This window comes from Caldimonas thermodepolymerans (genome assembly GCF_015476235.1).
Lineage (GTDB): Bacteria > Pseudomonadota > Gammaproteobacteria > Burkholderiales > Burkholderiaceae_C > Caldimonas > Caldimonas thermodepolymerans.
Window position 1 is genome coordinate 3,639,009 of sequence record NZ_CP064338.1, and the last position, 56,081, is coordinate 3,695,089.

The 56,081-nt window shown below is 72.2% G+C and carries 49 protein-coding genes (2 of these 49 cut by a window edge); 27 read left to right on the forward strand and 22 right to left on the reverse strand.

The features are described 5' to 3' along the window. On the forward strand, positions 1-112 hold the 3' portion of the coding sequence (locus IS481_RS17210; RefSeq protein WP_104356389.1) for a YggS family pyridoxal phosphate-dependent enzyme. Its footprint begins 575 nt before the window's first position; 112 of the gene's 687 nt are visible here — the last part of the coding sequence; its start codon lies beyond the left edge, outside the window; its stop codon occupies positions 110-112. Between the two features lie 15 nt (positions 113-127). Here IS481_RS17210 and IS481_RS17215 read toward each other — a convergent pair whose 3' ends face one another. Then, the gene (locus tag IS481_RS17215) at positions 128-610 is read right to left on the reverse strand and encodes an Lrp/AsnC ligand binding domain-containing protein (protein WP_104356390.1); all 483 of its coding nucleotides are present in this window, start codon (positions 608-610) and stop codon (positions 128-130) included. Positions 611-707: 97 nt separating this feature from the next. Between IS481_RS17215 and IS481_RS17220 the strand changes: the two genes are divergently transcribed. Further along, complete coding sequence (locus IS481_RS17220) at positions 708-3,716, forward strand: L-glutamate gamma-semialdehyde dehydrogenase (RefSeq protein WP_232529353.1); 3,009 nt, start codon at positions 708-710, stop codon at positions 3,714-3,716. A 17-nt stretch (positions 3,717-3,733) separates the two neighbouring features. Then, entirely contained in the window at positions 3,734-4,552 is an 819-nt protein-coding gene (gene proC, locus IS481_RS17225; RefSeq protein WP_104356391.1) for a pyrroline-5-carboxylate reductase, read from the forward strand. A gap of 370 nt (positions 4,553-4,922) precedes the next feature. Here proC and ubiA read toward each other — a convergent pair whose 3' ends face one another. The 4 genes from ubiA to recG all read right to left on the reverse strand — a co-directional run bounded on the left by ubiA (position 4,923) and on the right by recG (position 9,533). Further along, complete coding sequence (gene ubiA / locus IS481_RS17230) at positions 4,923-5,783, reverse strand: 4-hydroxybenzoate octaprenyltransferase (protein ID WP_104356392.1); 861 nt, start codon at positions 5,781-5,783, stop codon at positions 4,923-4,925. 69 nt (positions 5,784-5,852) lie between these two features. After that, positions 5,853-6,368 (reverse strand): Dps family protein, encoded by a 516-nt coding sequence (locus IS481_RS17235; RefSeq protein ID WP_104356393.1) that lies wholly within the window; start codon positions 6,366-6,368, stop codon positions 5,853-5,855. A 66-nt stretch (positions 6,369-6,434) separates the two neighbouring features. Next, a complete protein-coding gene (locus IS481_RS17240) occupies positions 6,435-7,355 on the reverse strand; it encodes a LysR substrate-binding domain-containing protein (protein ID WP_104356394.1) in 921 nt (306 codons plus the stop codon). A 108-nt stretch (positions 7,356-7,463) separates the two neighbouring features. Then, positions 7,464-9,533, reverse strand: a complete 2,070-nt coding sequence (gene recG / locus IS481_RS17245) for an ATP-dependent DNA helicase RecG (protein ID WP_114699320.1) — start codon at positions 9,531-9,533, stop codon at positions 7,464-7,466. 83 nt (positions 9,534-9,616) lie between these two features. Between recG and queA the strand changes: the two genes are divergently transcribed. Beyond that, a complete protein-coding gene (gene queA / locus IS481_RS17250; protein ID WP_104356396.1) occupies positions 9,617-10,657 on the forward strand; it encodes a tRNA preQ1(34) S-adenosylmethionine ribosyltransferase-isomerase QueA in 1,041 nt (346 codons plus the stop codon). Between the two features lie 18 nt (positions 10,658-10,675). Here the strand turns inward: queA and IS481_RS17255 are convergent, their stop codons facing one another. The 4 genes from IS481_RS17255 to IS481_RS17270 all read right to left on the reverse strand — a co-directional run bounded on the left by IS481_RS17255 (position 10,676) and on the right by IS481_RS17270 (position 16,138). After that, positions 10,676-12,325, reverse strand: coding sequence for a YfaP family protein (locus IS481_RS17255; protein ID WP_104356397.1), 1,650 nt, complete (start codon positions 12,323-12,325; stop codon positions 10,676-10,678). Positions 12,326-12,363: 38 nt separating this feature from the next. Next, entirely contained in the window at positions 12,364-13,686 is a 1,323-nt protein-coding gene (locus tag IS481_RS17260; protein WP_104356398.1) for a WD40 repeat domain-containing protein, read from the reverse strand. A gap of 50 nt (positions 13,687-13,736) precedes the next feature. Further along, positions 13,737-14,681, reverse strand: coding sequence for a tetratricopeptide repeat protein (locus IS481_RS17265; RefSeq protein ID WP_104356399.1), 945 nt, complete (start codon positions 14,679-14,681; stop codon positions 13,737-13,739). Between the two features lie 170 nt (positions 14,682-14,851). Then, entirely contained in the window at positions 14,852-16,138 is a 1,287-nt protein-coding gene (locus tag IS481_RS17270) for a hypothetical protein (RefSeq protein ID WP_146079511.1), read from the reverse strand. A 159-nt stretch (positions 16,139-16,297) separates the two neighbouring features. Between IS481_RS17270 and IS481_RS17275 the strand changes: the two genes are divergently transcribed. After that, positions 16,298-18,640 (forward strand): ATP-binding response regulator, encoded by a 2,343-nt coding sequence (locus IS481_RS17275; RefSeq protein ID WP_104356401.1) that lies wholly within the window; start codon positions 16,298-16,300, stop codon positions 18,638-18,640. Positions 18,641-18,661: 21 nt separating this feature from the next. On the opposite strand, the gene IS481_RS17280 is transcribed toward IS481_RS17275, so the two are convergent. Further along, positions 18,662-19,342, reverse strand: coding sequence for a response regulator (locus IS481_RS17280; RefSeq protein ID WP_104356402.1), 681 nt, complete (start codon positions 19,340-19,342; stop codon positions 18,662-18,664). A gap of 182 nt (positions 19,343-19,524) precedes the next feature. Between IS481_RS17280 and tgt the strand changes: the two genes are divergently transcribed. After that, positions 19,525-20,703, forward strand: coding sequence for a tRNA guanosine(34) transglycosylase Tgt (gene tgt / locus IS481_RS17285; protein WP_104356403.1), 1,179 nt, complete (start codon positions 19,525-19,527; stop codon positions 20,701-20,703). A 15-nt stretch (positions 20,704-20,718) separates the two neighbouring features. Here tgt and IS481_RS17290 read toward each other — a convergent pair whose 3' ends face one another. The 5 genes from IS481_RS17290 to IS481_RS17310 form a co-directional block, all read right to left on the reverse strand. Beyond that, entirely contained in the window at positions 20,719-21,561 is an 843-nt protein-coding gene (locus tag IS481_RS17290) for a 23S rRNA (adenine(2030)-N(6))-methyltransferase RlmJ (RefSeq protein ID WP_104356404.1), read from the reverse strand. A 66-nt stretch (positions 21,562-21,627) separates the two neighbouring features. Next, complete coding sequence (locus IS481_RS17295) at positions 21,628-23,529, reverse strand: MFS transporter (protein ID WP_104356405.1); 1,902 nt, start codon at positions 23,527-23,529, stop codon at positions 21,628-21,630. Between the two features lie 135 nt (positions 23,530-23,664). Continuing rightward, positions 23,665-24,459, reverse strand: coding sequence for a DUF2145 domain-containing protein (locus tag IS481_RS17300; protein WP_104356406.1), 795 nt, complete (start codon positions 24,457-24,459; stop codon positions 23,665-23,667). A gap of 18 nt (positions 24,460-24,477) precedes the next feature. Continuing rightward, on the reverse strand, positions 24,478-24,912 hold the full coding sequence (locus IS481_RS17305; protein ID WP_104356407.1) for a hypothetical protein: 435 nt from the start codon (positions 24,910-24,912) through the stop codon (positions 24,478-24,480). Positions 24,913-24,938: 26 nt separating this feature from the next. Then, positions 24,939-25,394 (reverse strand): YiaA/YiaB family inner membrane protein, encoded by a 456-nt coding sequence (locus tag IS481_RS17310; protein ID WP_104356436.1) that lies wholly within the window; start codon positions 25,392-25,394, stop codon positions 24,939-24,941. A gap of 132 nt (positions 25,395-25,526) precedes the next feature. Between IS481_RS17310 and IS481_RS17315 the strand changes: the two genes are divergently transcribed. Beyond that, a complete protein-coding gene (locus IS481_RS17315; protein WP_104356408.1) occupies positions 25,527-26,270 on the forward strand; it encodes a helix-turn-helix domain-containing protein in 744 nt (247 codons plus the stop codon). A 10-nt stretch (positions 26,271-26,280) separates the two neighbouring features. On the opposite strand, the gene IS481_RS17320 is transcribed toward IS481_RS17315, so the two are convergent. After that, a complete protein-coding gene (locus tag IS481_RS17320) occupies positions 26,281-26,955 on the reverse strand; it encodes a CAAX prenyl protease-related protein (protein WP_104356409.1) in 675 nt (224 codons plus the stop codon). A 303-nt stretch (positions 26,956-27,258) separates the two neighbouring features. Here IS481_RS17320 and IS481_RS17325 point away from each other — a divergent pair, with 303 nt between their 5' ends. From IS481_RS17325 to IS481_RS17395, 15 genes are all read left to right on the forward strand, one after another. Further along, entirely contained in the window at positions 27,259-28,872 is a 1,614-nt protein-coding gene (locus IS481_RS17325) for a hypothetical protein (protein ID WP_170067439.1), read from the forward strand. 445 nt (positions 28,873-29,317) lie between these two features. Continuing rightward, a complete protein-coding gene (locus IS481_RS17330; RefSeq protein ID WP_104356412.1) occupies positions 29,318-29,479 on the forward strand; it encodes a Flp family type IVb pilin in 162 nt (53 codons plus the stop codon). Positions 29,480-29,560: 81 nt separating this feature from the next. Next, positions 29,561-30,070 (forward strand): prepilin peptidase, encoded by a 510-nt coding sequence (locus IS481_RS17335; RefSeq protein WP_104356413.1) that lies wholly within the window; start codon positions 29,561-29,563, stop codon positions 30,068-30,070. 72 nt (positions 30,071-30,142) lie between these two features. Beyond that, the gene (locus IS481_RS17340; RefSeq protein ID WP_104356414.1) at positions 30,143-30,655 is read left to right on the forward strand and encodes a TadE family protein; all 513 of its coding nucleotides are present in this window, start codon (positions 30,143-30,145) and stop codon (positions 30,653-30,655) included. A 60-nt stretch (positions 30,656-30,715) separates the two neighbouring features. After that, entirely contained in the window at positions 30,716-31,696 is a 981-nt protein-coding gene (gene cpaB, locus IS481_RS17345; protein WP_104356415.1) for a Flp pilus assembly protein CpaB, read from the forward strand. 71 nt (positions 31,697-31,767) lie between these two features. After that, positions 31,768-33,183: a type II and III secretion system protein family protein gene (locus IS481_RS17350; protein ID WP_104356416.1), complete on the forward strand. Its 1,416-nt coding sequence runs from the start codon at positions 31,768-31,770 to the stop codon at positions 33,181-33,183. Between the two features lie 13 nt (positions 33,184-33,196). Then, positions 33,197-34,414 (forward strand): CpaE/TadZ family protein, encoded by a 1,218-nt coding sequence (locus IS481_RS17355; RefSeq protein ID WP_104356417.1) that lies wholly within the window; start codon positions 33,197-33,199, stop codon positions 34,412-34,414. A gap of 41 nt (positions 34,415-34,455) precedes the next feature. After that, on the forward strand, positions 34,456-35,775 hold the full coding sequence (locus tag IS481_RS17360; RefSeq protein ID WP_104356437.1) for a TadA family conjugal transfer-associated ATPase: 1,320 nt from the start codon (positions 34,456-34,458) through the stop codon (positions 35,773-35,775). Then, the gene (locus IS481_RS17365; protein WP_104356418.1) at positions 35,768-36,652 is read left to right on the forward strand and encodes a type II secretion system F family protein; all 885 of its coding nucleotides are present in this window, start codon (positions 35,768-35,770) and stop codon (positions 36,650-36,652) included. The genes IS481_RS17360 and IS481_RS17365 overlap by 8 nt, the downstream gene beginning before the upstream one ends. Beyond that, positions 36,652-37,605: a type II secretion system F family protein gene (locus tag IS481_RS17370; RefSeq protein WP_170067440.1), complete on the forward strand. Its 954-nt coding sequence runs from the start codon at positions 36,652-36,654 to the stop codon at positions 37,603-37,605. Before IS481_RS17365 ends, IS481_RS17370 begins: the two co-directional genes overlap by 1 nt. Positions 37,606-37,609: 4 nt before the next feature. Further along, entirely contained in the window at positions 37,610-38,455 is an 846-nt protein-coding gene (locus IS481_RS17375) for a tetratricopeptide repeat protein (protein ID WP_104356420.1), read from the forward strand. Positions 38,456-38,508: 53 nt separating this feature from the next. After that, complete coding sequence (locus tag IS481_RS17380; protein WP_114699319.1) at positions 38,509-39,048, forward strand: hypothetical protein; 540 nt, start codon at positions 38,509-38,511, stop codon at positions 39,046-39,048. Further along, complete coding sequence (locus tag IS481_RS17385) at positions 39,038-40,807, forward strand: TadG family pilus assembly protein (protein WP_165908678.1); 1,770 nt, start codon at positions 39,038-39,040, stop codon at positions 40,805-40,807. Before IS481_RS17380 ends, IS481_RS17385 begins: the two co-directional genes overlap by 11 nt. A 52-nt stretch (positions 40,808-40,859) precedes the next feature. Next, entirely contained in the window at positions 40,860-42,290 is a 1,431-nt protein-coding gene (locus IS481_RS17390) for a sigma 54-interacting transcriptional regulator (protein WP_104358843.1), read from the forward strand. After that, a complete protein-coding gene (locus IS481_RS17395) occupies positions 42,290-43,057 on the forward strand; it encodes a DUF2968 domain-containing protein (protein ID WP_104358844.1) in 768 nt (255 codons plus the stop codon). The genes IS481_RS17390 and IS481_RS17395 overlap by 1 nt, the downstream gene beginning before the upstream one ends. Before the next feature lie 27 nt (positions 43,058-43,084). Here IS481_RS17395 and IS481_RS17400 read toward each other — a convergent pair whose 3' ends face one another. Genes IS481_RS17400 through IS481_RS18555 form a run of 4 tightly spaced genes read right to left on the reverse strand, consistent with a single transcriptional unit; the run spans position 43,085 to position 46,029 of the window. Then, positions 43,085-44,287 (reverse strand): CaiB/BaiF CoA transferase family protein, encoded by a 1,203-nt coding sequence (locus IS481_RS17400; protein WP_104358877.1) that lies wholly within the window; start codon positions 44,285-44,287, stop codon positions 43,085-43,087. Then, positions 44,284-45,087, reverse strand: a complete 804-nt coding sequence (locus tag IS481_RS17405) for a ChaN family lipoprotein (protein ID WP_104358845.1) — start codon at positions 45,085-45,087, stop codon at positions 44,284-44,286. The genes IS481_RS17400 and IS481_RS17405 overlap by 4 nt, the downstream gene beginning before the upstream one ends. A gap of 9 nt (positions 45,088-45,096) precedes the next feature. Then, complete coding sequence (locus IS481_RS18550) at positions 45,097-45,549, reverse strand: LysR substrate-binding domain-containing protein (protein WP_336470042.1); 453 nt, start codon at positions 45,547-45,549, stop codon at positions 45,097-45,099. Between the two features lie 12 nt (positions 45,550-45,561). Next, positions 45,562-46,029 carry a LysR family transcriptional regulator gene (locus IS481_RS18555; RefSeq protein ID WP_336470041.1) on the reverse strand — a complete coding sequence of 156 codons (468 nt, stop codon included), beginning with the start codon at positions 46,027-46,029 and terminating at the stop codon, positions 45,562-45,564. Positions 46,030-46,138: 109 nt separating this feature from the next. On the opposite strand from IS481_RS18555, the gene IS481_RS17415 reads away from it, so the two are divergent. The 3 genes from IS481_RS17415 to IS481_RS17425 all read left to right on the forward strand — a co-directional run bounded on the left by IS481_RS17415 (position 46,139) and on the right by IS481_RS17425 (position 50,095). After that, entirely contained in the window at positions 46,139-46,780 is a 642-nt protein-coding gene (locus IS481_RS17415) for an NAD(P)-dependent oxidoreductase (protein ID WP_104358846.1), read from the forward strand. Positions 46,781-46,988: 208 nt separating this feature from the next. Continuing rightward, positions 46,989-49,232 (forward strand): putative bifunctional diguanylate cyclase/phosphodiesterase, encoded by a 2,244-nt coding sequence (locus IS481_RS17420; protein ID WP_104358847.1) that lies wholly within the window; start codon positions 46,989-46,991, stop codon positions 49,230-49,232. Positions 49,233-49,390: 158 nt separating this feature from the next. After that, positions 49,391-50,095 (forward strand): glutathione binding-like protein, encoded by a 705-nt coding sequence (locus IS481_RS17425; RefSeq protein ID WP_104358848.1) that lies wholly within the window; start codon positions 49,391-49,393, stop codon positions 50,093-50,095. Between the two features lie 4 nt (positions 50,096-50,099). Here the strand turns inward: IS481_RS17425 and IS481_RS17430 are convergent, their stop codons facing one another. Then, positions 50,100-51,647 carry a sigma 54-interacting transcriptional regulator gene (locus IS481_RS17430; RefSeq protein ID WP_104358849.1) on the reverse strand — a complete coding sequence of 516 codons (1,548 nt, stop codon included), beginning with the start codon at positions 51,645-51,647 and terminating at the stop codon, positions 50,100-50,102. Positions 51,648-51,799: 152 nt separating this feature from the next. Here IS481_RS17430 and IS481_RS17435 point away from each other — a divergent pair, with 152 nt between their 5' ends. Then, positions 51,800-53,143 (forward strand): D-amino acid dehydrogenase, encoded by a 1,344-nt coding sequence (locus IS481_RS17435; protein ID WP_336470040.1) that lies wholly within the window; start codon positions 51,800-51,802, stop codon positions 53,141-53,143. A 74-nt stretch (positions 53,144-53,217) separates the two neighbouring features. Continuing rightward, positions 53,218-54,690, forward strand: coding sequence for an alanine/glycine:cation symporter family protein (locus IS481_RS17440; RefSeq protein ID WP_104358851.1), 1,473 nt, complete (start codon positions 53,218-53,220; stop codon positions 54,688-54,690). Positions 54,691-54,725: 35 nt separating this feature from the next. On the opposite strand, the gene IS481_RS17445 is transcribed toward IS481_RS17440, so the two are convergent. Further along, positions 54,726-56,081, reverse strand: partial view of an aminotransferase-like domain-containing protein gene (locus IS481_RS17445; RefSeq protein WP_104358852.1) — the 3' portion only. 51 nt of this gene lie beyond the right edge of the window; 1,356 of the gene's 1,407 nt are visible here — the last part of the coding sequence; its start codon lies beyond the right edge, outside the window; it ends in the stop codon at positions 54,726-54,728.

Genomic DNA, 56,081 nt, shown 5'->3' on the forward strand with positions numbered 1-56,081 from the left:
AGGGCTGGGGCTGGACACGCTGTCGATGGGCATGACCGCCGACCTGGAAGCGGCGATCCTCGAGGGCGCCACCATCGTGCGCGTGGGCACCGCGATCTTCGGCAGGCGCTGACCGGCAGGTGCCGGGTCAGATCGGCAGCATGGTGGTGTTCTTGACCTCCTCCATCACCGCGTAGGTGTGGGTCTCGCGCACGCCGGGCAGCGACCAGATCACCGAGCCGATCAGTTCGCGGTAGGCCTGCATGTCGGCCACGCGGGTCTTGATGAGGTAGTCGAAGCCGCCGGCCACCAGGTGGCATTCGAGGATCTCGGGCCGCGCCTGCACCGCGGCCTTGAAGGCGTTCATCACGTCGGGGGTGGTGCGGTCGAGCACCACCTCGACGAACACCATCATGCCGGCAGCGAGCTTCTGCGGGTTGAGCCGCGCCTCGTAGCCGAGGATGTAGCCGTCGCGGGTCAGGCGCTTGACGCGCTCGAGCACCGCCGTCGGAGACAGGTGCACGGCCTCGGCGAGCTTGAGGTTGGCGATGCGACCATCCTGCTGCAGCACACGCAGGATCTTGCGGTCGATCTTGTCGAGGTCGTTGACGTCGCTGCCCCCGTTCTTCATCCTTGATTTTCCCCCGTCGGCGACCTATTGAATGGTGAATGATGCTAGGAGATCCCCCCTAACCTAGCAAGTCATCCAAAACCCTGAGGCGAGGACGATGGCTGCCGACACCCCGTTCCCGACGCCGCCCGAGCGCATGCGCCTGCCGCGGCCCGACCGTCCCGAAGCCGACGTGGTGCAGGCCCTGCTGCGACAGCCCGCGCTGCGCTGGGACGCCGTGCGGCAGGCGGCCACGCCCTGGGTGCAGGCGGTGCGCGAGCACCCGGCGCCGTTCTGGGCGATGGAGTCGCTGCTCAAGGAGTACCCGTTGTCGCGCCCCGAAGGGCTGGCGCTGATGCGGCTGGCCGAGGCCCTGCTGCGCGTGCCGGACGTCGAGACCGCGATGGCGCTGGCCGCCGACCAGCTGGGCCGCGCCCGCTTCGACGCCGGCGGCGGCAGCGCGCACCCGCTGCTGGCCGGGCTGTCGGCGCGCGTGCTGGAGCTCGGCCGCCGGCTGCTGCCGGCCGAAGGCAGCGCGCCCGGCCTGCTGCAGCGCCTGGGTGCGCAGACGGTGGTGGCCGCCGCGGTGCGCGCGCTGCAGCTGCTGGGACGGCAGTTCGTGCTCGGCCGCCACATCGACGAGGCCCTGCACGAGGCGCAGGCGCAGCGCGCCGGGCAGCCGGCGCTGCGCTTCAGCTTCGACATGCTGGGCGAAGGCGCGCGCACCGGGCGCGACGCCGAGCGCTACCTCGCGGCCTACCACCATGCGATCGAACGCATCGCCCGCGAGCAGCCGGCCGATGCCGCGCCCGAGCAGGCCGACGGCATCTCGATCAAGCTCAGCGCCCTGCACCCGCGCTACGAGCCGGCGCAGCGCCAGCGGCTGTTCGCCGAACTGCTGCCGCGCCTGTGGACGCTGGTCGAGCGCGCCGCGCGCGCGAACATGAACCTCACCATCGACGCCGAGGAAAGCGAGCGGCTGGAGCTGTCGCTGGACCTGTTCGAGGCGCTGGCCGCGCGGGTCGCGCAGGCCTGGCCGCAGTGGCAGGGCCTGGGGCTGGCGGTGCAGGCCTACCAGACCCGTTCGCTGGAGGTGGTGCAGGAGGTCGCGCGCCTGGCCGCGGCGTACCGGCTGCGCCTGATGGTGCGCCTGGTCAAGGGCGCGTACTGGGACGACGAGATCAAGCGCGCGCAGGAGCTGGGCCTGGCCGGCTACCCGGTGTACACCCGCAAGCAGCACACCGACCTCGCCTACCTCGCCTGCGCGCGCGTGCTGCTGGACCACGCGCCGCAGGTCTTTCCGCAGTTCGCGACGCACAACGCCGGCACGATCGCCGCGGTGCTGCAGATGGCGCGCGAGCGCGGTGCCGCCTTCGAGATGCAGCGCCTGCACGGCATGGGCGAAGGCATCTACCGCGAGGTGCTCAAGCGCGAGCCGGTCGCGCTGCGCGTCTACGCGCCGGTGGGCGAGCACCGCGACCTGCTCGCCTACCTGGTGCGCCGCCTGCTGGAAAACGGCGCGAACTCGTCCTTCGTGCACCAGCTGGCCGACGCGCGCGTGCCGCTCGACGCCCTGCTGGTCTCGCCGTTCAACCTGCAAGGCGATCCCGGCCTGCCGCTGCCTGCGGCGCTGTACGGCCCGGCACGCCCCAACTCGGCAAGCGTGGACCTCGCCTGCCTGGCCGACCGCGAGCCGCTGTACGCCACGGCCCGCGACACGGCCGTGCCCACGGTGCCCGAGGCGGATGCCGCGGCCGTCGACGCCGCAATGCAGCGGCTGCACGCCGGCTTCGCGCGCTGGGACGCCACCCCGGTGGCCGGGCGCGGCGCAGCGCTGCGCCGCGCCGCCGAGGCGCTGGAGGCGCGCCGGGCCGAGTTCTGCGGGCTGCTGGTGCGCGAGGCCCGCAAAGTGATGGCCGATGCGGTGGCCGAGGTGCGCGAGGCGGTCGACTTCCTGCGCTACTACGCGGCCGAGGCCGAGCAGCGCTTCGCCCCGCTCGCCCTGCCCGGGCCGACCGGCGAGTCGAACGAGCTGCGCCTGCGCGGGCGCGGCGTGTTCGTCTGCATCAGCCCGTGGAACTTCCCGCTGGCGATCTTCACCGGCCAGGTGGCCGCCGCCCTGGTGGCCGGCAACAGCGTGGCGGCCAAGCCGGCCGAGCAGACGCCGGCGGTGGCGCAGCGCATGGTCGCGCTGCTGCATGGCTGCGGCGTGCCGGAAGACGCGCTGCAGCTGCTGCACGGCCCGGGCGAGACGGTGGGCGCGGCGCTGGTGCGCGACGCGCGCTGCGCGGGCGTGGCCTTCACCGGCTCGACCGAAGTGGCCAAGGCGATCCAGCGCAGCCTGGCCGACAAGGACGGCCCCATCGTGCCGCTGATCGCCGAAACCGGCGGCATCAACGCGATGCTGGTCGACTCCACCGCCCTGCCCGAGCAGGTGGTCGATGCGGTGATCCAGAGCGCATTCCGCTCCGCCGGCCAGCGCTGCTCGGCGCTGCGCCTGCTGTGCCTGCACGTGCACATCGCCGATGCCGTGCTGCGGATGCTGGCCGGCGCGATGCAGGAACTGGTGGTGGGCGACCCGCTGCAACGGTCCACCGACGTCGGCCCGGTGATCGACGCCCAGGCGCACGCGGCGCTGGCCCGCCATGTCGCGCGGCTGGATGCACAGGCGCGCCTGGTCGCGCGCACGCCGCTGCCCGCAGGGCTGGCCGGCGATCACCTCGCGCCGGTGGCCTACGAGGTGCGCGACATCGCCGAGGTGCGCGAGGAGGTGTTCGGCCCGGTGCTGCACGTGGTGCGCTGGGGCTCGGGCGAACTGGCCACGCCCGAGGCGGTGATCGACCGCGTCAACGCGCTGGGCTACGGTCTGACGCTGGGCGTGCAGACCCGCATCGAAGGCCGTGCACTGCAGGTCGCGCAGCGGGCGCGGGTCGGCAACGTCTACGTCAACCGCAACATGATCGGCGCGGTGGTCGGCGTGCAGCCCTTCGGCGGCGAGGGCCTGAGCGGCACCGGTCCCAAGGCCGGCGGGCCGCACTACCTGCTGCGCTTCGCCAGCGAGCAGACCCTGACCATCAACACCGCGGCCGCGGGCGGCAACGCGGCGCTGCTCGCCGGCGGCCGTTGATACGTACACTGCCGGGCATGGACACGTCGACTGCAATTGCCTTCATCGGCGGCGGCAACATGGCCTCCGCCCTCATCGGCGGGCTGCGCGCCAGCGGCCACGCCGCCTCGGACCTCATCGTCATCGAGCCCAGCGCCGAGCAGCGCGAGCGGCTGGCCCGGCAGTACGGCGTGCAGGCGCTGGCCGCCGCCGGCCCGGAGCTGGCGCGCGCCGGCACCGTGGTGTGGGCGGTCAAGCCCCAGCTGTTCAAGGCCGCGGCCGAGCCCTGCCGCGCACACCTGCCGCCGGCGCTGCACCTGAGCGTGATGGCCGGCATCCGCAGCGACGCGATCGTCGCGGCCACCGGCAGCGTGCGCGTGGTGCGCGCGATGCCCAACACGCCGGCATTGATCGGCCAGGGCATCTCGGGGCTGTACGCGCGCCCGGAGGTGTCGGCCGGGGAACGCGAGGCGGTGGCGCAGCTGATGGCCCCCACCGGCCGCACCGTGTGGGTGGCGCAGGAGGCCGAGCTGGATGCGGTGACGGCGCTGTCGGGCTCGGGCCCGGCCTATGTCTTCTACTTCATCGAGGCGATGATCGAGGCCGCGCAGGCCATGGGCCTGAGTGCGGACCAGGGCCGCGAGCTGGCGCTGGCCACCTTCGCCGGCGCGACGGAACTGGCGCGCCGCTCGGACGAGCCGCCCGAGGTGCTGCGCGAGCGCGTGACCTCCAAGGGCGGCACCACCTATGCCGCGCTGACCTCGATGGAGGCCGCGCAGGTCAAGCACGCCTTCATCCAGGCCATGCAGGCAGCCCGCCAGCGCGCCCAGGAGCTGGGCGACGAGTTCGGGCGCTGAATCCCGGCCGCACAGAAAAAGACGCGCCCGGCAGGCGTGAACCTGCAAGGCGCGTCGCAACGCGCGGTGCCCTGCCGCAATGAGAGCATCGGCCGAAGGATGCACCAGCGCCCGGGCCCGCAGTGCCCGCGCTTGTCGTCCCGGCAGGCGGCCTCCCTGGCATGGCTGCGGGCCAAGGCGAGGCGTTGAACCTCTCGCAAGCCACATGCCATGCCGGATGGCCCATCCGGGTGCACATTCGCGTCGTTGCGGGCAGCGCACCCGCAGGGTGGGCGGGCATTGCGCAGCGCGCCACAAGAATCCGACACGCGCGGCTACATGTGCCCGTCCAGGCTGGTGCAGCGCGAGGAAACGGTGCGCGTGCGCCGCGTCAGGCGCAGGCCGCGACCACCCCGACGAAGACGGCGAAGCCGACCCAGTGGTTGAGCCGGAAGGCACGGAAGCAGCCCTCGCGGGTGCGCCCGCGGATCAGCTGGTAGTGCCAGGCGACCTGCGCCGCGGCGGCCAGCAGGCCGAGCGCATAGGGCCAGCGCAGCTGCAGGTGCCAGCCGATCGCGCCCCAGGTGAGGAGGTAGGCGACGTACAGCGCCATCACCGCGACGACGTCATGGCGCCCGAAGGTGATCGCCGAGGTGCGGATGCCGATCCTGAGGTCGTCGTCGCGGTCGACCATCGCGTACTCGGTGTCGTAGGCGATGACCCAGAACAGGTTGCCCAGCAGCAGCAGCCAGGCCAGCGCCGGCACCTGGTCCTGCACCGCGGCGAAGGCCATCGGGATGCCGAAGCTGAAGGCCACCCCGAGCACCGCCTGCGGCATCGAGAAGAAGCGCTTGGTGTACGGGTAGACGAGGGTGACGGCCAGCGCGACGAAGGACCACAGCACGGTGGTCCGGTTGGTCGTCAGCACCAGCGCGAACGAGACCAGCGCCAGCACGGCGCCCACGGCCAGCGCCTCGCGCGGCGAGACGGCGCCGCTGGTCACCGGGCGGTCGGTGGTGCGCTTGACGTGGCGGTCGAACTCGCGGTCGGCCACGTCGTTGACCGCGCAGCCGGCCGAGCGCATCAGGAAGGTGCCGAGCGTGAAGACGGCCAGCAAATGCCAGCCCGGGAAGCCGCCGGCGGCGATCCACAGGGCGGCCAGCGTCGGCCACAGCAGCAGCAGCGAGCCGACCGGCTTGTCCCAGCGGATGAGTTGCAGGTAGAGCGGAAACTTCAGGTGCAGCGTGGACATGCCGCGAGTTTAGAACCGCGGCGCCCAGCGCGCCCGGGGGCCCGGGCCGCGACGGCCCGGGCGGCGCGATCAGCTCTCGAGCAGGCTGCGCAGCATCCAGGCGGCCTTCTCGTGCACGTCCAGGCGCTGCGTCAGCAGGTCGGAGGTCGGCTCGTCGTTGGCCTTGTCGACCAGCGGGAACAGGTTGCGGGCGGTGCGCGCCACGCCTTCGTTGCCGACCACCAGGATGCGGATCATCTCCTCGGCCTTGGGCGGCTGGCTCGGCACGTCCGGCAGCGAGGTCAGCTTGCCGAAGTCCTTGTAGGAGGCCACCGCGACGTGGCCCAGCGCGCGGATGCGCTCGGCGATCGGGTCGACGGCGTTCCACAGCTCGGTGTACTGGGTCATGAACATCGCGTGCAGCGTGTTGAACATGGGCCCGGTCACGTTCCAGTGGAAGTTGTGGGTGGTCAGGTACAGCGTGTAGGTGTCGGCCAGCAGGCGGTTCAGGCCTTCGGCGATCGCGGCGCGGTCCTTGTCGGAAATGCCGATGTTGACCTGCGGTACGCCGGTCGCGGCGGCCTTGTTCTTGCTCTTGGTTGCCATGGGGGTCTTGCTCCTGGGGGTGGTTGAGGAATGAGGTCAGTCTATGCCAATGGTGCCGCGCCTGCATCACGAAAGCCGGCGCACGCCCGGCAGCTCGCAGGCGTAGATCGCGTTGCGCAGCGCCGCGATCGCCTCGTAGCGGGTGAAGGTGCGCCGCCAGGCCAGCACCACGCGGCGCGTGGGCGTCGGCTCGGCAAAGGGAATGTAGGCCACGTGCGGGTGCGGTTCCTTGGGCACGCTCAACTGCGGCACGACGGTCACGCCCATGCCGGAGGCCACCATGTGCTTGATGGTCTCCAGCGACGAGCCTTCGAAGCTCTTGCGGATGCCTTCGGCGTCGCTGGAGAAGCGCGCGAACTCGGGGCAGACCTCCAGCACGTGGTCGCGGAAGCAGTGCCCGGTGCCCAGCAGCAGCATGGTCTCGCGCTTGAGCTCCTCGGAGGCGATGCGCTCGCGCTGCGCGAGCGGATGGCTGCGCGGCACGGCCACCATGAACGGCTCGTCGTACAGGGGCGCCAGCGCCAGCCCGGTGTCGGGGAAGGGCTCGGCCATGATGGCAGCGTCCAGCTCGCCGGTGCGCAGCATCTCCAGCAGCTTGACGGTGAAGTTCTCCTGCAGCATCAGCGGCATCTGCGGCACCCGCTCGATGGTCTGCTTGACCAGGTCGGGCAGCAGGTAGGGCGCGACGGTGTAGATCACGCCCAGGCGCAGCGGGCCGGCCAGCGGGTCCTTGCCGCGCTTGGCGATCTCCTTGATCGCGGCGGCCTGGTCGAGCACGGCCTGGGCCTGGCGCACGATCTCCTCGCCCAGCGGCGTCACGGTCACCTCGGAGGCACCGCGCTCGAAGATCTTGACGTCCAGCTCGTCCTCGAGCTTCTTGACCGCGACGCTCAGGGTCGGCTGCGACACGAAGCAGGCTTCCGCCGCCCGCCCAAAGTGCCGCTCGCGAGCGACAGCGACGATGTAGCGCAGTTCGGTCAGGGTCATGACGTCTCTCCCGTGCCGGGGGCAAGCAAAAAACTATCGCAAGGATGGCGCGATTGTGCGCGCACCGGCCAGGGTACCGGTAGTGCGGGGGTACTCCCCTGACCGGGCTCAGGCCTTGAGGTACTCGGACCTGCCGCCCAGCCAGCGGGCCACGTGGGCCGCGGCGGCCTGCGGGTGGCGCTCGAGCAGCAGCTGCGCGGCGCTGCGTGCGCGCGCCACCCAGGGCGCGTCCTCCTGCAGGTCGGCAAAGCGCAGCAGCGGCGCGCCGGACTGGCGCGCGCCGAGGAACTCGCCCGGGCCGCGGATCTCCAGGTCGCGGCGCGCGATCTCGAAGCCGTCGTTGGTCTCGACCATGGCCTTCAGGCGCGCCTTGCCGGTGTCCGACAGCGGCGGGGTGTACAGCAGCACGCACACGCTGGCCACCGCGCCGCGGCCGACCCGCCCGCGCAGCTGGTGCAGCTGCGACAGCCCGAAGCGCTCGGCGTGCTCGATCACCATCAGGCTGGCGTTGGGCACGTCCACGCCGACCTCGATCACGGTGGTGGAGACCAGCACGCTCATCTGCCCCTGGCTGAACAGCGACATCACCGCGGCCTTCTCGGCCGGCGGCATGCGCCCGTGCAGCAGCCCGACCATGTGCCCGGACAGGGCCTCGCTCAGCTGCGCGTGGGTCTCGGTGGCGTTCTGCAGGTCCAGCTTCTCGCTTTCCTCGATCAGCGGGCAGACCCAGTAGACCTGCCGGCCCTGCCCGACCTCGTGGCGGATGCGCTCGATCACCTCGGCGCGCCGGGCGTCGGAGAACACCTTGGTGACGATGGGCATGCGCCCGGGCGGCAGCTCGTCGATGGTGCTGACGTCCAGGTCCGCGTAGTAGGTCATCGCCAGGGTGCGCGGGATCGGCGTGGCGCTCATCATCAGCAGGTGCGGCTCCAGCCCGCGGCCCTGCAGCTTCTGGCGCAGCTGCAGGCGCTGCTGCACGCCGAAGCGGTGCTGCTCGTCGATGATGGCCAGGCCCAGCCGGGCGAACTCGACCTGGTCCTGGATCACCGCATGGGTGCCGACCACCAGCGAGGCGGCGCCGCTGGCCACGCGCTCGAGCATCTCGCGGCGCGCGCGGCCCTTCTGGCTGCCGGTCAGCCAGGCCACGCCCACGCCCAGCGGCTCCAGCCAGCCGACCAGCTTGCGGAAATGCTGCTCGGCCAGAATCTCGGTGGGCGCCATCAGCGCGCACTGCCAGCCCGCGCCGACGGCCACCGCCGCGGCCAGCGCCGCCACCACCGTCTTGCCGGAGCCGACGTCGCCCTGCAGCAGCCGGTGCATGGGCTGCGGGCGGGCCAGGTCCTGCGCGATCTCCTCGACCACGCGGCGCTGCGCCTCGGTGAGCCGGAACGGCAGCGCGGCGAGCAGCCGCTCGTGCAGCCCCTCGCGTTCGGCGCGCAGCGGCGGCGCCTGCAGGCGCGCGCGCTCGCGCTGGGCCTGCAGCTGCGACAGCTGCTGGGCCAGCAGCTCCTCGAACTTGAGCCGCAGCCAGGCGGGGTGGCTGCGGTCCTCCAGCGTCGCGAGCGACACCCTGGGCGACGGATGGTGCAGGAAGTGCAGCGCCTCGCGCAGCGTCGGCAGGCCGGGCGGCACCACCTCGGGCGGCAACACCTCGGACAGGTCGGCACGCGCCAGCGCCGCGCCCACCGCCTTGCGCAGGTAGGCCTGCGGCAGCTGGGCCGAGGCCGGGTAGACCGGCGTCAGCGCCTCGGCCAGCGGGGTGTCGGGCGTGACCGCCTTGAAGCTCGGGTGCACCATCTCGCGGCCGAGGAAGCCGCCGCGCAGCTCGCCGCGCGCGCGGATGCGCTGGCCCACCGCGAGCGTCTTCTGGTGCGAGGGGTAGAAGCTGAAGAAGCGCAGCCGCACGGTGTCGCTGCCGTCGTCCAGCGTGACGACCAGCTGGCGGCGCGGGCGCAGGCTGACCTGGCTGTCGGTCACCACGCCCTCGACCTGCACCGTGTCGCCGTCGCGCGCGTCGGCCAGCCGGGTGATGCGCGTCTCGTCCTCGTAGCGCAGCGGCAGGTGCAGCGCAAGGTCGATGTCGCGCACCAGGCCGAGCTTCTCCAGCGCCTTCTGCGGCGCGGACTTCTCGCGCTTGGCGGCAGGGGGGGAATCCGGGGCCGACGACATGGCCTGCATTCTGCCCGCGCCCGGCGGGGCCGGCGCGTGAGGGACAATCGCCGCTTCTTCCACGGGAACGGGTCCGTCCGGCCCTCCATCCGATGCAACGCACCTACACCCTGAGCGACTTCGACTTCGCTCTGCCTGCCGAACTCATCGCCCAGCATCCGGCCCCGCAGCGCAGCGCCTCGCGCCTGCTGGACGCCACCGGGGACGCCCCCGCCGACCGCGTGTTCCGCGACCTGCCGCAACGCCTCGCGCCCGGCGACCTGCTGGTGTTCAACGACACCCGCGTCATCAAGGCGCGCCTGTACGGCGCCAAGGCCACCGGCGGCAGCGTCGAGGCACTGGTCGAGCGCATCCTGCCCGGCCACGAGGTGCTGGCACACCTGCGCGCGAGCAAGTCGCCGCGCCCGGGCACGGTGGTGCGCTTCGCCGGGACCTTCGACGCCGAGGTGCTGGGCCGTGGCGGCCCGGACGGCGGGCTGTTCCACCTGCGCTTTCCCGACGACCCGCTGGTGCTGCTGGAGCGCCACGGCCACGTGCCGCTGCCGCCCTACATCACCCACGCCGACACCGACGAGGACGAGCGCCGCTACCAGACCGTGTTCGCCGACAAGCCGGGCGCGGTGGCCGCGCCGACCGCGGCGCTGCACTTCGACGACGCGGTGCTGCAGGGGCTGGCGCAGCGCGGCGTGCGCACCGCCAACGTGACGCTGCACGTGGGCGCGGGCACCTTCCAGCCGGTGCGCACCGAGAACCTGGCCGAGCACCGCATGCACACCGAATGGTTCGAGGTGCCGGCGGCGACCGTGCAGGCCATCGAGGCCACCCATGCGACCGGCGGCCGGGTGGTGTCGGTGGGCACCACGACGCTGCGCGCGCTGGAATCGGCCGCACGTGGCGGCGCGCTGCGCGCCGGCTGCGCCGAGACCGACATCTTCATCACGCCGGGCTTCGAGTTCCGCGTGGTGGACCTGCTGATCACCAACTTCCATCTGCCCAAGAGCACGCTGATGATGCTGGTCAGCGCCTTCGCCGGCTACGAGCGCGTCATGGCGCTGTACCGCCACGCGATCGCGCAGCGCTACCGCTTCTTCAGCTACGGCGACGCGATGCTGCTGGACCGGCGCCCGGCCTGAGGCCGGCGCCGGCCGGCGTCAGTCGAAGCTGATCCGGTCGCCGTTCTTGACGAAGCGCAGCACGCGCGCCCTCTCGCCCGAACGCGTCAGCACGCCGGTGCGCACCTGCGAGTGGCCCCCCGCGGCGTTGACCGTGACGACGTAGCGCGTCGGTTTCCTGCCGGCATGGAGCTTGACGTCCACGAAGTATGAGCCGTCCGGCGCATTGCCGTTCCAGTAGATGTTCTCGGGGCCGAAGCCGTCGCGGTCGTCGCGGTCCAGGCGCCCGCCGCTGGCGCTGGAAGGACGAGCGAAGTAGATCGTCTGGCCGCCGGGTTCGCGCACGTGCAGGTCCACGTCGGTGCCGTCGGTGTTCCACGACAGCGAGATCTGCAGCGTGCCCGAGCCCAGCTTCAGCGCCTTCAGGCACGCCTTCTCGGTGTTGCTGACCTGCCCGGCGCGGTCCTCCACCGCGAACAGCACGCAGAAGTTGCCGGCCAGCAGCTCGGTGGGCAGGCGCAGCGCGACCTCGCCGTCGCATTCGGTGCCGGCGGCGGCGCTGTCCAGGCGCAGGTGGCGGCTCGCGCCCTCGACCTGGACATAGGTGCGCCGCAGCGGCTGCCGCGCATGGCATTCGAACGGGATCTGCGCGGTGCTGCCGTTGGAGGTGGTGACCTCGCGCACCAGCGCGCGGATGCGCGGGCGGCTGTCCGGGGTGCCGCTGGCCGCCGGCAGGCCGCCGTAGGTGGCGGTGGCGCCGTCCATCGTGACCGCGCGCGACAGCGCTTGCGGGTTGCGCGGGTCGATGCCGCCCTGGCGGCCGGTGCCGGTGCCGGCGGTGCGGTCCAGCGGGTCGGCGGACGCGTCGCAGTCACCGGTCGCGCCGGCGGTGCGGTCCAGCGGATCCACCGGGCCGCCGCGGCAGCCGGCGGCCGCGCGCGGCGCCCGGCGCTCGGGCTCGTCGTCCTGCGAGGCGGGTGCCTCCTGCGGCTTGTGCCCCTTGCGCGGAGCGCACCAGGACGGCCGCAGCGCGGCCCCCCCGTCGCACACCTCGCGGATCGCGCGGCTGAGGGCGCTGGTGTTGCCCACCGAGCTGAGGTTGGCGCAGAACACCGAGGCGCCGACGATGGTCGGCGCCAGCGTCAGCTCGCCGCGCATCAGCGTCTTCGCGGTGCCGGCCGAGGCCCATGCCGGCGGCGACGCCACGCAGTGGTAGACCCGGCCCGTCCCGGTGGCATGCACCTGCGGGGCCGCGGTGTGGAACAGCTTCGCCCAGTCCGGGCTGCCCGGCACGTTGTACGACGGCGTGCCCTGCCGGGTGGGGCTGCCCGAATCCAGGCGCAGCCAGGGAAACGCGGCCACGCCGGGGGTGCGCACGCCGGCATCCATCACCACGTGCAGCTCCAGGCGCCGCGCCGCCTCGTGCAGCGCCGGCGGCAGGTTGGCCCGCCAGGCGACGGTGCCCGCTGGGGTGGCGATCGCGAAGTCGGTCACCTTCCAGTCCGCCAGCACGGCATTCACCGCGGCTTCGCCCATCAGGCTGAACAGGCGCCAGTGCAGCGTGTACTCGATGCACAGGTGGCGCAGCACGCCCTGCGGCTGGGGCGAGAAGCAGACGCGCTCCTTGTCGAACGCGCCGCGGAAGTCCGCCGCCTGGGCCGCGCCGCCGAGCAGCAGGGCCAGCACCATTGCCGGGACACCCCGCCAGCGCACGGTCGCCCCCATGCTCAGAAGCCGCTGACGTTCCACCAGCGCAGCATGCCCAGCTGGTCGCCGGAGACCAGCGTGCGGCCGTCGGGGCTGAAGGCCAGCGCCTGCACGCTGGTGACCAGCGGCGCCACCAGCCGGCCCACGGCCTGGCCGCTGCGCAGGTCGTACAGCTCGACGCGCTCGGCGCGTCCGACGGCCAGCAGCGAGGCCGAGCGCGCCAGCACGTTGGCGGCCGCCTTCGGGTCCGTGGCCAGCCGGCGCCAGGTCTTGCCGTCGCGGGGCCTCCAGGCGCCCACGGCCCGGCTGTCGCTGTCGAGGAAGTACACCGTCGAACCGTCGGCGGAGAACAGCGCGTCCGCCACCTCGCCGCGGGTGAGCAGCGCGCCCGCCTCCGCCCACGACCCGGTACGGCGCACGCTCAGCTCGCTGCCCGTGCCGGCGCGCGCGGCCACCAGCAGCTGCTGGCCGTCGTCGCTGTAGGCCAGGGCCGTGACCGGGCCCTTGAACTTCAGCAGGTTCTGGTAGCTGCGCTCGGCCAGGTCCCACAGGCGCACCTGCCCGTCGTCGCCGCCGGTGACCATCCACAGGCCGTCCGGGCTGAACGCGACCCGCCCCGTGGGCTGCGCGAGCGTCGAGCCGCGCAGCTCGACGCCGTCGACGGCGGTCCACACGCCGGCCTGCTTGGTGGTGGCGACCGCCACGTGGCGCGTCACCGGGTTCGGGGCCAGGCTGCGCACCGCCCCGTCGACCGCCCCCTCGGCCTGCCGCACGGCCCGCTCGGCGTTCCAGACGAGCAGCCGGCCGTGACGGTGCCCGCTGGCCAGCAGCCGGCCGTCGGGGCTGAAGGCCAGCGCGGCCACGCCCGCCCCCGTGCCCTGCTGGTGGCGGATCAGCGCGCGCGAACGGCTCTCGTCCTCGCGGTGCTGGCGCAGGGCCTCCTCCTGGGCCTCGCGCGCGGCCACCTCGCGGGCCTGCTGCGCCGCGGGCGCCTCGAGCTCGCCGAGCATCTCCAGCGCCTGCTGGTAGAAGCGCGCCTGGCGGCCCTGCTGGGTCAGGTAGGTCTCCAGCGCCTTCTTCGCGTCCAGGTAGCGCTGCAGCTCGGCCAGCGCACGCGCGCGGTGGTAGTGGTAGTTGACCGGCAGCGCGGCATCCAGCTTCGCCATCGCGTCCAGCGCCTTCAGCGCGCCTTCCCAGTCGCGTGCCTCGATCGCGGCCGCGGCGCGCGTGTTGAGGCGGTCGAGTTCGATCTCGGGCGGCAGCTGCGCCCAGGCGGGCGCGCTCAGGCCCAGGCTGAGGACGGCCGGCGCCAGCAGGCGCAGCAAGGTCGGCATCTTGGACATGGCAGCAGGCAATGCGGGGTGGATCGGGGCACGGCGCGTCGGGGACGCGCTCACAGGCCGGACAGCAGGCGCCGGGCTTCGGCGGCGTGCTCGCCGTTGCCGCCGGTGCGGGCCAGGTACTGCTCGAGCTTCCGGCGCGCCGCGGCGTTGCGGCGCAGCTTGACCAGCGTGTTGGCGTGCAGGAACTGGATCTCGGCCGGTGGCTCGGGATTGACCTGCTCGATGCGCTCGAAGATCTTCTGCGCCGCCTCGTGGTTGCCGGCGCGCAGCGCAGGTGCCAGGCGTGCCCGGTAGACCCGCAGCTGCTCGGCCGGCGGCAGCCACTGGTCGGCGTCGAGCTGCAGGTCGGTGACGAGGTGCCCCGGGACGCTGGCGAGCAGCGGCTCGGCCACGCCCGGCGCCTTGGCCTCGACCAGCAGGGTGGTCGGCCGCTTCGGCAGGCGCTGCGCCATCGCCGCCAGCGGCACGCGCAGCTCGCCCTCGGTGGAGGCGATGACGCGCTGCACCTCGCCCACCGGACGCTCCCTGGGGTCCAGCCCCTGCACGCGCACCGTGAACGACAGCGGCCGCTGCAGCGGCTCCAGCGGTCCGCGGCGTTCGTTGTCGGTGGAGCGCTCGTTGCGGCGCTGGGTCTGCCGTTCCTCCCACTCGCCGTATTCGCCGAAGCAGCCTTCGGTGTCGATGGCGCAGCCCAGGCCCAGCGTGGCCGCCCCGAGCGCGAGCGACACCATGTCCGGCTCGCGGGTGCGACGCCCCTCGATGCGGTAGACCTCGTAGGTCCACTGGCGTTCGACCGTGTACTGCCCGACGTCCGCCACCAGCAGCGCATCACGCGCGCGCGGCTTGGTCACCACGACGGGCTGGTCGGTGCGGCCGGGTGCCTTGCGCCACTCGCTGTACTGGCCGACCAGGACGGCGCGCTCCTGGTAGTGGACGGAGCCGCAGCCGGCCAGCACCAGCATCGCGCAGGCCAGGACGAATGCACGCAGGGACATGACAGCTTCCAGAACGGGATGACGGACAGGTTCGGAGGGCCTGGCGTGCGGTGCGCGGTGGTCGTTCCCGGCCTCGGGAAGACGGACGCCCCGCGACGGGACCCGGAAGGCAAAACGGGGCCGGCGCTGGCCGGCCCCGTGGCGTGGAGGCGGATACCGATGCGTGCGGTTTACCGGCCGATGCGGACCATCCGCACCGAGCCTTCCTTGGCGCCCGACTCGACGTGGACGTCGGCAGTGAACGAGTTGCCGTCGGCCGCGAACCGGATGTTGCGCAGCTGGCCGCGGCCGGTGCCGCCGGTGTCGTTCAGGCCGGCGCAGCCGTTGGTGTCCTGCAGCACCTGCTGCTGGACCGCCAGCGTGCCGTTCGCGTAGCTGTACTTGGCGTTCTCGATGCCGAGGCGGCCGCATTCCTCGTCGCCCACCGGGTCGAGCATCAGGTAGGTGTTGTCGGCGAAGAAGCTGAAGGTCTGGGTGACGATGGGCAGCTCGTCGGCCGCCGCGTCGAAGTCGTCGCCGACCACGGCCCAGGTCCCGAGCAGCCGGTTGCCCGAGGACGTCGGCACGCGGACGAAGTCGGCGCCGTCGTCGTGTTCCTCGGTGTCGTGGATCTTCAGCATGTAGCCGTCATAGGCGATGCTCCACTTGCCGCTCGGCGGGTGCGACATGCCCCATTCGCCGTTGTCGTCGATGTCCCACATGACCTGCGCGTCGCGGGTGAGCGGATCCCAGTTGATGATCCCCTGCTCGACGCTCGGGCTGCCGTCGCTGTCGGGCTGGCCGGTCTCGCCGATCAGGTAGCGGCCCTGGGCGTCGACCACCAGGAGCACGTGGCTGTCCTCGTCCTCGGCCTTGAAGTGCCAGGCGCCGGCGACCTGCGACCAGAACTGCGCCGTGGCGTGCTCCTTGGCGACCTCGACCGAAACCACTTCACCACCCGCGGCGTCGACCGCGCTGGTGAAGGCGGGGGTCGCCACGAAGATTTCCGGGTCTTCGGTCAGGGTCAGGCCGGTCAGGCTGACCGACTGGGGCAGGCTGATGTCGATGACCCCGTCGCTCGGGTCGTCGAGCGACTGCAGCAGCACCAGCAGGTTGGCCACGACGTTCGGGTCATCCGACAGCACCGACGGCGTCACCACGCCGCCTTCCTCTTCCAGCGTCATGCTGCCCAGGGTCAGCCCGCCCAGCTCGAAAGTGACGGTGTCGCCGGGTTCGTACGAGAAGGTGCCCGCGCCGCCCGCGTCGCCGGTCACGCCGGCCTTGCCCGAGGGGGCGGCGGAGTAGCTCAGGCCGTTGACGGGTGCGTCGACGAACACGCCCACCGCGGGGCCATTGCCGCCGCCGCCATTGCCGCCGCCGCTGCTGCCGCCACCACCGCCACCGCAGGCGGCCAGCGCTGCGGTCATGGCCAGGGCGATTGCCGCCTTCTTCCAGGTCGGTCGGGTTGCAAATGTCATGGGAAAACCTTTCTGCAGAACTTCAGTGGGGGCACAGCGCGCAATCGCCGTTGCGCGCAGTGTCGCCATGGATCCCGGCCGGGCATATCGGCCATTCGGACGATATGCCGTGATTTGTTCACAGGTGAAAGGCCCCGAAATCCCTGTAGGCTGCGCGGCATGCAGTTGTTGAAGTCGTGGCGCGACCGGCTGAAGGGCTGGCAGCCGGTCCTGCCCCCTCCCGCCGGCCTCGCGCTCTGGCTGGCGGGAGCCGCGCTGGCCTTGCTGGCCGCCGTGGTGTTCGCCCCGCCCGCCGTCCCTGACCATCCCGGACCGGACGTGCAGCGCGTGACCGAGGCCTGGTTCGAGGTGCCCGGCCGCGTCCCGGAGCGCGTGCGCCTGCCCGACACCTGGGCCTATCGCGGCGTCGACCACGCGACGCCCGGCCGCTACCGCTTCACCTTCGAGCTGGACGGGATGCCCGGCGAGGCGCTGGCGCTGATCTTCACGCGCCTGAGCACCTGGCACCAGATCCACGTCAACGGCGAGCTGGCCGACGGCCGCGCCCAGGGCCCCGGCGAAGCCAACCCCGGCGTGCCGGTACCGGCCCTGGTCAGCGTGCCGCCCTCGCTGCTGCGCCCCGGCCTGAACGAAGTGACCGTGGACGTGCGCTACACGACACGCGCCGGGCTGTCGGACGTGGAGATCGGGCCGATGTCCACGCTGCGCCAGACCCACCAGCGCCGCCTGATCTCCAGCGTCGCCCTGCCCCAGGCGCTCAACCTGGGCGCGGCGGGCCTGGCGGTGTTCCTGCTGCTGATCTGGCGCCAGCGGCGCAAGGACCTGACCCTGGGCAGCTTCGGCGCGCTGATGCTGCTCGGCTCGGTGCGCAACTACACCTACTTCATGGACACCGCCCTGGTGCCGGCGCGCGCGTCGGACTGGTTCTTCTACACCGCGCAGGTGTGGAGCGCCGTGCTGCTCGGCGTCTTCGCGCAGGCCTACGCCCGGCAGCGCTGGCCGCGCTACACCCGGCTGCTGGTAGCCGCCGCCGTGGTGCTGCCGGTCGTCGGGGCGTGGGCGGCGGCTTACGAGGCGCTGCAGGCGGTGCGCATCTACACCTACCCCCTGCTGTTGCTGTCCTGCCTGCCGGTGCTGTGGCTGACCGGGCGCGCGGCCTGGATGCGCGGCGGCAGGGCGGCCGCGGCGCTCGCGATCGGCGTCGCCTGCATGCTCGCCGCGGTGCTGCACGACTATGCGATGCAGACGGCCAACTGGCTGCCGATCACCGAGAGCTACCTGCTGCCCTACGTGATGCCGCTGTCGCTCGGCGCCTTCTCGATGGCCCTGCTGCAGCGCATGGTGCGTGCGATGAGCGAGGTCGAGGTGCTCAACGTGCACCTGGAGCGGCGCGTCGCCGAGCGCACCGCGGAGATGGAGCGCGCCAACGCCGCCAAGACCCGCTTCCTCGCCTCGGCCAGCCACGACCTGCGCCAGCCGCTGGTGACCATCGGCCTGCTGGTGGGCATGGTCAAGGACAGCAGCGTCTCGCCCCCGCCGCAGGTGCGCAAGCTGCTGGACCGCCTGGACGAGGCGGTGGGCGCGATGGAAGGGCTGCTGACCGGGCTGCTGGACCTGTCGCAGCTGGAGTCGGGCAGCGTGACGCCGCACCGCGCGCCGGTGCGCGTGTCGGACCTGTTCGACGCGATCGAGGTGCACGAGCAGCCCGCCGCGGCGATGAAGGGGCTGCGCCTGCGCCTGCGTCCGACCGCGCTGGTCGTCGAGTCCGACCCGGTGATGCTGGACCGCATCGTGCGCAACCTGGTCGGCAACGCGGTGAAGTACACCCGGGAAGGCGGCGTGCTGGTCGCGGCGCGCCGGCGCGGCGACCGGGTGCGCATCGAGGTCTACGACACCGGCATCGGCATCGCGCCGGAACACCAGGAGGCGATCTTCCAGGAGTTCGTGCAGCTGAACAACCCGCAGCGCGAGCGCTCGCGCGGCATGGGCCTCGGCCTGGCGATCGTGCAGCGCTCGGCGGCGATGCTGGGCCATCCGGTCGGCCTGCGCTCGCAGCCCGGGCAGGGCTCGTGCTTCTGGATCGAGCTGCCGCTGGTGCCCGAGGCAGTCCCGGCGCCGGCGGCGCCGCAGCCGGTGCCGCGCCTGCGGGGCCGGTGCGTGGTGATCGTGGAGGACGACCCCGCGGTGCGCGAGGCGCTGAACGCGCGCATGGAACTGTGGCAGGCGCAGGTGGACGTGTTCGAGTCGGTCGCGGCGCTGCGGCGCTGGCTGGACGGCCCCCGCGCCAGGCGCCCGGACCTGCTGGTGTCGGACTACCGCCTGCCCGACGGCGACGGGCTGCAGGTGATCGCCGCGGTCCGCGAGCGCTTCGGCGCGCTGCCGGCGGTCATCATCACCGGCGACACCGCCCCGGCCGAGCTGGCGCGCATGACCGCCGCCGGCGTGCGCGTGCTGCACAAGCCGTTCCGCGCCGAGGCCCTGCTCGACGCGCTGCAGGCCTGAGCGGCCCCACCCGGGGCGTGGTCAGGACAGGGGCTGGCGGCTGCGTGCGGCCGCCGGTGTCGGCAGCTGCAGGCCCAGGCGGGCCGCGGCGACGACCGCCTGCGTGCGCGAGCTCGCCCCCAGCTTGCGGAAGATCGCCGCCAGGTGGGTCTTGACCGTCGACTCCGACAGGCCCAGGTCGCGGCAGATCAGCTTGTTCGGCTTGCCCTCGATCAGCAGCCGCAGCACGTCGCCCTGGCGCGGCGACAGCCCGAGCGCGGTGATGCTGCCCGCTTCCGGGCGGGGCGTGGTGGAGCCGGCCGGCTCGGCGGCCAGCACCGTGGTCGGCAGGTAGACGCCGCCGTTCATCATCTGCTGCAGCGCCCGCCGCAGCTCGCCGTGCCGGGTCGTCTTCGGCAGGAAGCCGGCCGCGCCGCGGTCCAGCGCCGCCAGGATGGTGCCGGGGCGCTCGTCGGCCGACATCACGACGCACACCACGTCCGGCCGCAGCTGGTGCACCCGCTCCAGCGCGGCGATGCCGTCGCTGTCGGGCAGGCCCAGGTCCAGCAGCACCCAGTCGATGCCGGCATCGCCCGTCAGCAGCGCCTCGGCCTCGGCCAGGCTCTGCGCCTGCAGGACCTCGGCGTGCGGGAACTCCTGCGCAAACAACAGCGACAGGCCATCAAGGAACAGCGGGTGGTCGTCAATCAGCAGGATCTTCATGGAAAGGAGGACGGCGCGAACCAGCGTCCGGATTGTTTCACGGCGTATCCGTCCGCCGCATGCAAGCCGCGCGCCTGCCGCGCACAAGTGCGCATATCGCGCATCCGGATGCGCCCCCGACGGGTTCGCTACACTAGCCGGCCGACCTGCGCCGACCGCGGCGCCCCTGCCCTGAACCCTCCATGACCACCACCGACACCGCCGCGCCCGTGCTGTCGCGCGGCCTGCATTTCGAGATCCTGAAGACCGAAGGGCACGCCCGCCGCGGCCGGCTCACGCTCAACCACGGCGTGGTCGAGACGCCCATCTTCATGCCGGTGGGCACCTACGGCACGGTCAAGGGCGTGATGCCGCGCTCGCTGGAAGAGATGGGCGCGCAGATCATCCTGGGCAACACCTTCCACCTGTGGCTGCGCCCGGGGCTGGACGTGCTGCGCCAGTTCGGCGGGCTGCACCGCTTCGAGGGCTGGCACAAGCCCATCCTGACCGACAGCGGCGGCTTCCAGGTGTGGAGCCTGGGCGAGATGCGCAAGATCAGCGAGGAGGGCGTGAAGTTCGCCTCGCCGGTCAACGGCGACAAGCTGTTCCTCACGCCCGAGGTCAGCATGCAGATCCAGCGCGTGCTGAACTCGGACATCGTGATGCAGTTCGACGAGTGCACGCCCTACATCATGGGCGACAAGGCCAGCGGGCACGTGACCACCGAGAAGGAGGCGCGCGCCTCGATGGAGCTGAGCCTGCGCTGGGCCAAGCGCTGCCTGGCCGAGTTCGAGCGGCTGGAGAACCCCAACGCGCTGTTCGGCATCGTGCAGGGCGGCATGTACACCCACCTGCGCGACGAGTCGCTCGCGGGCCTGGAGGCGCTGGACTTCCCCGGCCTGGCGGTGGGCGGCCTGAGCGTGGGCGAACCGAAGGAAGAGATGCTGCGCGTGCTGTCGCACATCGGCCCGAAGCTGCCGGCGCACAAGCCGCACTACCTGATGGGCGTGGGCACGCCCGAGGACCTGGTCGACGGCGTGGCCAGCGGCATCGACATGTTCGACTGCGTGATGCCCACGCGCAACGCACGCAACGGCCACCTGTTCACGCGCTACGGCGACCTGCGGCTGCGCAACAGCCGCTACAAGACCGACGAGCGCCCGGTCGACGAGACCTGCACCTGCTACACCTGCCGGCACTTCAGCCGCGCCTACCTGCACCACCTGGACCGCTGCGGCGAGATGCTGGGCCCGATGCTGACCAGCATCCACAACCTGCACTACTACCTGAACCTGATGCGCGAGATCCGCGAGGCGCTGGACGCCGGCAACTTCGCCGGGTTCCGCAGGCAGTTCGCGCAGGACCGCGCGCGCGGCGTCTGACGCCCCGGCGCGGCCTCAGACCGCGTGCTGCTCGAGCAGGAAGCTGGCGCCGTCGTACTGCGCCAGCGCCTGCGTCAGCCAGGGCATCACCTGCTGCAGCGTGTCGTGCAGCACCCAGGGCGGGTTGATCACGAACATGCCGCTGCCCAGCAGCCCGAACCCGTCCGGGCCCGGGCGCTGCACCGTCATGCGCACGTGCAGCCAGCCCTTGGGCGCCGCGGACTTGAGCCGCTGCGGCAGCTGCTGCGACTCGATGCGCGGCAGCTGCGGGTACCACACCATGACGACGCCCTCGGCGAAGCGCTTCATCGCGTCGCGCACGGTGTTGACCACCAGCCCGTAGTCGGCCTTCAGCTCGTACGGCGGGTCGATCAGCACCGCACCGCGCCGCGTGGGCGGCGGCAGCTGCGACTTCAGCCCCGCGAACCCGTCGCCGTGGTGTACCTCGGTGTGCGGCTGCTGGCCGAAGTGCTGCGCGAGCAGCTTGATGTCGGTCGGGTGCAGTTCCCACAGCCGCAGCCGGTCCTGCGGGCGCAGCAGCTGCAGCGCCAGCGCGGGCGAACCGGGATAGTGGCGCAGCGTGCCGTCCGGGTTGTGTGCGCGCACCAGGTCGACGTAGTCCGCCACCGCCGGCGGCAGGTCGTCGCGTTCCCACAGCCGCGCGATGCCCTGCTCGTATTCGGCATGCAGCTGCGCATGGCGGCTGCCGAGCTTGTAGGCGCCCGCGCCGGCGTGGGTGTCGATCAGCCAGTAGGGCTTGTCCTTGGTGCCCAGGTAGCGCAGCACCTGCACGAACACCAGGTGCTTGAGCACGTCGGCATGGTTGCCCGCATGGAAGGCGTGTCGGTAGGCGAGCATGGTCGGGATATGCGTTCGGGAGAACCGCCCAATGTAACCCGTCCGCCCCGCGCCGCCCGCATGACCTCACGCCGCGAGCAGCTGGGCGACCCGCTGGCGCAGGCCCTGCGGCGTCACCGCCTCGGGCGGCAGCGGCGTGCCGGCCACCAGCCCGACGCGGCTGAACATGCCGCGCCGGAACGGCCGCACCATCGCCCGGCCCTGCTCGACGCGCGAGAAGAACGAGCCCCACAGGTTCTGCAGCGCCACCGGCACCACCGGCACCGGCTGCTTCTCGAGGATCTTCATGATGCCGCCGCGGAACTCCTGCAGCTGCCCGTCGCGGGTGATCGCGCCCTCGGGGAAGATGCCCAGCAGCTCGCCCTCGCGCAGCACGCGTTCGGCCTCGGCGAAGGCACGCTCGTAGACCACCGGGTCCTCCTTCTGCGGCGCGATCGGGATCGCCTTGGCGAGCCGGAACAGCCAGCCCAGCACCGGGATGCGGAAGATGCGGTGGTCCATGATGAACACGATGGGCCGCGGGCTCGCCGCCATCAGCAGGATGGCGTCGACGAAGCTGACGTGGTTGGCCGCCAGGATGGCCGGGCCCTGCACCGGGATGTGCTCGTCGCCGCGCACCTTGAAGCGGTAGATGCAGCGCGAGGCCAGCAGCGCGACGAAGCGCAGCAGGTATTCGGGCACCAGCAGGAAGATGTAGCAGCCCACCGCTGCGTTGAGCAGGCCCACGACCAGGAACACCTGCGGGATGTCGAAGCCGGCCTGGATCAGGCCGCCGGCCAGCACGGCACTGGCGATCATGAACAACGCGTTGAGGATGTTGTTCGCCGCGATGATGCGCGCGCGGTGCGTGGGCTGGGCGCGCAGCTGGATCAGCGCGTACATCGGCACGCTGTACAGCCCGGCGCACAGCGACAGCAGGAACAGGTCGGCGATCACGCGCCAGTGCGCCGGCTCGGCCAGGAACCCGCGCAGCGTGTAGCCGGCCTCCCCGCCCCCCAGCCCGCGCGAGGCGAAGTACAGGTCCACCGCGAACACCGTCATGCCGATCGCGCCGACCGGCACCAGGCCGATCTCCACGTGGCGGCGCGACAGCGTCTCGCACAGCAGCGAGCCCACGCCGATGCCGACCGAGAACACCACCAGCAGCATCGAGGCGACCTGCTCGTCGCCGTGCAGCACCTCCTTCGCGAACGAGGGGAACTGCGACAGGAACACCGCGCCGAAGAACCACATCCACGAGATGCCCAGGATGGAGCGGAACACCGCGACGTTCCCGCGCGCGAGCATCAGGTTGCGCCAGGTCTCGGTGAAAGGGTTCCAGTTGATCCGCAGGCCGGGGTCGGTGGCCGGCGACGCCGGCACGTACTGCGCCGTCACCCGACCCAGCACCGCCAGGCCGAGGCAGGCCCAGGCCACGTACTGCGCGCCCGCCTGCGGCACCGCGATCAGCAGGCCGCCGGCGACGTTGCCGAGCAGGATCGCGACGAAGGTGCCCATCTCGACCATGCCGTTGCCCCCGGTCAGCTCTCGCTCGTCCAGGTGCTGCGGCAGGTAGGCGTACTTGACCGGGCCGAACAGCGTCGAGTGCAGGCCCATCAGGAACACGCAGGCCAGCAGCAGCGCGACCTGCTGCGCGACGAAACCCCAGCCGGCCAGCGCCATGATCGCGATCTCCAGCCACTTCACGAAGCGGATCAGCTGCGCCTTGTCGTGCTTGTCGGCCAGCTGCCCGCTGGTGGCCGAGAACAGCAGGAAGGGCAGGATGAACAGCGCGCCGATCACCAGCCCAGCGAGCGACGGCGGCAGCCAGCTGACCTGCACCTGGTAGGTCACCAGCACCGTGAAGGCGAACTTGAACAGGTTGTCGTTGCCCGCGCCGAGGAACTGGGTCCAGAAGAAGGGGGCGAAGCGGCGCTGGCCGAGCAGCGCGAACTGGCTGGGATGTCGGGTGTGCGGTTGTGCGTCCATGGGGCGTGCAGGTGTCCTGCGGTGAACCTTCGGGACCGGGGCGGGCGGCGCGGCGGGCGCTAGCGTAACCGCAGCGCCGCGGGAAGGCCCGGCGGCTGTCGGGCCGGCGCCACGATGGCCGGCCCGGTGGGTGCGTCAGCGCACCACCTGTGCGGGCTGGCCGAGGCCGCTGCGCTCCAGCCAGCCGAACACCGAGTCGACGGTGACCGTCTCGATGCGGCCGGCGAAGCGCTTCTCGCCGGGGTGGTCGTCGAACGCCACGTTGGCCGAGGTGAGGCGTCCGCCCAGGCGGGTCAGCGCGCCCAGGCGCAGCGTGGTGGGCCGGTAGTCGCGCAGGCGCAGCCAGGCCTGCGCCTGCTCGCGCTGGCGCACCTGCGGCTCCAGCGCCAGCGCGAGCGTCTCGATGGCCCACTGGTTGGACTGCTGGTAGCGCACCGACCAGGGGTAGGCGACCATGTTGTAGGCCGGCACGTGCAGCGCCGCGACGCGGCGGTCGTCGCGCAGCAGGGCCTGCAGCGGCGCCTGCACCTGCGGCGCCAGCAGCACGATGCCGGCTTCGTGGGCATGCAGGTCGTCGAGGAAGAACTCGCCCAGCCCCTGCCGGTACAGCGCGGCACGGTCGCTGCCGCACTGGTTGAGCTTGTGCACCACGCGCCAGACCGGCTGGCCGTCGCGCATCTCGCGGTAGGCCAGGCCCAGGTGCGAGTAGCGCAGCCCGTAGCGGCTCAGGTCCTGCCCGACGCGGGCGATCACCGCGACCTGGGCACCCGAGGCGTCCAGCCAGCGCGCGGTGCGCTCGGCCAGCTCCAGGCCCTGCTGCAGCGCCTGCACGGTCAGCGGCCGGGCCTCGCAGGTGCGGCCGGCCTGGGCCGGCGTGGCGCACAGCGTGGCCACGAGCGCCAAGGCGGCGGCGAGATGACGGCATCGCATGGCGGCACCTCCTGGCTTTCAGTGGGTGAGGCGCTCGTCGTGCAGCAGCGCCGCGCCGATCCGGTTCGGGATGAAGGCAATCACCTGGCCGGCGGCCGACAGGATGCAGCCCGCGCCGATCGCGGTGGCGGTGACCACGGTGCCGACCGCCAGCGACGCCGCGCCGGCCGCCTTCGTGCTCAGCCGCAGGGTGGCACGGGCGCCGTCGGCGGCGCGCTCCAGCACCCACACGGCGCCTTCGGCCGAAGCCTCGACGGCCACCACCGTGAGCGCCGCGCCACCGGACAGCAGCGTCGCCGGCGCGGCCACCGACACGACCACCGGCAGGGCCGACAGCGCGACGCTCGCCTCGGAGGCGTCGTGCGCCTGGGCCAGGCGCGGCGTGCCGAGGCACGCGATGGCGAGGACCGGGGCCGCGAGCACGGCCGACATGCGAAGGATGCGCGGGTTCATGACGTTCTCCCTCCGGATGGTCGTGATCAGTGGGTGTCCAGAGCCGCGGCGGCGCGGCGGGCGCGGGCTTCGGCCAGGTCGGCTTCGTGGGCGTCGCGCAGCGTCTTGGCCAGCGTGAAGGCGTTGGAGATCAGAAACAGCCAGCTCACGCCGAGAAAGGCCTTGTAAGGCGGGGAGATCTCCATGCGCCACAGGCCCCAGCCGGTGAGCGACATCGCCAGCGCGAAGCCGCCCCAGACCACCAGCTTCCACAGCGGCGTGTCGGCGGTGCAGGCCTCGCTGTCGCGCACGAACTTCGCGAGCACGAAGGCCGCCATCAGGCAGAAGACGTACCCCATCACCATGAAGGCGCGGTCGATGCCCTGGCCGGGCAGCCAGGCCAGCCCGCTGCCGCACAGCGTGACGGCAGTGCCGAAGGCGATCCACACCTGGGCCTTCCAGGCCCGGGTGTCGCGGCGGATGAGGACAGGCGTGTGGGACATGGTCTCTCGCGGGTGGTTGAACACGGCGTGCATGTTCCGCGCCGGCACCGCGAAGATCAACGAGACAACACTTCGTTGCGCGCATCCAGCCTTCCGGTATCGTTTGGCGATACTTTGGGCTAGCATCGCCCCATGAGCACGACCCGCGACCTGGTGGACGCCCTGAAGGTGGAACTGAAGGCGGCCGGCCTGACCTACGCGCGCCTGGCCGCGCAGCTGGGCCTGGCCGAGTCCAGCGTCAAGCGCATCTTCGCCAGGGGCGACATGCCGCTGTCGCGCATCGACGAGATCTGCCGCGTGCTGAAGCTGGACTTCGCCGAGCTCGCGCGCAAGGTGTCCGATGCCCAGCCGCTGCTGCGCGAGCTGACGCCGGAGCAGGAAAAGGCGGTGGTGGCCGACCGCAAGCTGCTGCTGGTGGCGATCTGCTGCCTGAGCCAGTGGACCTTCGAGCAGATCCTCGCGACCTACACGCTGACCGAGGCCGAGGTCGTGAAGTACCTGGCCCGGCTCGACCGGCTCGGCATCATCGAGCTGCGCCCGCTGAACCGCTACCGGCTCAAGCTCTCCAAGGCGTTCCGCTGGCGCCCGCACGGGCCGGTGATGCAGTACTTCCGCGAGCATGTCGTCGCGGACTACTACGGCGGCGGCTTCGACGGCGAAGGCGAGATGCTGCTGCTGGTGCACGGGCAGATCGGCCGCAGCCAAGCCCACTTGTTCAACGAGCGGCTGCAGCGCGTCGCCCAGGACTTCGCGCAGCAGCACCTGGCCGACCAGAAGCTGCCGGAATCGCAGCGCGCGGCCTACACGCTGGTGATCGCGATGCGCTCGTGGCTGTTTGCGGCGTTCCGCGACCTCAAGCGCGAAGCGGCGACGTAGCCGCCACCGCTCACCAGAAGTGCCACTGGCCGGTGCGCACCACCCACACGCCCAGCGCCCCGTTGGTCACGGCATGCGACACCACCGGCACCCACAGCTTGCCGGTGTGGCGATACAGCCAGGCGTAGGCCAGCCCGGCCACGATCGCGGCCAGCCACAGCGTGTGCGCGAGCGCGAACACCGCGGTGGACAGCGCGATCGCGCGCACGCCGACGCGGCGCGGGTCGACGCTGCCGAACCGGGGTTGCTCCACCCAGCGCATCAGGAACGAGCGCCAGAACAGCTCCTCCATGACCGGGACCAGCAGGACCGCGCCGATCCAGCGCATCGCGACCAGCGACCAGTCCAGCTGCCCCTGTGCGTCCACCGGCCGGAACCGCGCAGCGGGCTCGCCGAGCACCATCCACGGTGCGGTCAGTTCGATCCACAGGCAGAACACCGCCAGCCCGACCGCGATCGCCAGAGCCCATTCCTTGACATCGGGCCAATGAGTGCGGGCCAGCTCGACGTAGTCGCGCCAGAACCAGGCCAGCACGGCCGCGGTCGCGACCACGCTGAAGCCGTACAGCCAGCGGGCATCGATGCGGGGGTCCTCGCCGAGCGCCCCCCGCAGGGCCAGCAGCGCCATGAACAGCGCAAACGGTGCAATGCGCGCCGTCGCGGCGCGGGACAGCGGCAGCGTCATGTGTTTTGTCTCCTCGGTCAGGGCAAAGGCCGCCGGTCAGGAGCATGCCTCAGCGCGCCGCCGGTCTTCCTCTCAATTGGTTTCCACCGCGGAAAAACGTTTCGAGCCTGCGCCACCGGGGTAACGAAACGTTTCGCTTCCACGGGCGCGGCGTAACACCCGGGGTCGGGCGTATTCCCGGAAACCGGCGCTAAGTGCTTGTTTTCCCGGTTTTTGTCCGGGTAACGAGAGGCGGCGCGGGTAATGGCCTGGATTTTGCGGTCGGGAGCCGGTCGTTCAACCTCTACACAGATTCCCATGGACATGCCCAAACGACTCGCTCGTTATGCGAAATACACCTGCCTGCCCACCGCACTCGCCGCTTCGCTGCTGATCGCCGGTTGCGGCGGCGGTGGCGGATCGGACGACGGACTCGAGGGCCGCGTGCTGTCCGGCGGCGAAGCCGTGCAGCAGGCCGCCGTCTCGATCGTGGAAAAGCGCACCGACAGCGCCACGGCCTCGAGCGTCGTGGCCCGGACGACGACGGCGACCACCGGCAGCTGGTCCGTGGACGCGGACTGCTCGTCCAACGCCCGCCAGCTCGCGGTCGCAGCCGGCGGCATTGCCGGCTCCGCCACCCAGGCCAACGGGGCCACCGTGCTGGCAGCTGCGGTGCCGGCCTGCGGCGGATCGAAGCAGATCACGGTCAACGACACCACCACCGTCGCGGCGGCGTCCAGCTTCTACCACGTGCTGCAGTTCACCGGCAGCAACGGCACCCAGGTCTCGCTGGCCCATGCGGACAAGCTCGCGCAGGCGTTCCAGTACTACGACGGCCTGGTCGGCGCCAACGGTCAGCTCAGCCGTCGCGTGAGCCAGGACGCCCAGGCGCTGGCCCTGTTCACGACGCTGTCGCGCGCCGTGGCCGACTGCAACCTGTCCGGCGATCCCCGCTCGGTCGCCTGCACCTGGCTGCTGTCGGGCATCGGCGCCAAGAACGGCCAGCCGGCGCGCAACTCGCTCGAAGCGGTCGCCAACTTCGTCTCCCGCTTCGCGCCGCCGAACGGCCCCGACACGGAAACGCCGCCGCCCTCCGGCGGTGGCGACAACGGTGGCGGCTCCGGCGGTGGTGACAACGGCGGCGGCTCCGGTGGCGGCGGCAACGGTGGCGGTTCGGGCGGCGGCACTACCCCGGTCTCGCTGGACACGCTGGTGGCCGGCCTGACCAGCCTGCTCAATGCACTGGCGCAGACCGTCGACCACCCCGCCGACAGCAACGACCTGCGCGGGGCGCTGGAAGGGCTGACGGCGCTGGTCCCGCAGCTGGGCACCGAAGCCGGCACCACGCTGGGCGCGACCCTGACCGAACTGCAGGTCGCCCTGGCCTCGCTGTCGACCACGCTGGACCAGCTGGGCAAGGGCCAGCTGACCGGCCCGCAGCTGATCTCGCGCCTGACCGAGCTGGTCACCGAGCTGACCGGCCTCGGCCAACGCATCGGCCTGCTCGACTACGTGCTGGCCGACCTCGCCCCGGGCGCGACGACGGCCACGCTGAGCGCGCTGAAGACCGCCGTGACCAACCTCGGCAACGCCCTGACCCGCCAGGGTGGCCTGGTCGACACGCTGGAGCAGATCCTCGGCAGCCTGCAACTGGCCAACGGCAACGGCGCACTCAACGGCCTGGTAACCGCCACCGTCGGCTCGATCGTGCAGGTGGTCGGCGGCACGCTGACCGGCGTCCTGCCCACGGTGCTCGACACGCTGGACCAGGTCCTGCTGGCCCTGCTCAACGGCCTGCAAGCCGGCACCGGCGGCGGCGCCTGCCCGGCGGGCGGCCTGCTCGACGGCCTGGGCTGCGGCATCCAGGGCCTGCTCAACGAGCTGTCCAAGGGCCGCCTGCTGTCGGGCCTGGGCGCCCTGCTCGGCCTGCGCGGCTGAGCGTCCGGCGGCGGCCTGCGGGCCGCCGCCCCTCCCGGCCCTCCCCCTCGCGCACCCCGCAACGGGGTGCGCTTCGCAGGCCTGCTGCGAGCAGCCGTTACGTCACCTAAACGTATCCAAGGTAACGGCACACGTTACGTCTCCTACGTAACGTAACACCTTCGCCGCACCTCCATCCGCGGCGCCGCCCCGAGATTCCCCGCTCAAAATGCATAAATCCGCATAAAAGACCTGCAGATTAGGTTGTGCGCGCCCATGAATTTCCCCCAAAGAGGGAGACGGCCGCCCCGCAGCGTGACATCCTGCGCAGTTTCTTCAGCGTACTGATTTCGTGGCACATTGTGGCACATCGATTGCATATTTTTGTGCGCGAATGTAACGGGCGCCTGCCCAGGCGACGGTACCCGCATCTGCTCTTCGCTACCCCGCACACAGGAGTTCAAGAATGAATAAGTTGAAGGCTTTTTGGCAGGACGAATCGGGCGTCTCGGCGATCGAATATGGCCTCATCGCCGGGCTGGTGGCCGTGGTGCTCGTGACGGTCCTGGGTGGCCTGGGCGACAAGCTGGAGGCCGTGTTCGAGTCCATTTCGAACGCCCTGCCCTGATCGCGGCCTTTTTTGTGACCCGGCCACGAAACACCGCGCCATTCGAAAAGCGAACTCCAGCCTTGCGTCCGGTGAATATCCATGACCTCCGCCTTTCTCCTGCTCGTGCTCGCGTGGGCGCTGACGGCCTTCTGGTCCGACGCGCTCCACCGGCGGCTGCCCAATGCCCTCGTGGCGGGCGGCTGGGCGCTGGCGGCGGTCGCCTGGACCTGGCCGCCGGCGGGGCTGCCGGTGTCGTCGCCGGCCGGCGGCCTGGCCGGCGCAGCGCTGGGCATGGGCCTGCTGCTGCCGGGCTGGCTGGCCGGCAAGCTCGGGGCCGGGGACGTCAAGCTGCTGGGCGCCTGCGGGGCCTTGCTCGGGGCCGCCAAGCTGCCGGCCGTGCTGCTCGCCACCGCCCTGCTGGCCGGGGCCTGGGCACTGGCCTGGTTGCTCGCGCGCGTCGTCGGGCGTCGCCATGCCGGCACCTGGGGCTGGCTGGATGCGCTGCACGACCAGAGCCGCCGCGGCCTGCCGCTCGGCTCGGCGATCGCGCTGGCCTTCCTCTGGGCCTACGTCGGTGAACCGCTGATGGGGTGGCAACTGCCGGTGTGAACCGCCACGAGGCTGCCCAGACAGCCCGGGCTCACCCCGACCCCGCTTTCTTGTCCAACAGGGAGAACGCTCATGCAACGTCGCGACCGTCGCCGCCCGCCCCGCACGAGGGCCGCCCGCCGTGCCAGGGGGGCGGCGGCCGTGGAGTTCGCGATCGTCTTCCTGGCCTTCTTCATGCTGCTGTGGGGCATCCTGACCTACGGCTTCGCGTTCGCCGCACAGCAGATCGTCACGCTCGCGGCCCAGAACGGCGTCCGCGCGGCGCTGCGCTACCAGCCGGCGACCAACGCGGTGGCGGCGCGCCAGGCGCGCACGCAGGCGGCCCGCGCCGCCGCGCGCGAGAGCCTGGACTGGCTCACCCGCGTGCACGCCAACTTCGATGCCGACGCGGCCGTGACGGCCGCCTGGACGACCTGCCCTTACCAGGCGCAATGGGAATGCGTGTCGGTGGCGGTGCGCTACCCCTATGCCGAGCGCCCGCTGATTCCGCCCCTGCCCGGCCTGCAACGCATGCTGCCCGACCAGCTGACCGGCAGCGCCACGATGCAGGTGGACCCCGACCACCTGCTGACACCCGGGACCTGAACCCTGCTTTCCGGCTGCCCGCAGCCGGCCGGCGATTGATTTGACTCCAACGAGGTACACGTGAACGCGACGACCAAATTCGTGCTCGCCTTGCTGGTCCTCCTGGCGCTGGCGCTGGGTGGATTCGGCTACCACACTGCCCGCAAGGCGCTGACGACGCCCGCCGCCTCGTCGGCCGCGACCAGCGACACGGAGGCCCCGCGGCCGACCGTGCCGGTGGTGGTGGCCGCCCGCGCGCTGCAGCCGGGCCAGGCCATCGGTGAGGACGACGTCCGCCTGGACATGCAGGCGGCGCTGCCCGCCGGCGGGCTGAGCGACCCGGCGCGCGCGATCGGCCAGGTGCCGCGCGTGGCGATCGGCAGCGGCGCACCGGTGCTGGGTCGCCAGCTGCTGGGCGGGCTGTCCGCGCAGGTCGCCGAAGGCCATCGCGCCGTGGCCATCCACGTGGACAAGGTGATCGCGGTCGGCGAGCACCTGCAGCCGGGCGACTGGGTCGACGTGTTCTTCGCGCTGCCTGCGACGAACGCCGGCCTGTCCGAACGCGAGCGCGCCAGCGTCGCGGCCAGCGCCGCGCAGTCGCGCCTGCTGCTGTCGCGCCTGCGCGTGCTGGCGGTCGGCCCGCAGACGGTGGAGACGGCCAGCGTGCCGCCCGGCGCCGAGGAGACGGCCCAGGCCGCCACGCGCCAGCAGCCGGTCTCGGCCGTGGTGCTGCAGGTGCCGGTCGGCGACGTGCCGCGCCTGGTGATGGCGGCCGAAGGCGGCAAGCTGCAGCTGGCGCTGCGCCGCCCCGACGACGAGGCCACCCCGGACGCGACCGCCTTCGCGCCGCTGCCCGAGGTGCTGCCGCCCGCGCGCGCGACGGCCCGGGAACGCGCCGCCGTGCTGCAGCAGGGCGACAACCGCGCCTACGCCGGCGTGAGCCTGCCGGGCCTGCGCCAGCCCGGCCCGGCCGCCCGCCCGGCGGCCACCGGCGCGGCCGGCGCGCCGCGCGCACGCATCGAGATCTACCGCGGCGACCAGAAGTCCGTGGTCTCCGACTGACGGCCATGCGGCCCGCAACGAAGAACGCCCTGCTCCACCGAATCATGAACCGTTCGACCGGGAATGCCCTTATGAAACCGCACCGCCCCTCGCTGCCGGCCCGCCTGGCCGTTGCCGTCGCCCTGGCGATCACCGGCGCCGCGACGCCCGGCCCGTGGCTCGGCACCGCCGCTGCCGCCGAACAGGACGCCGTGCTGCGCGTCGGCGTCGGCGAGCAGACCACGCTGAAGCTGCCCGCCGCGGCGCAACGACTGTCGCTCGGCAACCCGGCGGTGGCCGGCATCGACGTGCTGAGCCGCACCGGCGGGCGCGAGCTGCTGGTCACCGGCAAGGCGCCCGGCAGCACCACGCTGCTGGTGTGGCTGCCTCAGCGCGCCGAGCCGATGCGCTGGCGCGTGAGCGTCAACGCGGCCGTGCCGTCCTCGCTGCGCCCCGGCGCGCCGCAGGTGCAGGCCGACGGCGAGGTGGTGGTGCTGTCCGGCGAGGTCGACGACGCGGGCGCGCACGAGGAAGCGCTCACGCTGGCGAAGAAGGCCGCCGGCCCCGAGGGCACGGTGATCGACCGCTCGGTGATCCGCGTCAGCGAGCAGGTGCAGGTCAGCGTCAAGGTGGTGGAGTTCAGCAAGACCCTGCTGAACCAGGCCGGCATCAACATCTTCTCGAGCACCGCGGGCTTCACCTTCGGCGTGTTCTCGCCCAACACGCTGGGCGGCATCTCGCTGCCCGCGGTGACGCGCACCGGCACCGGCGGCCCGATCACGGTCAGCGGCGTGCCGCCGATCGCGCAGGCCTTCAACCTGGTGGCCGGCGTCGGCGCCAACGGCCTGAGCGGCTACCTGAGCCTGATGGAGGCCAACAACCTGCTGCACGTGCTGGCCGAGCCGACGCTGGTGGCACGCAGCGGCCACAAGGCCTCGTTCCTCGCCGGCGGCGAGATCCCGGTGCCGGTGCCGCAGAGCTCGGGCAACGGCTCGAACACCATCACGATCCAGTACAAGAAGTACGGCGTCGGCCTGGACCTGGTGCCCACCGTGGTCTCGAAGGACAAGATCGCGCTGCAGGTCGCGCCGACGGTCAGCGCGCTGGACTACCAGCACGCGGTGCTGATCCAGGGCTTCGAGGTGCCGGCGCTGACCACGCGCCAGGTCGAGACCTCGGTGACGCTGGGCGACGGCGAGAGCCTGATCATCGGCGGCCTGGTCAACCGGCAGATGCAGCAGAACATCCAGAAGATGCCGCTGCTGGGCGACCTGCCGATCATCGGCGCGTTCTTCCGCAACATCTCCTACCAGAAGACCGACACCGAGCTGGCCATCATCGTCACCCCGCGCCTGGTGCATCCGGTGGCCGCCGGCGCCGAGCTGCCGCCGCTGCCCGGCGCCGAGCTCGAGCGCACCCGCTTCAGCCTCGGCCGCGCGATGTTCCTGCCGGGCGACGGCCGCGCGCCCAAGGACGACGACGCCGCGGCCCCCGGCCTGAGCGACTGAAGGGACGCGCCCGATGAACCGTCCCGCCTCGCCCACCGTGCTGGTGCTCAGCCCCGACTGGTCCAAGGTCGCGTGGCTGCGCGACACGCTGGCCGACGTGGCCGTCGTGCTCGATGCCGCCGAGGACGCCGAAGGGCTGCTCGCGCAGCTGCGCGACCTGCCCGGCGCCCCGCTGCTGGTGGACTGCACCGAAGCCGCCGCGCCCGCGCAGTCGCTTGCCGAGGTGGCGCTGGCCAGCGCGCCGCGCCTGAAGGTGCTGGGCCTGGGCAGCTATGCCGAGCCCGAGTCGATGGTGCGCGCGATGCGGCTCAAGGCGCAGGACTTCGTGCGCCTCGACGCTGCGCCGCAGGAGGCGCGCAAGCTGGTGCAGCAGCACCTGCTCGCCGCCGCCCCCGCGGCGTCCGCGAAGGCCGGCGCGCCGCGCTGGATCGCGGTGGTCTCGGCCCACCCGGGCGTGGGTGCCAGCACGCTGGCCCTGCACCTGGCGGCCCTGGCCGCCGCGCAGCGCGAGCGCGGGCGCACGCTGCTGCTGGACTTCGGCCAGCCGGTCGGTGACTGCCTGGCCTACACCGCCACCGCCGCCAAGGTCGGCTTCATCGAGGCGCTCGAGCAGCTCGCGCGCTGCGACTGGCACTACTTCGACCACGCGCTGCCGCTGCAGCACGGCCTGCGCATCCTGCCGCGCCACCTCGGCGAACCCGGGGAGCCGCGCCTGGCGCCGGCGTCGCAGCTGCTGGGCATCCTGCGGCACCACTTCCGGCTCGTGGTGGCCGACGTCGGCGCCGGCGTCGAGTCGGCACTGTCCGACCAGGTCGTCCAGCAGGCCGACCGCGTGCTGGTGGTGGCCGAACAGAGCCTGCGCAGCGTGATGGCCACGCAGCGCCTGCTGCAACGCCTCAAGGGACTGTCGCCCGACAGCGTCGGGCTGGTGGTCAACCGCGTCGACGACGGCATCGGGCTGACGCCGGCCTACATCGCCAAGTCGCTGGAACTGCCGCTGTGGGCCACGCTGCCCGAGCGTCGCCGCGCGCTGGTCGATGCGGCCAACGCCGCCACGCTGCTGACCAAGAGTACCCCGCGCGATCCCTGGGTGCGCGCCCTGCACCCGCTGGTCGAGCGCGTCGCGCCCGCCTCCGATGCGGCCGGACATGCCGGCCCGTCGGCCGCGCGCGAAGGCCTGTCGAAGTGGATGTCCTGGTGGCCCGCCCAGCGCATGGGCCGTGGCACCTGAGCCGAGCACAGAAAGAACTCGCCATGAACAACCCGCAGCCGATGTCTACGCTGGATCAGCCGCGCAACAACATCCAGGTCAGCGCCGAATACCTCACCTTCAAGGCCTGGGCCCACGAGAAGCTGGTCGAGCGCACCGACGAGCTCGGCCACGACTTCGCGGTGATGTCCAAGCCGGCCGTGCGCCGCTTCGTCGCGCTGGAGATGGACCGCCTGATCCAGGAGATCCGCATCCCGCTCAACGAGAAGGAAGTCGAGCAGCTGATCGACGACCTGACCAACGAGCTGACCGGCTTCGGGCCGCTGGAAGGCCCGCTGCGCGACCCCGAGGTCGAGGACATCCTGGTCAACGGCCCGTACAACATCTTCATCGGCAAGAAGGGCGTCATCGAGCCGAGCGACCTCGTCTTCATCGACGAATGGCACCTGATGCGCATCATCTACCGCCTGCTGCTGCCCACCGGCCGGCGCGTGGACGAATCCAGCCCGATGGTCGATGCGCGCCTGCCGCTGTACGGCCGCATCAACGTGGTCATCCCGCCGCTGGCGCTGGACGGACCGACGCTGTCGATCCGGCGCTTCCCGGCCGACCCGCTCAAGGCCAAGGACCTGATCGACCACGGCACGCTCACGCCGGAGATGCTGGAGTTCCTGCAGGCCGCGGTGCAGAACCGCTGCAACATCCTCATCAGCGGCGGCACCAGCAGCGGCAAGACCACGCTGCTGAACATCCTGGCCAGCTTCGCCCGGCCGCAGGAGCGCATCGTCACGATCGAGGACACCGCCGAGCTGAACCTGCAAGCGCGCCACATCGTGCGCCTGGAGACGCGCCCCGGCGGCCATGACGGTGCCGGCGCGATCGACGCGCGCGACCTGCTGCGCAACGCGCTGCGCATGCGCCCGGACCGCATCATCGTCGGCGAGGTGCGCGGCTCCGAGGCGATGGAGATGCTGCAGGCGATGACCACCGGCCACGACGGCTCGATGGGCACGCTGCACGCCAACAGCCCGCGCGAGGCGCTGCAGCGGCTGGAGCTGCTGCTCAGCTTCGCCGGCTTCCCGGGCCAGGAAGTGACGCTGCGCCGCCAGATCGCCTCGGCGCTGGAGATCATCGTGCAGGTCGCGCGCCTGGCCGACGGGCGCCGCCGCGTGCTGTCGATCACCGAGGTCACCGGCATGGGCGACAACATCGTCGCGCTGCAGGAGCACTTCCGCTACGAGCCGCGCACGCTGCCCGACGGCACGCTGCAGGACTACTGGATCAACAACGGACTGCGCCCGCACACGCGCAAGCTGCACCACTACCAGCCCAGGTCGCAGGGCCTGCAGAACTGGGCGCACGAGGAGGTCTCGCGTGGTTAGCGCCCTGGCCTTCCTGTTCGCGGCGCTGTGCCTGCTGGCCGCCGCCGTCCTGGTGTGGCGCAAGAGCCGCCCGCCGCTGGCCGTCGGCGCGCTGCACCCCGGCGCGTCCGCCGAGACTCTGCACCTGCCCGACTGGCCGTGGAAGGACCGCGTGCGTGCCTGGCTGCGCAAGTGCGGCGTGACCGACCCGCGCGGCTTCGCGATCCGGCTGGCGATCGGCACCCTGCTGTGTGCGGTCGTCGCGGCGCTGCTCGCGCCGTGGTGGGCGGTCCCGCTGGTGCCGTGCACGGTGCTCGTGCTGGCGTGGCTCGCGTTGGTGTGGCGGGGGCAGCGCCGGCGCGCGCAGATCGTCGTGGAGCTGCCGAACTTCCTCGACGGCATGGTGCGCATCACGCGCGTGGGCGCCAGCCTGCCCGCGGCGCTGCTGTCGATGTCCAAGGACGCACGCGGCCCGATCCGCGACGTGTTCCTGCAGGTGGGGCTGCGCCAGCAGGCGGGCCTGTCGCTGGACCAGGCGATGACGCAGGTCGCGAAGTTCTATGACATTTCCGAGCTGCACCTGCTGGCGGCCATCCTGCGCCTGAACCAGCGCTACGGCGGCCGCGTGGACACCGTGCTGGAACGCATCGCCGAGTGGATGCGCTCGCGCGTGGCAGCGCAGGCCGAGCTGGCCGCGCTGTCGTCCGAGACCAAGATGTCGGGCCTGCTGCTGAGCCTGCTCGTGCCGGGGCTGGGCGCGTTCATCTTCATCACGAACTACCGCTACATGGCGCTGATGCTGAAGGACCCGACCGGGCGCACGCTGCTGGCCGTCGCGCTCGCGCTGATGGTCAGCGGCATCGTCCTGCTGGCCCGCCTGGCGAGGATCAAGGAATGATGGGAAACAGCCTCCAATGGGCCCCGATCGCCATCGGCATCAGCGTGGCCCTGATCTCCGGCGTGGTGCTGCTGGGCGCCTGGTGGCTGCTGCAGCGCCGCTGGACCCAGCGCCGGGCGTCGGCGCTCGCGGCCCGTTGGGCCGCCGGTGCCGACGCGGTGATCGAACACGCCGACGACGGCGCACACCGCTCGCGCCTCAGCCGCGCGCTGGAGGCGATCGGCCGCGCCCTGGCGCCGGAATCGCAGGGCAACGGCGAGGAACGGCAGCTGCTGGAGCAGTCCGGCTGGCGCGCCCCCTCGGCGTGGTGGATCTTCATGGGCCTGCGCTTCGCGCTGGCCGCGCTCGGCCTGGCCGTCGGGGCGCTGGCGTCGGTGGGCTCCAGCGGCAAGGGCGCGCCCGGCTGGCTGCTGCCGGTCGGCGGCGCGATCGCCGGCTGGCTGCTGCCCAAGCTGGTGCTGCACGCGGTCGCGGCGCGCCGGGTGGCGCGCTTCCGCGCCGAGCTGCCGCTGTTCGTCGACCTGGTCGGCCTGCTGCAGAGCGTGGGCCTGAGCATGGAGCAGTCGCTGTACTCGCTCGGGCAGAGCCGCGACCAGGGCCTGGACGTGATCGGCCACGAGCTGGAGGAAGCCAACCGTCTGGTCTACGCCGGGCGGGCGCGCATGGACGCGATGGACCACATCGCCGCCTGCATGCACGACGACGACTTCCTGGAACTGGTGTCGCTGCTGCGCCAGATCGAGCGCTACGGCGGCGACGTCTCGACCTCGCTGAAGACGTTCTCCGAACGCCTGCACGAGAAACGCCGCATGGCCCTGCGCGAGCGGGTCGGCAAGATCACCGTGAAGATGACCATGGTGATGGTGCTGACCATGCTGCCGGCCCTGCTGCTGCTCACCGCCGGACCGGGCTTCCTCGGCATCCTGCGCAGCCTGGAACGCATGGGAGGGTAATCCGATGAACGCCATCCATTCCGACCCGCACCCCGGCCTCGCCTGGCGCGCCCTGCTGGGCGCCCTCGTGCTCAGCCTGGCCGGATGTTCCAGCCTGCAGCAGCCCGCGCGCAGCGCCGAGCGGCCGGTGCCGCCGGCCGTCGAGGCCAAGGCGCCGGACGAGGCGCGGCTGTACCTGGAACTGATCCACAAGATGCAGGCCGGCGGCCAGTACTACGCGTCGCTCGCCTACCTGGACAAGTACGACACCCAGTTCCAGGCCAGCGCGCAGACCCGCTTCCTGCGCGCCACCGCCCTGCGCAAGGTGGGGCGCCTTGACGAAGCCGGGCAGATCTACGACAAACTCGCGCAGGTCGCGGATTACGCCGCACAAGCACACAACGGGCTGGGGCTGATCTGCGCGGAGAATGGGGATTACGCACAGGCCAAGGCCCATTTCCAGGCCGCAGCAGCGAAGGACCCCACCAACCTCGACATCCTCAACAACCTTGGCTATGCCGCCCTGGCCTCCGGTGACCTGGAGGCCGCGCAGATCGCGCTGTACAAGGGCGGGCAACTCGGCCCGAAGGACCGGCGCGTGTGGAGCAACATCGCCGTGCTGGAGATCCTGCGCGGGCGGCCCCGCAACGCCGAGCGGATCATGGACCACTTCCAGCTCGATCGCGATCGCCGCGCCGCGATCCAGCGGGAAGCTGCCCGCTGGTCGACCGCCCAGGTCCCGCCCGAGACCGCCCCGACGGCGCAGGCGCCTGCCCCCCGGCGCGGCGGCACGTCCGCCGTGCTGCTGCAGCCGCGCGTCACGCACGCGCTGGTGCCCCATGCGCCCGCCGCCCCCGGCTGGGCGCAGTGAACGCCGCCCGCCAGGGATGTCCCCCGCCCGAAGAAGAAAGACCGAAGACCGCCATGCTGCCTTCCCTCGCCTTCGTCCCTGCCCGGCCCCGGCGCCCCCTGTGCGCGGTGGCGCTGGCCTGCGGCCTGAGCCTGGGCGCCGCCGCCCAGGCCGCGCCGGACGCCGGCTGGACCCAGCCGCCGCTGCTGCAACGCCACGAGGCCGCCGCCCGGCCGGCCGAGCCAAAGCCCGTCGCCGAGGCCCGGCCGACGGCCACGCCGCGCACGGTGACGCCGGTGACCGCGCCGGCCGGACCGCAGGCCTCCGCAGTGCAGGCCGCGCAAGCCCCGGCCGCGCCGTCCGCCGCCGTCGCCGCCCCGGCCCCCAAGCCGGCCCCCGCGGCGCCGGCCACCGGCGTGGCGACCGGGGACAGCGTGCGCCGGCTGCTCGACTTCCAGGCCCAGGGCACGCAGGCCGGACGGCCGACCTGGCTGGAAGGCCGCGCCCGCTCGGCGCAGGCCCAGGCCAAATCGGCCGGCGATGCGCCCGCGGCGGGCATGCCGCAGGCCACCGACCCCCTGCACGGCGCGAGGACGGGCGGTGGTGCGCGCTGATCGGTCCCCACGCCCCGGTCCGCGCCGCCAGCGTGGCGCCATCGCCATCCTGGCCGCGCTGCTGCTGCCGATCGCCATCGTGGCGGCGGCGTTCGCGATCGACCTGGGTCACCTGTTCTTCGTCAAGCGGGACATGCAGAAGGCGGCCGACGCGGCCGCGCAGGCCGCGGCGCAGCGCCCCGACGACGCCCAGCGCACCGCGCAGGAAGTGGCGCGACTGAACGGCTTCGACGCCGACGCCGGCGTGGTGACCGCCACGCTGGGGCGCTGGGACCCGGCCGGGCCGACCCAGGCCTGCCCGCCGTGGCGCACCGGCGGCTGCACGCCGCCCTCGTACTTCGCCAGCGGCCTGCAGCCGTTCAACGCCGCCCAGGTCGTGCTGCGCCGCGACGTGCCGCTGTTCTTCTTCGCCGGCGCGCGCACCATCGAGGTCGGCGCGATCGCCGCGCGCGTCGATGCGGCGGGGCTGTCGGTCGGCGGCCGGCTGGCTTCGATCGACACCGAGCAGTCGCGCCTGCTCAACGCGCTGCTGCGCGGGCTGCTCGGCACCAGCCTGAGCATCGACGCGGCCGGCTACCGGGCGCTGGCCGACGCCAACGTGCGGCTCGGGCCGCTGAAGGAGGCGCTGGGCGTCGGCAACTTCGAGGAGCTGCTGCAGGCCGGGCTGACGCTGCCCGTCCTCTACGACGGCATCCTCACCGCGCTGGGCCAGGACGGCGTGCTCGACAGCGCTGCCGGCGGCGCGCTGCACCTGCTGCTCGACGCGGTCAGCGCCCCCCTGCGCAGCGTGACGGTGCGGCTGGCCGACATCCTGGACCTGTCGCTGCCCACCGCGCAGTCCGCCACCGAGGCCCGCGTCAACGTGTTCGGGCTGGTCACCGCCGCGGCGATGGTGGCCAACCGGGGCCACTTCATCGAGATCCCCGACCTCGGGCTGCAGGTGCCCGGGGTGCTGGGCATCCGCGCCGGGCTGGTGGTGATCTCGCCACCGTCGCTGGCCTACGGCCCGCCGGGGCAGGACGCCGAGGGCCGCTGGTACACCCAGGCACGCAGCGCCCAGATCGGGTTGAAGCTGGACGTGCGGGTCGCGCCGCTGCTGGGCGACACCGTGCACCTGCCGCTGTACCTGGACGTGGCCGCCGGCCAGGCGCGCCTGGCCGAGCTGCAGTGCGGCGTGCCGCGCTCGGCCACGCGCGCGGCCATCGACGCCAACGCCTCGCTGGCCAACGTGGTCGTCGGCGACATCGACGACGACGCGCTGAGCGACACCCACCGCCCGCTGCACGAGCGCGTGCGCGGCGCGACGCTGCTCAACGTCCTCGGGCTGATCCGGGTGTCGGTGAAGGACGCGCTGGTCGTGCCGGTCGGCACGGGCGGCGCCTCCGGCGGCCAGCAGGGCTGGCAGCGGCTGGAATTCACCGGCGCGCCGCCGCTGATGCAGACCGTCGACAACAACGCGGTCGGCTCGGTGCTCGGCACCGTGGTGGGGGCGCTGCGCGACCAGCTGCGCCCGGGCAACCTCAACGTCGTGGTGCTGAGCGAGTCCGGGCTGCTGGGCCTGGTGGGCGGGCTGGTCGGCGGCCTGGTCAGCGGTGTCGTCAGCGGCCTGCTGGACCTGCTGCTGCCGCTGCTGACGCCCCTGCTGCAGGTGCTGGATGCGGTGCTGGTGCCGGTGCTGCGCCTGCTCGGCGTGCAGCTGGGCGCGGCCGACGTCGGCCTGGACACGGTGTCGTGCAACCAGGCCGGCTTGGTTTATTGACCTTTGATCGACCTTTGCAACCCATGATGCCCAGGTCTTACGACGCAGCGAGATGACGGTGAACCTGCTATTGCTGGAAGGCGCGACCGAGTTCGCCACCCGAGTCCGCAGGTGCCTGGACGTGGCCGATGTCCAGGCCAACGTCTTCACGTGCTGCGAGGAATGGCAGCAGTTCAACGACGGCCACGCGCAGCTCGACGGCGCGATCGTCGGCACCGGCTTCCTGGAAAACCCGCGCTTCCGCCAGGCCGACTGGGACCTGGTGCAGGGCCTGCCGGTGCTGTGGATCGGCTCCAAGCCGCCGGCGCTGTACTGGATCGGGGGCAAGAACCCCGTCGTGCTGCACGAGGACTTCACGTTCACGCAGCTGCGCAGCCGGCTGGTCGAGCTGGGCATCCTGCCGCGCTCGCACGGCATGGCGCCGGCCGCGCGCCGGGCACCGACGGACGAGGACGACTTCAGCGCCAGCATCCTGCACCGCTCGCCGCGCGTGACGCAGCTGATCGAGGACTGCCGCGCCTACGCCTGCGTGGACAGCCCGGTGCTGCTGATCGGCGAGACCGGCACCGGCAAGGAGCTGTTCGCGCGCGCCGTAGCGCAGGGCCACCCGCGCTACGGCAAGGGCCCGTTCGTGCCGGTCAACTGCGGCTCGATCCCGGAGACGCTGTTCGAATCGCTGTTCTTCGGGCACGCCAAGGGCTCGTTCACCAATGCCTCGCGCGCCCACAAGGGCCACCTGGTGCAGGCCCACGGCGGCGTGCTGTTCCTCGACGAGATCGGCGACCTGCCGCTGCAGCAGCAGGTCAAGCTGTTGCGCGCGCTGGAAGATGGCGTGGTCTGGCCGGTCGGCGCCACCGAGCCGGTGCAGACCGACTTCCGGCTGGTGGCCGCGACCAACCGCGACCTGCGCGAGATGGTGCGCGAGGGCCGGTTCCGCGCCGACCTGTACTACCGCATCGCGGTGATCGAGATCGCGATCCCCTCGCTCGACACGCGCGGCCCGGACGACAAGGTGCTGCTGTTTGCCACCTTCTTCCAGCGCACCATGCAGAAGGTCGACCCGCACGCGCAGGTCGAGCTGCCGCCGTGGATCGTCGAGCAGGTCGCCGCGCGGCGCTTTCCCGGCAACGTGCGCGAGCTGATGAACCTGGCGCAGCGCACCGCGGCGCTGTTCGCCCGCTACCGCAGCTTCGACCGGGAGCGCTTCGACGGCATCTTTGCCGACAGCCACGAGCTGGCCTTCCCGCGCCCCGCGGAGGCCGCGACCCCGCAGCCGGCCTGGCGCATGGACCAGAGCCAGGAGCGCCTGCGCATCATCGACGCCCTCAGGCGCCACGGTGGCCGCCGCGAAGCCGCCGCGCGCGCGCTGGGCATCAGCCGCAAGACCTTGTGGGAGAAAATGCGCAAACACGAACTGCTGGCCGAGCCGGGCACCCCGGTGCTCGGTTCGCCTACCCCCGACACGGGCCCCGGAGAAAACTGATGACCTTGTTCCGCCACGTCGCGCTCCTCGCTGCCTTCGCCATCCCTGCCACCGCCCTGGCTGACGCCTCGTTCTGGCCGGGCGAGCGACCTGCCGCGTCCGGACGCCCGGCCGCCGCCGAGCCGGCCGCCCCCGCGGCGTCCGCGGTGGAACCCCCGCCCGAGGCGGCCTCCGCGCCGCGCCAGCCGCCCGCGCTGATGCGCGAGCTGACCGCGCTGATCGAGTCGCGCCAGGTCAACGAGATGCGCACCACCTACAACGGCCCGTTCGCCGCGGCGCTGTTCTTCGAACCGGAGAACCTGAACTACTACGTCGCGCTGCTCAAGGGCCAGGACTTCTGGTGGATCGGCCGCACCACCGACGCGAAGGAAGCCGAGACGCTGTACACGCGCATGGCGGAGCAGACCGTCACGCTGGCCGCACCCGACCTGGAGAAGATGCAGCTGGACGCGCGCATCGCCGCCACGCGCCGCCAGCTGGAACAGGCGCGCCGCCGCCAGGGCGAGCTGGCCGAGCAGCTGCAGGCCCAGCGCCAGGTCATCCGCGAGGGCGTGGCCGCGCAGGCGCGCCTGCAGTCGGAGACCCGCCAGCTGGCCGAGGAACGCGCCCGCCTGCAGCAGCAGCTGCAGTCCATCAGCGCCACCATCGACGCGCTGGAAGCCGCGGCCAACAAGGTGCCCAACCTGGGCGCCGTGCCGGGAGCGTCCGAGCCCGCCGCCGAGCCGGCGCGCAGCCGCCAGCGCCCGGCGCGCCAGCCGTCGCGCTGAACGGCCACGCGCGCGGGCGCGGCAGCGTCAGATCACGCCGCGCTCGCGCAGCTGGGCGATCTGGGCCTCGGTGAGGCCCGCTTCCTTCAGCACCGCGTCGGTGTCCTCGCCCAGCACCGGCGCACGCCGGCGGATCCCGCCGGGCGTTTCGCTCAGCCGGGGCACGATGCCCGGCACCTCCACCGTCAGGCCGTCGTGGGTCCGGACCGGCAGGATCATGTCCCGCGCGCGGTAGTGCGGGTCCTCGGCGATGTCGCGCGCGGTGTAGATGCGCCCGGCCGGCACCTGCGCCGCGGCCAGCGCCTCCAGCACCTCGGTGACGCCGCGCTCGCGGGTCCAGGCGCCGATCGCCGCATCGATCTCCTCGACGCGCGCCACGCGCCCCACGTTGGTCGCCAGCTGCGGGTCCTGCCCCAGGTCGTCGCGGCCGATGGCGTGCATCAGGCGCTTGAAGATCGAGTCGCCGTTGCCCGCCACCAGCACCCAGCCGTCGCGGCACGGATAGGCGTTGCTCGGCGCGATGCCGGGCAGCGCCGAGCCGGCCGGCTCGCGCACCACGCCGAAGGCGCTGTACTCGGGCAGCAGGCTTTCCATGCAGTTGAACACCGCCTCGTACAGCGCCACGTCGACCACCTGCCCGCGCCCCGTGCGGTGCCGGTGGTGCAACGCCATCAGCACCCCGATGACGCCGTGCAGCGAGGCCAGCGTGTCGCCGATGCTGACACCCACGCGCACCGGCACGCGGCCCGGCTCGGCGGTCAGGTGCCGCAGGCCGCCCATCGCCTCGGCCACCACGCCGAAGCCCGGGCGGTCCTTGTAGGGACCGGTCTGCCCGTAGCCGCTGATGCGCAGCATGATGAGCCCCGGGTTGCTGCGGCTCAGCGCCTCGTAGCCCAGGCCCCAGTTCTCCATCACGCCGGGCTTGAAGTTCTCGATCAGGATGTCGGCCTCGTCGGCCAGGCGCCGCACGATCTCGCGCGCCTCGGGCTGGCGCAGGTCCAGCGTGACGCTCTTCTTGTTGCGCGACTGCACCTGCCACCACACGCTGGTGCCGTTGTGCAGCAGGCGCCACTGGCGCAGCGGGTCGCCCGAGCCGGGCGGTTCGATCTTGATCACGTCGGCGCCGAAGTCGGCCAGCGTCTTGGCCGCAAAGGGGCCGGCGATCAGCTGGCCCAGTTCGAGCACCTTCAGGCCCTGCAGCGGGCCGGCGGCGGAAGTCGTCATGGTCATCGCGAGGTCGGGGAAGTGGAAGCGGGAACGGAAGGCAGGCCGCGCGCGCGCAGCGCGGCGCAATGGTCCTGCGGCGGCTCCGGGCGCGCCGGCCGCCATTCGTCGAAGCCGGGCTCGGCCGTCTCGCCGTAGGCCGAGGCGTAGCCGATGCTGCGGATGCCCAGCTGCGGCGCCAGCGCCGCCAGGTGCAGCGGCACGCCGCTGGCGCGCGAGGCATGCATGGCGCCGGCCAGCATCACCACCACCGCGTCGGCAGGCGCGCCTGCCGCGGCCTCGGCCACCACCTGCGCCAGGCTGCGGTCGCGCGCAATCTGCATGCGCGCCATCGGCACCAGCCGGGCCTCGGGCAGCAGGCCGCAGTGGCCGTCGCGCACCGCGTCGAGCAGGCGCGCACGGGCCTCGGCCGGGATGGCGGTGTCCCAGTGCGGCCGCTGCATGGCCTCGCGCAGCCGGGCCTGCGCCAGGTTGCCGCCATGGACCGGCACGCCGGCGCGCACCGCGTTCATCACCACCTCGCGGTAGCGCGGCCAGGGCCAGCCGGCGTCGTTCCAGCGCAGCGCGGCGCGCACCGCGTCCTCGGCCGCGTCGCGCGGCAGCCCGCGGGTGTCGGCCCCGCGCTCGGCCATCTCCAGCACCACCGCGTGCAGGCGGCCTTCGGTGCCGAGCCGGCGGATGTCCGCCGCAGTCTGCCGCTGGTGGTCGGCATGGTCATGGCGTTCGCCGTACAGCCAGGCGCTCTGCGCGGCCGCCGGCGGCAGCGCGGCCAGGCACAGCAGCCAGGGCAACAGTCGTCCGTCCATGCCGCGATCCTACGCGCTGCCGGCCAGCACGCTGGCCAGCGACAGGCTGCCGGCCAGGCCGGCCAGGTAGTCCTGCAGCGCGGCGATCGCGTGGCGCACCTTGGCAGGCTGCGAATCGCGCCGCGGCGTGACCGCGTACATCGGCAGCGGGGCCGGGCGCCACTGCGGCAGCACCGCGACCACCGTGCCGGCGCGCAGCGCCGCGTCCGAGTCCTGCAGCCCCAGCACCGCGATGCCCAGCCCGGCCTCGCACATCTGCTGCAGCGCGAGCTGGTTGTTGCTCGTCACGCGCGCCGGCGGCCGCGGCCGCTCGACCGCGCCGCCCGGGCCGTGCAGTTCCAGCTGCGCGCCCACCTGCCGCGGCGGCAGGCGCAGCCAGTCGTGCTGCAGCAGGTCGCGCGGGCTGGCCGGCATGCCGCGCCGCGCCAGGTAGGCCGGCGCGGCACACAGCACCATGTCCAGGCTGGCGAGCCGCTACGCGACCCAGCTCGAGTCGGGCATGCGGCCGAAGCGCACGGCGAGGTCGATGCGCGCTTCGACCAGGTCGATCAGCTCGTCGCTGACCTCCAGGTGCAGGCTCAGGCCCGGGTTGGCCGCCAGCAACGGCGCCAGCGCCGGCCCCAGGTGGCGCGCGAAGCCCACCGGCGAGGCCACGCGCAGCTCGCCGACCGGCGCATCGCGCAGCTGCATCAGCTGCTGTCCGGCCCGGCGCGCGGCCGCCACCATCGCGGCGCAGCCCTCGTGGAAGCGCTCTCCGGCCTCGGTCAGGCGCAGCCGGCGCGGCGAGCGGTGAAGCAGCGCCACGCCCATGTCCTGCTCCAGCGCGCGCACCTGCTGGCTGACCGCCGAGGGCGTCGTGCCCAGGGCGCGCGCGGCCGCGTGCATCGACCCGTGCTCGACCACCGCCGCGAACACGGCCATGCGCTTGAGCTGGTCGATCATTCAGTTTTTCTGAATTTCAAAATCAACCTTGCGAGTCTAGTTCAGGTTTTCTTTTTGCCGTAGGGTGTGAGGCTCGTTCCTTCACGCACCGCAAGAAAGGCTGGAAGCCATGAAACTCGCTCTCATCGGACCCACCGGATTCGTCGGCTCGGCCGTGCTGGACGAAGCACTGCAGCGCGACCACCAGGTCACCGCCCTGGCACGCACCCCGGGCAAGCTCGCCGCGCGCGACGGCCTGACCGTGGTGCAGGCGGACGTGCTGGACCCCGCCCAGGTCGCCGCCGCGGTGGCCGGCCACGACGCCGTCATCAGCGCCTACAACCCCGGCTGGAGCGACCCGCAGCTCTACGACACCTTCCTGCGCGGCACGCGCGCGATCTTCGAGGGCGTCAAGCGCGCCGGCGTGAAGCGCCTGCTGGTGGTCGGCGGCGCCGGCAGCCTGTACGTCAAGCCCGGCGTGCAGCTGGTCGACACCCCCGAGTTCCCCGAGGCCTGGAAGCAGGGCGCGCTGGCCGCGCGCGAGGCGCTGAACCTGATCCGCCAGGAAACCGGGCTGGACTGGACCTTCGTGTCGCCGGCCGCGCGCCTGGAGCCCGGCGAGCGCACCGGCAAGTACCGCCTGGGCGCCGACGAGCTGCTGATGGACGGCGACCAGCCCGCGCGCATCTCGGTCGCCGACCTGGCGGTGTCCATCCTGGACGAGGTCGAACGCCCGCAGCACATCCGCAAGCGCTACACCGCTGCTTACTAATGTAACGGCGACACATTGATCCGGGGCAACCCTCAGCCGCGTCACCGGCGGCTGCGGGCCGGAAACGACCGGCGCGGCTTGATGCCGGTCAATGGCACGGATCCAGGGGCATGGTCTGATCCTGCCTATCGCGGCGCAGCCGCGCCGGATGTTCCCTTTCATGCCCTGTCCCCGATCCCCTTCCGACAGCACCGCCCCGCGGCGCGGTGTGGACGCCACCCTCTGGCTCGCCGCCGGCGGCTACGCGGTTGCCGCGGCCGGCTGGCTGGTGGTGGCGGACCGGTTGGAGGCCGCCGCAGCCACGCGTGCCGCGGTGCTGGGCCTGATGACGCTGGTGCTGCTCGGCTGGGTGCTGCACCGGCGCGACCGGCTCCGCCAGGCCGCGGTGCTGGACGCGATGCGACGGCGGCTGTGGCTGCTGGACGCCATCGTGCAGGGCTCGCCCGACGCGATCTACGCGAAGGACACGCAGGGCCGCTACCTGTTCGCCAACCGCGAAGCCTGCCGGCGCCTGGGCGTGCGTCCCGAGGAGATGCTCGGCCGCACCGCCGACGAGTTCTTCCCGCCCGACGAAACCGCCATGCTGCAGGCCCGCGAGCAGGAGGTGCTCGCGCAGCGCCAGCCCCTGCGCACCGAGCGCAAGCTCACCACCCCGAGCGGCCGCCACGCCTATGCGGCCACGGTGGGGCCGTTGCTGGACGCGCAGGGCGAGCTGGTCGGCGTGTTCGGCATCAGCCAGGACATCGATGCGCACAAGCAGCGCGAGACCGACCTGCGCCCCTGGGCGGTCGCGCTGCAGAGCACGCGCGACGGCGTGATGGTCACCGACCGCCATGGCAACATCCGGACCGTCAACCGCGCCTTCACCGAGATCACCGGCTACGCGCTGGAGGACGTGGTCGGACGCAAGCCCTCGCTGTTGCGCTCGGGGCGCCACGACGCGGATTTCTACCGCGCGCTGTGGCAGGCCATCGACCGGGACGGGTGCTGGCAGGGCGAGATCTGGAACCGGCGCAGGAACGGCGACATCTATCCCGAGTGGCTGACCATCACCCGCGTGCATGACGACGACGGCGAGCACACGCATTACGTCGGCGTGTTCACCGACATCAGCCGGCTCAAGCACAACGAGGCCGAGCTCGAGCGCCTGGCCCACTACGACCCGCTGACGCAGCTGCCCAACCGGCGCCTGCTGCTCGCGCGCATGGACCAGGCCATCGCGCAGGCCCAGTGGCAGGACGGGCAGGCCGCGGCGCTGCACGTCGGGCTGGACGGCTTCAAGTTCGTCAACGAGGGCTTCGGCCATCCGGTCGGAGACGAGCTGCTGCAGGCCGTGGCCGCGCGCCTGCAGTCGCGCCTGCGCCAGGGCGACCTGCTGGGGCGCCTGGGCGGCGACGAGTTCCTGGTGCTGCCGGGCCGCCTGTCCGAGCCGGGCGAGGCGGCGCTGCTGGCGCGCGACCTGCTCAACACCTTCCGCGAGCCGGTGCCGCTGTCGGGGGGTCGCGACGTCTACATCACCGCCAGCATCGGGATCAGCGTGCACCCGGCCGACGGCTGCCACAGCGGCGTCGAGATGCTGCGCAATGCCAACGCCGCGATGCACCACGCCAAGGAGCTGGGGCGCAACCGCTTCTGCTTCTTCACCGCCGACCTGCAGGCCCAGGCGGTCGAGCGCCTGCAGCTGGAAGCCGCGCTCAAGCGTGCGGTCGAACGCGACCAGCTGCTGCTGCACTACCAGCCGCGCGTCGACGCGCGCAGCGGCCGCATGTGCGGCGTCGAGGCACTGCTGCGCTGGGACCATCCCGAGGCCGGCCTGATGGCCCCCGGGCAGTTCATCCCGGTGGCCGAGCGCAGCAGCCTGATCCTCGAGCTGGGCGCCTGGGTGATCGACCGCGCCTGCCAGCAGGCCCGGGAGTGGATCGCGCAGGGCTGGAGCGACGCGGTGGTGGCGGTCAACGTCGCCGCGCGCCAGTTCACCAGCGGCCACCTCGACACGGTGGTGCAGCAGGCGCTGGCGCGCCACGGCGTGCCGGCCCGCGCGCTGGAGCTGGAACTGACCGAGAGCATGCTGATGCAGGAGCCGGACGCGGCGGTGGACATGCTGCGCCGCCTCAAGGCGATCGGCGTGCGGCTGTCGCTGGACGACTTCGGCACCGGCTACTCCAGCCTGGGTTACCTGCAGCGCTTCCCGATCGACGTGCTGAAGATCGACCGCTCCTTCGTGCAGACCATCGGCTGCGGCCCGGACGGCGCGGCCATCGCCGACGCGGTCATCGCGCTGGCGCACCGGCTGAAGCTGCGCGTCGTCGCCGAAGGCGTGGAGATTGAGGCGCAGCGGCGCTACCTGCTCGCGCAGGGCTGCGACGAGCTGCAGGGCTTCCTGTTCAGCCGCCCGCTGCCGCCCCAGGCCCTGGCGCTGCCGGCGCCGGCGCACGCCCTGGTCGACGGCTGAGCGCGCCGCAGGCGCAGCAGCCCCCCCCCCCCGGGGGGACGGCGCCGGCTGGCGTCCCCACCGCCGGCAAGGCCGTGCCCCGGCTGCGCCTGGCGCATCGCGCGGCGCTGCAACAATGCACGGTCGTCTTCGCCATCCGTTTCCGAAGAAAGGCCGTCATGACCGACCTGTCCCGATTCCCGATCACGAAGAAGTGGCCCGCGCAGCACCCCGACCGGCTGCAGCTGTACTCGCTGCCCACGCCCAACGGCGTGAAGGTGTCGATCCTGCTGGAGGAAACCGGCCTGCCCTACGAGCCGCACCTGGTGAACTTCGAGACCAACGACCAGCTCTCGCCCGAGTTCCTCTCGCTCAACCCGAACAACAAGATCCCGGCCATCATCGACCCCGACGGCCCGGGCGGCGAGCCGCTGCCGCTGTTCGAGTCGGGCGCGATCCTGCTGTACCTCGCCGACAAGACCGGACAGCTGATCCCCAAGGACCCGGCGCGCCGCTGGCAGACCGTGCAGTGGGTGATGTTCCAGATGGGCGGCATCGGGCCCATGTTCGGGCAGGTGGGGTTCTTCCACAAGTTCGCCGGCCGCGAGTACGAGGACAAGCGCCCGCGCGACCGCTACGTGGCCGAGGCGAAGCGCCTGCTCGGCGTGCTGGAGCGCCACCTGCAGGGCCGCACCTGGATCATGGACGAGGAGTACACCATCGCCGACATCGCCACCTTCCCGTGGATCAACAACCTGGTCGGCTTCTACGGCGCCGGCGAGCTGGTCGGCTTCGACGACTTCCCGAACGTGCAGCGCGTGCTGCAGTCGTTCCTCGCGCGCCCGGCGGTGCAGCGCGGGCTGAGGATCCCGGCGCGCGGCTGAGCGCTCAGGGCGTGCCGCCGCCCGGGATGCCGTACTTGCGCAGGCGCGCGGCGATCGCGGTGTGCGAAGTGCCGAGCCGCTCGGCCAGCCGGCGCGTGGACGGGTACTGCGGCCACAGGCGCTGCAGCAGCGCGCGCTCGTAGCGTTCCACCGCCTCGTGCAGGCTGGTGACCTGCTCGTCGCCCAGCTCCGGCGCCGGCGCGGTCGCGGCCCCGGCCAGCTCCAGGTCGTCGACGTCGATCACCGAGCGGTCGCTCATCGTCACCGCGCGGAAGATCACGTTCTGCAGCTGGCGCACGTTGCCGTGCCAGGGGTTGGCCAGCAGTGCCTGGGCGGCGGCACGGCTCAGGCGCGCGCGGGGGCGCCCGGCCTGGGCGCAGGCGCGCTCGATGAACACCTGCGCCAGCGGCAGGATGTCCTCGCGCCGCTCGCGCAGTGGCGGCACGTACAGCTGCAGCACGTCCAGCCGGAACAGCAGGTCCTGCCGGAAGCTGCCGGCGGCCACCATGTCCTCCAGCGAGCGGTGCGTCGCGCTGATGATGCGCACGTCGGCCCTGAGCTCGCGCTCGCCGCCCACGCGCCGGAAGCTGCCGTCGTTGAGGAAGCGCAGCAGCTTGGCCTGCAGGTACGGCGACATCTCGGCCACCTCGTCGAGGAACAGCGTGCCGCCGTCGGCCAGCTCCAGCAGCCCCGGCCGGCCGCCGCGCAGCGCCCCGGTGAAGGCCCCGGGCGCGTAGCCGAACAGCTCGCTCTCGGCCAGGCTCTCGGGCAGGGCCGCACAGTTGAGCGCGAAGAACGGCTGGTCGCGCCGCCGGCTGCCGGCGTGGCAGGCATGGGCGACCAGCTCCTTGCCGGTGCCGGTCTCGCCGCGGATCAGCAGCGGCGCATCCACCTGCGCGACCCGCGCGGCGCGTTGCCTGAGCTGGCGGATCGCCGCCGAATGGCCCAGGATGGCCTCGAAGCCGCCGGCGCTGTAGTTCTGCAGCGCGCTCAGCCGCTCGCCGAGGCGGTGCGGCGCGTGCAGCGTCACCACCGCACCGGCCACGTGGCCGCCGGCCTCGTGCAGCGCGGTGGCCTCCAGCAGGTAGGGCTGGCCGCCGAACTGCACCTCGCGCACCGGCAGCCGGTCGCCCGGCGCCGTCACCGCGGCGGCCAGCTGCGCGTCGCCGGTCAGCTCGGCCAGCGTGCGCCCGGCCAGCGCGTCCTCGCTCAGCCCGCAGGCCTGCGCCGCGGCCGGGTTGGCCACCACCACCGTGCCGTGGTCGTCGACCACCAGCACCGGGTCGGCCAGCGCCGCCAGCAGCGCGTCCAGGTACAGCCGGCGGCGCGCGCCGGGCAGCATCGCCAGCTCGGTGACGCGTCGCACCCCGTGCACCTGCATCAGCGCCTCGCGCACCTCGGGGTAGAGCGCCGCGCTCAGCCCGGGGGCTTCCAGGTAGATGTGCGGCGGATCGACCTCGACCGCGACCACGTCGAGCAGGCGCGCGGCCAGCACGGCGAGGATCTCCTGGGCGATGCCGACGCGGTCGGTGAACAGGATCTGCAGGCGCATGTCCGTATCGTATTCGTGACACCGTCACGATTTCGTGACGCCGGTGCCACGAGGCCGGTTTTCCGTGTTTCTTTCGGCCAGTCCGCACCCCTGCCGAGGAAATCTCCAGGCAGGCTGTACTGAAATCGCTACAGCACGTGGTGGCGTGCTCGATGCAAGTCCTTGATTTCAGGCGCCCCGAGCGTCTGGCACCCGAATTGCACACGCAGGCGGGCCCTGCGGGGCGGACACAGGAGCAAGACATGCAGGTACTGGTTCTGGGCAGCGGCGTGATCGGCGTGTCGATCGCCTACTTCCTGGCGCGCGCCGGCCACGAGGTCACGGTCGTCGACCGGCAGCAGGCGCCGGCGATGGAAACCAGCCATGCCAACGCCGGCGAGGTCTCGCCCGGCTACTCGGCCCCCTGGGCCGGCCCGGGCGTGCCGGTCAAGGCGATCAAGTGGCTGCTGATGCGGCACGCGCCGCTGATCCTGCGGCCGCAGCTGGACCCGGCGATGTGGCGCTGGTGCCTGCAGATGCTGCGCAACTGCACCGCCCGGCGCTACCGCATCAACAAGGCGCGCATGGTGCGCCTGGCCGAATACAGCCGCGACTGCCTGCGCGAGCTGCGCGCCGAGACCGGCATCCGCTACGACGAGCGCGCGCAGGGCACGCTGCAGCTGTTCCGCACGCAGAAGCAGCTCGACGGCGTGGCGCAGGACGTGGAAGTGCTGCAGCAGTTCGGCGTGCCCTACCAGGTGCTGGACCGCGACGGCTACCTGCAGTACGAGCCGGCGCTGGCGACGGTGAAGGAGAAGTTCGTCGGCGCGCTGCGCCTGCCCGGCGACGAGACCGGCGACTGCTTCCTGTTCACCCAGCGGCTTGCCGAGATGGCGCGTGCGCTGGGCGTGAAGTTCGAGTTCGGCGTGCACGTGCAGCGCATCGAGGAAGCCGGCGGCGAGGTCGCCGCGGTGCACACCGACCGCGGGCCGATGCGCGCCGACCGCTACGTGCTCGCGCTGGGCAGCTACTCGCCGCTGCTGGCCCGGCCGCTGGGCCTGCGCCTGCCGGTCTATCCGGTCAAGGGCTACTCGATCACGGTGCCGATCGCCGACTTTGCGCAGGCGCCCGAGTCGACCATCATGGACGAGACGCACAAGGTCGCGATCACGCGCCTGGGCGAGCGCATCCGCGTCGGCGGCATGGCGCAGCTGTCCGGCTACGACCTGCGCCTGGACGAGGCGCGGCGCGAGACGCTGGCCTTCGTGCTGACCGACCTGTTCCCGCGCGGCGGCGACCTCGCCCGCGCCACCTTCTGGACCGGGCTGCGCCCGATGACGCCCGACGGCACGCCCATCCTCGGCCCCTGCCGCCTGCCCAACCTGCTGCTGGCCACCGGCCACGGCACGCTGGGCTGGACCATGGCGGTGGGCACCGGGCGCGTGATCGCCGACCTGGTCAGCGGCCGCACGCCGCAGATCGACATGGAAGGCCTGGACCTCTCGCGCTACGGCTAACGACTGGAAACCTGGCGCGAGCGCCGTCCCCGCGAGACTGGATAACATCGCCGACAACAACAAGGAGACCCCCCATGTCATTTGCCGAAATCGTCAGCGCCCTCAACAGCGTCATCTGGAGCCCGGTTCTCGTGTACCTGTGCCTCGGGGTCGGTCTCTATTTCTCGCTGCGCACGCGCTTCATGCAGGTGCGCGGCTTCGGGCACATGCTGCACCTGATGTTCAAGGGCAAGGCCTCGGAGGCCGGCGTGTCCTCGTTCCAGGCGCTGGCGATGTCGCTGTCCGGGCGCGTGGGCACCGGCAACATCGCCGGCGTCGCGACCGCGATCACCTTCGGCGGCCCCGGCGCGGTGTTCTGGATGTGGATGGTGGCCTTCCTCGGCGCCTCCACCGCCTACGTCGAATCGACGCTGGCACAGATCTACAAGGAGAAGGACGACCAGGGCCTGTACCGCGGCGGCCCGGCCTACTACATCGAGAAGTGCATGGGCCAGAAGTGGTACGCCTGGATCTTCGCGGTGGCCACCGTGATCGCCACCGGCCTGCTGCTGCCCGGCGTGCAGGCCAACAGCATCGCCTCTGGCCTGGAGAACGCCTGGGGCATCGACACCCGCGTGACCGCCGCGATCATCGTGATCCTGCTGGGCTTCATCATCTTCGGCGGCGTCAAGCGCATCGCGAAGTTCGCCGAGATCGTCGTGCCGTTCATGGCACTGGCCTACATCCTGGTCGCGCTGGTCATCGTGCTGCTCAACATCACCCAGCTGCCCGCGATGGTCGCGCTGATCTTCAGGAGCGCCTTCGGCCTGGAGGCCGCCTTCGGCGCGGTGCTGGGCCTGGCGGTCGAGTGGGGCGTCAAGCGCGGCGTCTACTCGAACGAGGCCGGCCAGGGCACCGGCCCGCACCCGGCCGCCGCGGCCGAGGTGCAGCACCCGGCGCAGCAGGGCTTCGTGCAGGCCTTCTCGATCTACGTCGACACGCTGCTGGTGTGCTCGGCCACCGCCTTCATGCTGCTGTCGACCGGCATGTACAACGTCACCGGCCCGGACGGCGCGGCGCTCTACGGCGGCCTGCCCGGCGTCGAGACCGGCCCGCGCTACACGCAGGCCGCGGTCGAATCGGTGATGCCGGGCTTCGGCGCGCCCTTCGTCGCGCTGGCGCTGTTCTTCTTCGCCTTCACGACCATCGTGGCCTACTACTACATGGCCGAGACCAACATCGCCTACATCAACCGCAAGGTGCACCGGCCCTGGCTGAGCTTCGTGCTCAAGCTCGGCATCATGGCCGCGGTGACCTACGGCGCGGTGCGCAGCGCCACGGTGGCCTGGGACCTGGGCGACATGGGCGTGGGCCTGATGGCCTGGCTCAACATCATCGCGATCATCATCATCCAGAAGCCCGCGCTGCTGGCGCTGAACGACTACGAGCGCCAGAAGAAGGCGGGCCTGGCGCCCGCCTTCGACCCCGAGAAGCTGGGTATCCGCAACGCGCACTTCTGGGTCGAGCGCCTGCGCGCGGACCGCGAGGCACGCCGCCAAGGGGAGTGACGCGCCGCCGCGCGCGGCGCCCGGGCCCTGCGGGGTCAGACGCCGCGCCGCCGCAAGGCCGCCCGCAGGGCCTTGGCAAAGCGCGGGTCGCTGACCGCACCCACGTTGAAGCGCGACCAGCGGCACGCCGCCGACGCATCGACGCAGAAGATGCGCCCCGGCGCCAGCACGATGCGCTGGGGCAGCACCTCCTTGGCGAACTCCAGCGTGTCGGGCACGCCGGGCAGCGCGACCCACAGGTACAGCGACGGCGCGCTGCGCGCGAACACCTCCGCCCCCAGCCCGTCGAACAGGCGCAACGCCTGCTCCATCGCCTGCGCCAGCCGGTCGCGCAGGCGCTTGAGGTGCCGCTGGTAGTGGCCCTCGCTGAGGATCACGTCGACGGTGCGCTCGCAGTACTCCGAGCTGCCGACGTGGATCAGCGCCTTCAGGTCCGCGAGGTCGCTGGCGAGATCGGCGCTGGAGGCGATGAAGCCCACGCGCAGCGCCGCCGAGAACGACTTCGAGAAGCTGCCGATGTAGATCGTGCGCTCCAGCTGGTCCAGCGCCGACAGCCGCGGCGCCGAGGTCGGCGCGAAGTCGGCCAGCGGGTCGTTCTCGACGATGCGCAGGTCGTATCTCTGCGCCAGCTGCAGCACCTTGAACGCCTTGGCCGCCGACAGCGCCGAGCCGGTCGGGTTGTGCGCGATCGACTGCGTGAAGAACAGCCGCGGCCGGTGGAGCTGCAGGCATTGCTCCAGCGCCGCGAGGTCCGGCCCGTCGGGCTGCCGCGGCACGCCGACGATGCGTGCGCCGGCGAGCTTGAGCTTGCCGAACAGCGGGTAGTAGCCGGGGTCGTCGACCAGCACCGTGCCGCCCGGCGGCACGAAGTAGCGCACCACCATGTCCATCGCCTCGTTGGCGCCGTGCGTCAGCACGATCTGGCGCGGCTCGGCGCCGATGCCGAAGTCGGCCAGCTTGCGCACCAGGTGCTCGCGCAGCGGCCGGTAGCCGAAGCGGCTGCCGTAGCGGAACAACGCGCCCAGCCCGGTACGCACCACCTTGTGGTGGTAGCGGTCCAGCCGCGCCTCGGCGAGCCACTCCACCGGCGGGAAGCCGTCGCCGACCGCGAAGGTGCCCGGCTCGGTCTTGAGCTGCTCGCGCATCATCCAGACGATGTCCATCGCCCGGTCCAGCGAGCCGGCGTCGTCGTCTTCCGGCGGCCGGCCCGCCGCCTGCTCGCGCACGTAGTAGCCCGAGCCGCGGCGCGGCTCGACCAGCCCTTGCGCCACCAGCCACTCGAACGAGGCGACCACGGTGTTCTTCGCGTAGCCGTGCAGCTGCGCCAGCTCGCGCAGCGAGGGCAGCTTGTCGCCGGGGCGGTACGCGCCTTCGCGGATCTGCCGCTCGAG

Excerpts from the sequence above, each read along its gene's own strand:
- IS481_RS17215 (WP_104356390.1), bottom strand. The coding sequence starts at position 610 with ATGAAGAACGGGGGCAGCGACGTCAACGACCTCGACAAGATCGACCGC.
- IS481_RS17220 (WP_232529353.1), top strand. The coding sequence starts at position 708 with ATGGCTGCCGACACCCCGTTCCCGACGCCGCCCGAGCGCATGCGCCTG.
- proC (WP_104356391.1), top strand. The coding sequence starts at position 3,734 with ATGGACACGTCGACTGCAATTGCCTTCATCGGCGGCGGCAACATGGCC.
- ubiA (WP_104356392.1), bottom strand. The coding sequence starts at position 5,783 with ATGTCCACGCTGCACCTGAAGTTTCCGCTCTACCTGCAACTCATCCGC.
- IS481_RS17235 (WP_104356393.1), bottom strand. The coding sequence starts at position 6,368 with ATGGCAACCAAGAGCAAGAACAAGGCCGCCGCGACCGGCGTACCGCAG.
- IS481_RS17240 (WP_104356394.1), bottom strand. The coding sequence starts at position 7,355 with ATGACCCTGACCGAACTGCGCTACATCGTCGCTGTCGCTCGCGAGCGG.
- recG (WP_114699320.1), bottom strand. The coding sequence starts at position 9,533 with ATGCAGGCCATGTCGTCGGCCCCGGATTCCCCCCCTGCCGCCAAGCGC.
- queA (WP_104356396.1), top strand. The coding sequence starts at position 9,617 with ATGCAACGCACCTACACCCTGAGCGACTTCGACTTCGCTCTGCCTGCC.
- IS481_RS17255 (WP_104356397.1), bottom strand. The coding sequence starts at position 12,325 with ATGGTGCTGGCCCTGCTGCTCGGCGGCGCGGCCCAGGCGGCGGACTTC.
- IS481_RS17260 (WP_104356398.1), bottom strand. The coding sequence starts at position 13,686 with ATGTCCAAGATGCCGACCTTGCTGCGCCTGCTGGCGCCGGCCGTCCTC.
- IS481_RS17265 (WP_104356399.1), bottom strand. The coding sequence starts at position 14,681 with ATGTCCCTGCGTGCATTCGTCCTGGCCTGCGCGATGCTGGTGCTGGCC.
- IS481_RS17270 (WP_146079511.1), bottom strand. The coding sequence starts at position 16,138 with ATGACATTTGCAACCCGACCGACCTGGAAGAAGGCGGCAATCGCCCTG.
- IS481_RS17275 (WP_104356401.1), top strand. The coding sequence starts at position 16,298 with ATGCAGTTGTTGAAGTCGTGGCGCGACCGGCTGAAGGGCTGGCAGCCG.
- IS481_RS17280 (WP_104356402.1), bottom strand. The coding sequence starts at position 19,342 with ATGAAGATCCTGCTGATTGACGACCACCCGCTGTTCCTTGATGGCCTG.
- tgt (WP_104356403.1), top strand. The coding sequence starts at position 19,525 with ATGACCACCACCGACACCGCCGCGCCCGTGCTGTCGCGCGGCCTGCAT.
- IS481_RS17290 (WP_104356404.1), bottom strand. The coding sequence starts at position 21,561 with ATGCTCGCCTACCGACACGCCTTCCATGCGGGCAACCATGCCGACGTG.
- IS481_RS17295 (WP_104356405.1), bottom strand. The coding sequence starts at position 23,529 with ATGGACGCACAACCGCACACCCGACATCCCAGCCAGTTCGCGCTGCTC.
- IS481_RS17300 (WP_104356406.1), bottom strand. The coding sequence starts at position 24,459 with ATGCGATGCCGTCATCTCGCCGCCGCCTTGGCGCTCGTGGCCACGCTG.
- IS481_RS17305 (WP_104356407.1), bottom strand. The coding sequence starts at position 24,912 with ATGAACCCGCGCATCCTTCGCATGTCGGCCGTGCTCGCGGCCCCGGTC.
- IS481_RS17310 (WP_104356436.1), bottom strand. The coding sequence starts at position 25,394 with ATGTCCCACACGCCTGTCCTCATCCGCCGCGACACCCGGGCCTGGAAG.
- IS481_RS17315 (WP_104356408.1), top strand. The coding sequence starts at position 25,527 with ATGAGCACGACCCGCGACCTGGTGGACGCCCTGAAGGTGGAACTGAAG.
- IS481_RS17320 (WP_104356409.1), bottom strand. The coding sequence starts at position 26,955 with ATGACGCTGCCGCTGTCCCGCGCCGCGACGGCGCGCATTGCACCGTTT.
- IS481_RS17325 (WP_170067439.1), top strand. The coding sequence starts at position 27,259 with ATGCCCAAACGACTCGCTCGTTATGCGAAATACACCTGCCTGCCCACC.
- IS481_RS17330 (WP_104356412.1), top strand. The coding sequence starts at position 29,318 with ATGAATAAGTTGAAGGCTTTTTGGCAGGACGAATCGGGCGTCTCGGCG.
- IS481_RS17335 (WP_104356413.1), top strand. The coding sequence starts at position 29,561 with ATGACCTCCGCCTTTCTCCTGCTCGTGCTCGCGTGGGCGCTGACGGCC.
- IS481_RS17340 (WP_104356414.1), top strand. The coding sequence starts at position 30,143 with ATGCAACGTCGCGACCGTCGCCGCCCGCCCCGCACGAGGGCCGCCCGC.
- IS481_RS17350 (WP_104356416.1), top strand. The coding sequence starts at position 31,768 with ATGAAACCGCACCGCCCCTCGCTGCCGGCCCGCCTGGCCGTTGCCGTC.
- IS481_RS17355 (WP_104356417.1), top strand. The coding sequence starts at position 33,197 with ATGAACCGTCCCGCCTCGCCCACCGTGCTGGTGCTCAGCCCCGACTGG.
- IS481_RS17360 (WP_104356437.1), top strand. The coding sequence starts at position 34,456 with ATGTCTACGCTGGATCAGCCGCGCAACAACATCCAGGTCAGCGCCGAA.
- IS481_RS17370 (WP_170067440.1), top strand. The coding sequence starts at position 36,652 with ATGGGAAACAGCCTCCAATGGGCCCCGATCGCCATCGGCATCAGCGTG.
- IS481_RS17375 (WP_104356420.1), top strand. The coding sequence starts at position 37,610 with ATGAACGCCATCCATTCCGACCCGCACCCCGGCCTCGCCTGGCGCGCC.
- IS481_RS17380 (WP_114699319.1), top strand. The coding sequence starts at position 38,509 with ATGCTGCCTTCCCTCGCCTTCGTCCCTGCCCGGCCCCGGCGCCCCCTG.
- IS481_RS17390 (WP_104358843.1), top strand. The coding sequence starts at position 40,860 with ATGACGGTGAACCTGCTATTGCTGGAAGGCGCGACCGAGTTCGCCACC.
- IS481_RS17395 (WP_104358844.1), top strand. The coding sequence starts at position 42,290 with ATGACCTTGTTCCGCCACGTCGCGCTCCTCGCTGCCTTCGCCATCCCT.
- IS481_RS17400 (WP_104358877.1), bottom strand. The coding sequence starts at position 44,287 with ATGACCATGACGACTTCCGCCGCCGGCCCGCTGCAGGGCCTGAAGGTG.
- IS481_RS17405 (WP_104358845.1), bottom strand. The coding sequence starts at position 45,087 with ATGGACGGACGACTGTTGCCCTGGCTGCTGTGCCTGGCCGCGCTGCCG.
- IS481_RS18555 (WP_336470041.1), bottom strand. The coding sequence starts at position 46,029 with ATGATCGACCAGCTCAAGCGCATGGCCGTGTTCGCGGCGGTGGTCGAG.
- IS481_RS17415 (WP_104358846.1), top strand. The coding sequence starts at position 46,139 with ATGAAACTCGCTCTCATCGGACCCACCGGATTCGTCGGCTCGGCCGTG.
- IS481_RS17425 (WP_104358848.1), top strand. The coding sequence starts at position 49,391 with ATGACCGACCTGTCCCGATTCCCGATCACGAAGAAGTGGCCCGCGCAG.
- IS481_RS17430 (WP_104358849.1), bottom strand. The coding sequence starts at position 51,647 with ATGCGCCTGCAGATCCTGTTCACCGACCGCGTCGGCATCGCCCAGGAG.
- IS481_RS17435 (WP_336470040.1), top strand. The coding sequence starts at position 51,800 with ATGCAAGTCCTTGATTTCAGGCGCCCCGAGCGTCTGGCACCCGAATTG.
- IS481_RS17440 (WP_104358851.1), top strand. The coding sequence starts at position 53,218 with ATGTCATTTGCCGAAATCGTCAGCGCCCTCAACAGCGTCATCTGGAGC.